Source organism: Psychrobacter cibarius, assembly GCF_016107535.1.
GTDB lineage: Bacteria > Pseudomonadota > Gammaproteobacteria > Pseudomonadales > Moraxellaceae > Psychrobacter > Psychrobacter cibarius.
Genome location: NZ_JABASQ010000008.1, coordinates 1 through 57671 on the forward strand (window position 1 = coordinate 1; position 57671 = coordinate 57671).

Consider the following 57671-nt stretch of genomic DNA (forward strand, 5'->3'; position numbering starts at 1 on the left):
GCTGCGTAATCAAAATCTCCCAAGTTTAGTTATACGGATTTGACAGCAGGGGTCAAAGTGAGGTCAATAAATTTCTCTATTATTAAATCTCGACTATTAAACACATTTAAAACTTTAATATAGACATCTTCATCTTCAGAATATGAAGTGTTTTCATCTGCATCTAGTAAAATAACTCTTATATATTCTAATAGGTTTTCAGACCAAATATTTTTAGCTAGATAGTCAATGCCAGAGTTAGCCATAAGAGTTATTGGCTTAACCTCTAAATCAGTAATAGCTGTATCAGTGTCTTCTAAATTATTTACTAGAACTTGTTTTATCATATACTTATTAATAGCTAAGTATCTGCTCTCACCTAGCCAATTAAGCTCTCTGACCTGAACTTCTGAAAAAGCAGCATGTTCGAGTACTGGCTTAAGAGCATCTGTAAACTCTTGAAATTTATCAAAATCACTATCAAAACAATCCAAAACAAAACTAACATAATCTCTTAGAATATTTAGCTCACCTTTGATATTTTCAGTTAAATACGGTAGTTCTTCATATGACTTTAAAGGTAGGTACTTAATAAACCTTTTCAGATTAAATCTGGCTTCTTCCGTATTGTTGTAGATATTTATTTCATCGATAATATCCTCTCTAATACCTACTATCCTTGGTATCAATAAAGAGAGATTTTTATCTCTTTTGAGATAAAGCTTAAGGAAATCTCTAGATAAATTTGATGCATCACAAATAACTTCTATATACTTTTCAAGATATATGGTTTTACTAGAGTTATTTAGCAGAAAGTCTAACATAGTGAAGTTTAGAGCACTGTGAGTTGATAACTTATCCAGTCCCAAATAATTTTCAACTAACTCACCACATTTTTTCAATTCAAGCTCAAAATCTGGTTCATCAAAAGTACTAACTAAAAGAGCATAGTTTTTATCATTCAAACTAATAGATTCTTCAAAGAAATAAGAGATATAACTTTGATATGTTTCGTCTATATATCCATTAGTGATAAAGAACTTCAATAAAGGCTTGTCAATAATAATATCAGACTGATTCAGCAATTCTCTTAACATCATTCTTTTTGTATCTTGGATCTCATATCTCGTATTAGACTCTTCATTTAATAACTTTTCTAACTCACCATTTTTCTTACCTTCTATATTAGAGAGCCTATCTAGATAAGGTGTATCGGGGTTAACTTCATCTTCAATATCACTAAAATTGAAACTTACTGTAAAACTTGTATTAGTTACTTCCAAAATAATCGTTTGATGTTGTGCCATTTCCTTAAGCACTTCAGTACTAACAATATTGCTTATACTATATCCTTTAGAATCAACGACAACATTTATTTTTGACTGCCGGCCGTAAGTCCCTTGTTGCATTACACTGTCCAACTTCCTTAAAACCATATAAGAGTAAACACTATTAAGCTCTTTAATTGAGTTTAACCCCTCATCTAAAATTTTATTTTTTTTAAGCTCTAAGTTAGAGATAAATTGGTATTTTTCTGTTGCCAAAATTTCAACTATTTTCAGCTTCTCTTTATGGAAAATCTCATATATTTCACCTGAGTTCGAGTTTAGTTTGGCAAACTCGTTTGGGTGATAGTTTTTATAAACAACCATTGCAAAGAGTTTATTCTTATCTATATCCAAAACTTTAAGTTGATCAAAGTAAACCTCATACTCATTTAAAATATTCTTTAAAAGCCTCATATCGCTAAAGTATAAACAAGTATTCAATAAAAATTTATTATCAAGCTCGTTTGCTATACTGCTATGTTCTTTTATGACTATGTCATATGCAGTCGTTGGATTAACTATAGGTATAACAGGAATGATGTAATCAAAGAACTTACTTCTTTCATTGTCCTCAAAAATATCATCACGAATTGCGTATATAAACACAACTCGATGCGGGCAAGACTTATTAATAATTGAGTTTAACTCTCTAAGTCTAATAAAAATTTCAGTATCATTGAACCTATCTAAATCTTCGATGATGACAACATTCTTTCCAGTAGTTTCAAAAAAATATAATATCTCATCTAAATGATCATTAAGAATAGATTTTTCTTGTTCGTTCTTGATATTAAATTCAGCGTTGTGGAGGTTGAACTTTATCTCTTTGAGACCAAAGCCATAGCTAAATATTTTATCTATCAGAAATAATGTACAAGCGATTAAAATAACTAAATTAAAATAATGATACCAGTTTGCGAACTCTATCAAATCTGTAATAAAACCTATAAGATCAAAAGCATAGAGATAACTCCATAATCCCAGAATAATTACACCTAATACTTCCCTATAATTCTCTTTAGAATTTTGTGTAATACGTTTAAATCTTGATAAAGGAATATCGCTTTGAGGTACAGCATAAAAAAACTGCTGTAATATACTTCTTTCAATTAGCTGAATTTTATCTGGCGTAAGACCTCTCACCTCTTTATCTATACTCTCTTCATCAGCTTGATTGCCTTCGCTAACCTTCTCAACTTTAAATGTAGAAAGTGATACCTCCAAAAAATCCCACTCATTTTTATTCTCGTAAGTTCTTTTGAAAGTGTTTAAAATACTACTCTTACCTGAGCCATATATCCCCGTAAGAGCTATATTTAACACAAGCTCATGCCTTAATGCTGCAACTAATCTTTTCTCATAATTTTTGTAGCTTGCACTACTCTCAAGGTTATCTGAAGGAGAAAGTACCGTTATTTTAAAATTGCTACTATTACTTTGTTCAGTTTCTAGTCTTTGTGCTGATGAGCTTTGATTCATACTATCTCTTCTAATCTAAATTGTTATTTCTTAGCTTATAGTGCTTAACGTCCCACAAACTCAGCTTCCCGTCTCTCAACCATCGCCATCGCACCCTCTTTTGCATCTTCTGAATGAAATAAATGAGGTAGATAGCCATGAATGTTGGCTAGTGCTACTTTTGCACCATTACGGCTGGCATCTTGCGCTGAGGATAGTAATCCTTGCACACCAAGCGGTGCAGCTTTGCAAACCTCTTTCGCGATAGTTAGCGCGCGCTCATACTCAGTACCATTTGCCACCACTTCACTGACCAGATTTAGTTTATCAGCCGTTTGCGCATCGAATGCTTTACCAGTGAGTAGATACGGCATTGCTTTTTGCCAGCCAGCTGCCGCAACGAAGCGAACCGTTGCCCCACCAAACGGCATGATACCGCGCTGGACTTCCATTTGGGCAAAGTTGCAGTTGCTACTGGCGATGACCACATCACTATTTAACATCAGCTCAATCCCAGCGGTAAAGCAAGTTCCTTGTATCGCAACGACGACAGGTTTGCTGCGTAATTTACCACCAATGCCCCATGGGTCGATTTCATCGGCTGTAAACTCAAACGCGCCTTTGTTCCATTTATCCTGTAGCTCCATCAAATCAAGCCCTGCGGTAAAGTGCTCCCCATGGGCGAATATTAACGCACAGCGAAGATTGGCATCATTTTCATATTGAGTGAGTGCCTCAGACAGTTGCTTAATCATATGGCTATCAAAGGCATTGCGTTTATCGGCGCGATTTAATCCAATCAAGCAGATATAATCTTGGATGTCATAAGTGATGCGAGTGTCTGTACTAGTAGTACTTTCCGTAGTCATATTTTTATCCCTATTAGAGCGATCGTTTTATGGTTTGTCACATGGCGAATTAATACCGCTAAAAATTATGTAACTTACTTTTAATATAGACATACGTTCGGTGTAACGCAAGCATCATATCAGCGGTGGTATCAATATCAGTTGACCTCATTTACGATAAGTGCAACTATTATCCAACTCAAGACATGACTCAGGGCACGTTATGGAATTTTGGCACGGTTTTTTACTTATCACCAGCGTCCATCTACTCGCTGCCGCCTCCCCAGGTCCTGATTTTGTCTTGGTATCGCAGCAAACCTTGGCAAAAGGTAGACGCACGGGTTTGATTTGTAGTCTTGGTATTACCTTAGGTCTTGCCGTACACATTATATATTCGGTGCTAGGACTGGCAACGCTCATCGCCCATTCGCAGCCATTACTGACCGCTATTAAATGGTTGGGCGGCAGTTATCTTATTTATTTAGGTTGGCAAGGTATTCAAGCCAAAGCTAAAAAACCAGCAGATTTAGACGCCATAGATTCAGATGCTGATATTTCAATTAAAAAAACACCCATAGATACAGACTCAACCGCTTCCATCCTACGTCGTGGCTTTTTTTGCAATGTGTTTAATCCCAAAGCGCCCGTCTATTTCGTCGCGATATTTACACTCGTACTCTCACCCGATATACCACTGTGGCAATTGGCTATTTATGGTGTCTGGATGATGGTCTTGCAGATGGCATGGTTTAGTACCGTGGTGATGTTGCTGTCTATTCCTGCCATTCATCGTCGCTTTCAGCGTTTTGAACATTGGATCGACCGCGTATTGGGTACAGCGATGATAATATTGGGATTAAATCTGATTTTACGTAGTCGATAAGACGCTAGTGACTCGTGAAATCTGCTAAAATGGTGCATTATATTCAAACATCAAAGCCCGATACTATGACCAGTAAGCCTATGAACCGTCGCCCGACCGCCAATAATCACCGAAACAGATCGCCTGAAACTGCCAAAAAATTAGGACAGCTACATCCGCGCAATCCGCACCAAGGTCGCTATGACTTTGAAGTATTGACTCGCGCTTTGCCTGAGCTTGCTAAACACACCATTACCAATCCTAAAGGTGAGTCGACGATTAACTTCTCCGACAGTGCCGCCGTGCGTGTCCTTAATCAGGCGCTACTGGCTCATTATTATGGTGTGAAATTTTGGGATATTCCGGAAGGTTATCTCTGCCCACCGATTCCGGGACGTGCCGATTATATTCACTATATTGCCGATTTACTCGCACAAACCACGCATGTGAATAAAGAGAATACCCCGCCGACTGGCAAAGAAATCCATGCCCTTGATATTGGCACCGGTGCCAGCGCGATTTATCCGATTATTGGCAGCCAAAGCTATGGCTGGCGCTTTACGGCTTCAGATATTGATCCTATTTCGGTCAATACCGCCGCGCTGATTTGTGAGACCAATCCCAAACTAAAAAGTGCAGTTAAAGTAAAACTACAACCTGAGCCTAAGCGTATTTTTAAAAATATCATCGGTCGCCAAGATTACTTTGATGTGGTGGTTTGCAACCCACCATTCCATGCCTCATTAGAAGAAGCGATGGAAGCCAATAGCCGTAAGCAGCATAATTTGCAACGACATCGCGGTAAGAATGAGAATGCACAAATTAGCCGCAGCTCAACCAAGTCTGGCAATGCCGCGCAAAACCTAAACTTTGGTGGTCAGCATAAAGAGCTATGGTCTGAGGGCGGTGAGATTGCCTTCTTAACCAAAATGGCAAAAGAGAGTCAAGATTTCGCTGAGCATGTTGGCTGGTTCACAAGTTTAGTCTCAAAGTCAGAAAATGTGAAACCAATGCAACTACTGCTAAAACAACTTGGTGTTGCTCAAATGCGTATCATTGAGATGAGCCAAGGTCAAAAAAGTACGCGTATACTCGCATGGCGTTTTGATACTGACGAAGAATAGAGAGTAGTTAATATAAAATAGTTATAGTTTCACGTGAAACAAAGTATTTATTAAAAAAGCACCCCTGTGATCATCAAAGGGGTGCTTTTTATTGTAGAGAACCAATTCAAATAATGATGATTATTAACGGATAAACATCACCTTTATACCAATGGCTATCAATACGAATCCACCAAGTATTTCAGCTTTATCCTCGAGCCACGTTCCTGAAGACTTACCTAAATAGATACCGAAAAAGCCAAATCCAGCGGTGACAATAGCGATAATGAAGCACGCTAGCCATGCATTAAGTGCCAGTAAGTTTAAAGTAAAGCCTGCTGCCATCGCATCAATACTGGTAGCGATAGCCAATGTAAACATCATACGATGATTGATTTTTTCTTGTATATTTTCATCGAAACTGCCTGCTAATACCGTTTCAACCTCACCATTAAACGCTTCATATATCATCTTAGCGCCAAGCACAATAAGAATCCCACCACCAATCCACGGTGCAGCAGTCGCCAACCAGCCTAATAATACTGCACCCAATAGATAACCTATCAGCGGCATCACACCTTGCGCAATACCAAAGTATAGTGCTGCATAAACGGCTAAACGCAGCACATAAGCAGATGATTTCTTTTGCGACTTAGCCCCTAACCCAATTGATACCGCAAATGCATCCATCGCCAAGGCTATCGCAAGTAAAAAAACTTCAATCATTTCTATATCCATTATCTAAAGCAATTCGTAAACTAAGTTTCACGTGAAACAATTCTAACATTAAAAAACCACCGCCTTGATTGCCAAAGCGGTGGTTTTTTAATTAATTAACAATGATTTCGCAACTCTTTATGTCCAACTTAGAGCCCCAACCTAGATGTCTAAATTAGACACCGTCAATGCATTCTCTTCAATGAAAATACGACGCGGTTCAACATGATCACCCATCAAGCAAGTAAACATATGATCCGCCGCAATCGCATCTTCAATCGTCACGCGTAGCATACGACGGTTTTCAGGATCCATCGTGGTATCCCAGAGCTGATCTGCGTTCATTTCACCCAGCCCTTTATAGCGCTGAATTGCTAGACCACGACGCGCATCAAGCATCATCTGCTGCCAGAGATAATCAAAATCGCGTACAGGAATGTCTTTAGTGGTTCCCGCACTTGCTTCACGACGGATAAAAGCATCCTCTGCAAGCAAGGTATTCCATTCAGCAGACAAACGCTGCAACTTGCTGTACTCGCCCGAATTGATAAAGCTAGCATCTAGCAGATAATGATGGGCTAACTGGTGCACATACACCGTAATACGCGGTAGCCACTGTGCTTTTGCTACTGGAGCTTCAGCGTCAACATTTTCCCCGCCTTCAACTTCAATGACAGGCTTCATACCCAATAAATCAGCAGCAGCAGCATCCATATTTTTAGGCTGCGGCGCATGGATATTGACCAGTTCAAGCTCCGGACTCAAGTCACTACCGAAGTGCTCAAGCTGAGCTTGCATCGCCTCTTTCCAAGCTTGCATCGCAGGCAAATCATAAGTCATATCGGTGCTAAGCTTCGGTGTATGCGTTAACGCATCCAAAAGTACCGCTGGAAAACGAATCTGCAAACGGGCTTTGATCAGCTGCGTTTGGTTATAATCATTTAGTAGCGTTTCTAGCGCTTGACCAGTAATAGCAGGAGCATCCGCACTGATATGCAGCTTAGTATTATCAATCGTTGAAGACAATAAGTACGCTTTGAGTGCTTCGTCGTCTTTTAGGTACAGCTCTTGACGACCTTTTTTCACTTTATAAAGCGGTGGTTGGGCGATATAAATATAACCACGTTCGATCAACTCAGGCGTTTGACGGAAGAAGAAAGTCAGCAACAGGGTACGAATATGTGATCCATCAACGTCCGCATCGGTCATGATGATGATTTTATGATAACGTACTTTATCTGGATTATATTCGTCTGGACCAATGCCGCAACCAAGCGCAGTAATCAAGTTACCAACCTCAGCAGAAGACAGCATTTTGTCAAAGCGTGCGCGCTCTACATTTAGGATTTTACCTTTCAATGGCAAAATCGCTTGGGTTTTGCGGCTACGACCTTGTTTTGCTGAACCACCTGCAGAGTCACCCTCCACAATGTAAAGTTCTGACAATGCCGGATCTTTTTCTTGGCAATCTGCCAACTTACCAGGCAGACCAGCGATATCTAACGTGGTTTTACGACGCGTCATCTCACGGGCTTTACGAGCGGCATCACGAGCACGAGCGGCATCAATTATTTTGCCAGCAATAGCCTTACCAGCGCTTGGATTCTCTTGCAGATAATCATTAAACTTATCATGCATTGCTGATTCGACAGCAGATTTCACTTCACTTGATACCAGTTTATCTTTGGTTTGACTCGAAAACTTAGGATCTGGAACTTTAACGGATACGATAGCGGTTAGACCTTCACGCGCATCATCACCAGTAGCAACGACTTTCTCTTTTTTAAAGAGATTCTCGCGATCCATATAGGTATTCAAACAACGCGTCAACGCTGAACGAAAGCCAGATAGATGCGTACCACCATCCCTTTGGGGAATATTGTTGGTGAAACAAAACACTTTTTCGTTATAAGTATCTGTCCACTGTAATGCCACTTCGACGCTGATACCGTCATCTTGCTCACTCACAAAATGAAAGACTTCATTGATGCCATCTTTACCAGCATTGATATAGCTGACAAATTCTGACAAGCCGCCTTTGTGTTCAAACTCATGACGCTTATCAATACGCTCATCCGTTAAAACAATGCGTACGCCCGAGTTCAAAAATGATAGCTCACGCAAACGCTTCGCTAAAATATCGTACTCAAAGATGGTGCCAGTAAACACATCACTACTGGGATAAAAGCGAATTTGCGTACCGGTTTTGTCGGTTGGCTCCATTTGCTGAATGTCTGCATCAGGCACCCCATCAGTATAGGTTTGATGATAGTGATAGCCTTCACGCCAGATATTCATTTCAAGCTTTTTCGATAGGGCGTTAACGACCGAGACACCAACACCATGTAAGCCGCCTGATACTTTATAGCTGTTATCATCGAACTTACCGCCTGCATGCAAGACAGTCATAATGACCTGCGCCGCAGATACACCCTCTTCTGGATGGATATCGACAGGCACGCCGCGACCATTATCCATGACGCTCACAGATTCGTCTTCGTGGATAATGATATCGATTTGATCACAATGACCCGCGAGTGCCTCATCGATAGAGTTATCCACCACCTCAAAGACCATATGATGTAAGCCTGTACCATCATCCGTATCACCGATGTACATACCAGGGCGTACGCGTACCGCTTCTAACCCGCGCAATACACGAATATCTTTGGAGCTATAATCAGAAGGTAAACTTTCAGGAACCACCGCTGGTGCCGTAGTTTCAGCAATGCTGTCTGACGTCAGTTGCTCGTGGTCGGTAGGTAATGAATCACTCATGTGCATTCCTTAATCTAGCCATAATCAGCCGTTTGTTATTAGCGCACCACTACGATGACGCCTCATAACGTTATTTTAGACTTAATTTTTATAGTCAAAACCTTTGATAAGCATTACCAGCTAAAACACGATTAGCTGAAAATTCTTGAGTGTTGATAGCGACTTAAAAAGAGTTTCAAGTCCGCGCTTTTTTTCTCTAACATCGGCTTCTTTTTTTAAACATTATAAAAACCAAGAGAGCAAATAAAACACCTATTTATCAAATACTTAGAAATTCATAGACATTGAAAAACGCCTATATAACGTCATCAAACAACTTGCTGAGAACAGGACAAAAATAAAGCCCTATTTTAGCATTTTTTTGCCTCTAAGTCACTGTTTACTGAGCGTTTTATGCCTATAAAACCAGCTCGCAAAGATAGCCTATATCATTACGAAACGACAGGTAGATAAGTATCGATATGAAAGACCATGGAGAAAGGAGATAACATAAAGGAGATAATTAAGGACTAAAGATTTGACCTTGTTTCACATGAAACGTACTGGATTTTGACCAATATTGATGCACCAAAGGCAAAATATCATCGGTTAAGCTGGTTATAAATACCTGACATGGCAGCTGCGCTAACGTCGACAATAGAATATCTATCGCCCTATCATCAAGCTCTGCAGTGATATCATCTAGCAATACCACTGGTGTCACCTGAGCATGAGCACTAACATTTGATAGATCATTAGTCTTTTGAGTATTTAGCAGTAGTGGCAGTTGCGATAAACGCAGTGCTGTGATTAATAGCTTTTTTTCACCACGCGACAATACATTGGCTGCCTGCTGTTTTATAACAGGTACTTTGAGGTTAGTGTCCGCTTCATGCATTGTATCTGAGAAATTGTTATTCGACGCTGTCGAGTCATTAGAACGCCAATGCACATGAACATCAGCACGGTGATTACCGATACGAGTATATCCCAGTTGCAAATCCTGTTCTAAGCGCTCGTTAAGCTGTATATCCAGCGCAACATTAGTATCATAACCAGCATTATAGCTGAGGCTCAATTGCTCCGCATAAGTGGGTAATAACTGCGCGATACTTTCAGCAAAATAAGGCTGCCATTCTGCAAATATCCGTTCACGATAATGATGAATCAGTGCCGCATGATTACTAAGTCCTTTGTCCCACGATTTTAGTTCAGCGAGCTGCACTTGGGTCAAATGACGCGTTTTTTTTAGTAAACTATTGCGCTGTTTTAATAGACGCTGATAGGCGAGCCATTGCGGATGAAAGCCTTGTTTCATGTGAAACACTAGCCAATCTAGCAGCTGGCGACGACTAGCACTACCCTGCTCTAACATATCCATCGTCGATGGATCTATCAGTAGCGTTGGCAGTTGCTCAGTTAAGATGCTTTGGTTATAGACAGTGGTTTGATTCAGACGTAGAATTGTGGTCGCGTCAGCTTGTTTCTGGATAGCTAAGGTACTACTATTATTGAGTCTAACGTATACAGTCGCTGTATTTTGATGGTGCTGAATATAGCGTTTTGGCTGGTGATGACGAAAGCTTTTTCCTCTTGATAGCAGAAATATGGCTTCAAGTAATGAGGTTTTACCGCTGCCATTGGCACCGATAATGACGTTGCAAGCTGTTGCATGTAGATTGACGTGCGTCAGGTTGCGTAGGTTGGATATTTGTAGACGTTCAATCATAATGCCGACAGCCACCTATTGACGCTACCTATAATAATAGGCAAAAGTTTAATAATAATTAAATTTAAAATACTGGATTTTAATCAAAGACTCTCAGCTTACCTTAATTTTTTAGTGCAAACTGAGTGTCTTTAGTCCCTGCTATTAAGCCTATTGAAAACATATAGAAATTATACAGAAACTATATACGCATTGGCATAATGACATACTGATGGAACTCATCATTCAGCTGATTGACTAGCACCGACGCGTTTGATTGACTCATGTGCATTTGCAAATCACCTTGAATCACACCAAGCACATCTTGTAAATAAGCCGCATTAAAAGACAGCTCCATCGGCTCACCTTGATACTTCGCCTGTATCATCTCCACCGCTTCATCTTGCTCTGCATTATTAGCACGCACTTCTACCATGCCATCGCTGGCAAAATTAAACACCACACCGCGAGATTTTTCATTACTCAAAATCGCGACACGGCGCAGTACGTCCGTCATTTTTGCTTGATTGAATAAAGCCAATTTATCCGTATTACTTGGCATCACTCGGCGATAATCAGGGAATTTTCCATCAATCAGACGCGCAGTGAAAGTAACCATCAGGTTCTGATTGACCTGCCCGGCACTATCAACGTCACCAAAGGGTAAGCTCACTTGCAAAAACTCACGACCGAAGCTCAAGGTGACCTGATTGTCTTGCTCACCAAGCATTTTTCCTAGCTCAGAGGCCAAGCGCTCAAGCTCAATGACAGCTTTACGGGGCAAAATAGCCTGCATATTTAAATCAGCACTGACATCGATAACGCTGCGCGCCAAAGCCAATCTATGCCCATCGGTTGCAACCGTCGTCAGCTGCTGTTGCGACACATCAAACAACATGCCAGTCAAATAATAGCGTACATCTTGAATCGCCATTGCAAACTGCGTTTTATGAATCAAATCGATAAGACGATTGCGACTGATGGTCAATGGCGTAATATTTTCGGGATTACCCAAACTCGGATAATCTTCGCTAGGTAATGTCCCTAAGGTGAAGCGACTCTTGCCACTGGTTAATAAGCAGCGTTCATTTTCTTGAGTAGCCAAATTAATTTGAGCTTGTGCAGGCAATGATTTACAGATGTCTTTTAATTTTGTTGCAGGTAAAGTTGTGGTACCAGCTTCAATACAAGCACCAGCAGGCAATTTCAACGTCGATGTCAGCTCTACTTCTAAATCAGAAGCCGTCAAAATAAGCATTGATTCGGATAGCTGTAGCTTGATATTGCCCAAAATAACCATATTGTGCCGTTTATCAGCAGCCTTGGCGATCAAATTAATGGCTTTTAGTAACGACTCTCGATTAATCGATAATTGCATGCTTGGTTACTCTTATTTAAATGATTTTTATTATAAAACTTAACAATAATGGCTTAATCATACCCTGTCTATTGACTATAATCCATTCGCTGTCTGTCTACTCGTATTTTTAATATTATAAACCATATCAATCCACTAAAACATAGTGATACCGTCACCTGCTAACCCGCTTGCAGCATCAATGCCAGTGTTTTGTAATCCTTATCAAAAGCAGGATCTGCTGCTCGTAGCTCATTAACTTTATCGCAAGCATGCATCACCGTTGTATGATCGCGACCACCGAATGATTGACCAATCTCAGGAAAACTATCACCAGTCAACTCACGCGATAATGCCATCGCTATTTGACGCGGTCTAGCAATACTGCGCGTGCGTTTACGACCCATCATCTCTTTGATGGTCACATCATAGTACTCAGCAACCACTTTGCGAATATTATCCATATTCACAGCTTGCACACGCATCGCGACGATGTCTTTTAGCGCATATTGCACCATTTCAAGAGTAATCTGTGCACCCGTCAAGTTAGCATTGGCAAAAACTTGATTTAGAGCACCTTCTAAACGCCTAACATTTGAAACCACGTTTTGAGCGATGAATAATGCGCATTCTTTAGGCAGTGTCATACCATATGAAGCTGCTTTTTTTTGCAAAATTTGCACACGAGTATCAATCTCAGGCGGATCAACTGCTACAGTTAGCCCCCAAGAAAATCGCGATCTAAAACGTTCATCAAATTCGGTCATTTGCGAAGGATGACGATCTGAAGCCAAAATAAGTTGTTTATCACCACTGGTAAAATCTGCAAACAGTGTCAAAAACTCATTACTACTTTTGGTTTTTCCTGCCAATACATGAATATCATCTACAATCAATAAATCAACTTTTTTAATTTTCTTTTTAAAATCTTCTATTTTATTATTTCTTAACGAATAAACCAATTGATTAATAAATTTTTCAGAAGTGAAATAATAAAAACTTTGATTATTTTTTAAATATCGATGTGCTACAGAATGCATTAAATGCGTTTTTCCCAAACCAGAAGGTCCGTATATAAATAAAGGATTGTGTCGATTTTTTGATTGGCGCTTACCAAGCTCATAACAGGCTTTATAAGCCAGATTGTTAGATTTGCCAGTGACAAAAGTTTCAAAAGTAAAGTCAGGGTTTAGATAACTTAACGACTTGGCATCAGCAGAATCAACCAATTCTGCGTGACGCATATTGGCATCAATATCTGCTTTTGCATTGTTATGATGAATAGTTTCAAACTGATGGTCTGCAGGGGTAGGGGAGGGTTTATCTTCATCAAACAAAGACCCTGATTGCAATTGACGATTGTCTTCGTTATCGCGGCCAGCGTTATCAACACGCACAACCACCTCTTCGATACTTCCCTGACTGTGCTTAGCAACCAGCTGCTGTATCTCTTGCAAGTGGTTTTTTTTGATGTAAGTCACAAAATAATCATTAGGAGCAAGTATAGTCAGCGTTTGCGCCTCTTGATGAGCTGACAATGGTCTCAACCACATAGTAAATACGTTGTCTTTGACGTTATATCGTAGGTCATTTAGACATTTATCCCAAATATTTGCTGTGTCTATCATGAAAAATACTAACCCTATAATTTGAAATAATATTTGTGTTTTAGCAGTGTGATCTGTTGCGTAGCCCTTAATATTTTCCGCAATTATTTCCGTTGGAAACCATATTGGGAGTTACGTTGATAAACTATACGAAGCCATATATTAAGTAGGGGCTAATCTAACACAAATACCCTGTGGATAAAACCTTGTTTTTTGGGGATAAGGCTGTGGATACTTTTGTGCATAACTTTAAAAGTTGAGTTATCCATATTTAGCCCACAGGTTATCCACAGGTTTACCCATAGTACAATATGTTGATAATAAAAAGGAAAACTTACTTAGCCACAGATAATCGAGCTCCCAATAACAACAATACTTATATATATTAATAGTTAATTATTATAGATTTCGAAAAAAACTGTGGATAACTTTTGGGAATCCATCACTGAATTAATTAACTGAGTCGTTATTTTTTAGTTATGAATATGAAATTTACACACGATGAATCATTTAAAATGATATTTCCTCTGTCAAAATATCTGTCTGCATCGACATAGATTAAATTAGTTCATTGACCAAGATTCTATGCGGTGGTATAATCCTCCGTTATTACGAATTTAGTCCATTATTTTGATAGGTGAGTTATGAAACGTACATTCCAACCAAGCGTGATCAAGCGTAAACGTACTCACGGTTTCCGTGCTCGTATGGCAACTAAAAAAGGCCGTCAGGTCTTAGCTCGTCGCCGCGCTAAAGGACGTCATCGTCTTACTGTATAATCAGTAGATTGCGATAAGCATGGCTTATAGTGCTTGTTGTGTTTCTATTATTTATAGATTGCGATAGTCAATCACCACAACTGACACTTAGCCATATATTAAAAGCGCCCACATCGGCGCTTTTTTTGTCTCTGTACTTTGTTGTTATTTCTGCGCTATTATTTCCGCTACCGTTATTCGCTCTTATACTAGGTTGTGCTATGTCCAATACTGTTTCAGCGGCAGCTAATGCCCGCTTCACCAAAGAGCAGCGTTTGCTCACGCCTGCGGCCTTCCGTGAGGTTTTTGATGCACCTGAGCGTAAGCTTCATCAGAGCCATCTAATGGCATTTGTGCGTACCAATGATCATGATAAGCCACGAGTCGGCATGGCTATTACCAAGCGTAAAGTTCCTACGGCTGTCGCGCGAAATTTAATCAAGCGTCAAATACGTGAGCACTTTCGTGTAAAGGCTCATTCTTTAGAAAACAAAGATATTGTTTTTATTGTTAAAAAATCTATAAAAGATATAGATAACAAAGAATTAAAAAATCAAATAATCAATATTATTAAAAAAGTAGAAAAAAAATAAGATGGATTTTTTATTTATTAATTTAAATAATATTCTTTATAAAATTATTTATTATTTTATTGTTTTTTATCAAAAGTTAATAAGCCCACTATTACCTGCTCGTTGCCGCTATTACCCTACGTGCTCGAATTATGGTAAACAAGCTTTGGCATGGCATGGAGTCCGAGCAGGCAGTTGGTTATTATTAAAACGTATCAGCAGTTGTCATCCTTTGGGTGGACACGGCATTGATTTTGTGCCGCTACCGTTATCCTCTTATCATTATCAATATGTACCTTTTAACGCACTAGCTACTAGTGTCAAAGTTCAAGGTTTATATGTTTTTAGAGATAATAAAGGCTATGTGTCTCGCTTAAACCATATGATGAAACTAACATAGCATTCGTCATCGACTGCGAAGTTGTGGATATCTATTTAGTTACCCACAAGTTATCCACACTCTTGGTATCATTTAAGGCGGATTTTTAGTAAAATGATGCACATTTTATGTAAATGACTGGCAATACTGTTGTCACATATGATGATAATTGTACGGTCATGACACATGCCCTAATTTTTCATTCCCTAATTTTTTAATCTAGGAAAGGTTTATGCAAAAGATATTTCGGGTGATGATCATCATTGCGATGTTAATCACCGCTTATCTGCTGATTTTGGCATGGCGAGATGATTATGCCGATGCGCCAGCTGTAGATGCGGTGTCAGAAACCACTACTTCAGTAGGTGCTGATATCCCTTCGACAACTGGTGCAGCAGGTGATATTCCGGTACAGACGTTGCCTGTTGATAACAATACAGTCGCTAATGATGCTGTGACGGCAACGCCTGCTAAAGACACGGGATTAATCACGGTCACTACCGATCGTTATGATATAAAGATCAACCCAGAAGGCGGCGATATTGTTTATGCTGCTCTTAAGCAGTATGACGCAACGCTCGATAGCGATAAGCCTTTCGTATTGCTAGAGAATAATAGTAATCGCGTGTATGTGGCTCAGTCTGGTCTTATTGGTCCTAATGGTATTGATACTGCAGAAGGTCGTGCCAAATACAGCCATACTGCTAATAATTACGTCATGGAAGCAGGGCAACAGACGCTGTCAGTACCGCTGACTTATAAAAAAGATGGCGTGACCGTTACTAAGACCTTTACCTTTACTGAAAATAAATATCCGATTGATATTAGCTATCAAATACAAAATGCTTCTACACAACCGTGGCAAGGTCAGCTATTTGCCCAGTTGAAACGTGATGACAGTAAAGATCCAGGTATGTCTGATAAGGGTGCGCTTAGTATGGCTACTTACTTAGGCGGCGCTTGGGGTACTCCTGATGATCCATATAACAAGCTCAAATTTAAAGACTTTAATGATGGTGAGCTAGCTGTTAGTAGCGATAAAGGTTGGGTCGGTATTGTGCAGCATTACTTTGTATCAGCATGGGTACCTGAAAACTTTACCGCTACTTTCTTTAGCCGTGAAGCAGGCGATGATTACTTCATTGGTTTTAACAGTCAGCCTGTCAATGTCGCGCCGAATAAACAAGTGACATTAGATGCCACCTTATACGCTGGTCCTAAGGTACAATCTGAGCTAAAAGACGTGGCAGTAGGTCTTAATAAAACGGTCGATTATGGGTTGTTATGGCCAATATCGAAGATTTTATTTGCCATCTTGGACGGTATTCATAAAGTCATCGGTAACTGGGGTTGGTCAATCATTGTATTGACGATTTTAGTCAAAATTGCTCTGATGTGGTTCTCGAATAAGAGCTATTATTCGATGGCGAAGATGCGTGCGATTGCGCCAAGATTAGCCGCACTTAAAGAAGAGCATGGCGACGATCGAATGAAGATGTCGCAAGAAATGATGGCTATTTATAAAGAAGAAAAAGTCAATCCAATGGCAGGTTGTTTGCCTATTTTGATGCAAATGCCTATCTTCTTAGCGCTATATTGGGTGTTGGTTGAGAGTGTTGAGCTGCGTCATGCACCTTGGATTTTATGGATTCAGGATTTATCGGCGATGGATCCTTGGTTTATTTTACCATTGCTGATGGGTGCCTCGATGTTTGTACAGCAGCAGCTAAACCCGCAGCCAGCTGATCCGATGCAAGCGAAAGTGATGAAGTTCTTACCAATCATCTTTACTGCTTTCATGTTGTTTTTCCCAGCTGGTCTCGTACTATACTGGACAGTCAACAACTTGTTCAGTATGACTCAGCAATATATTGTCAATAAAAAAGTCGAAGAAGAGCAAAAGCGTCGTACTGTTAAAGTATTGGACTAAGTAGCTCATCAATTGATAAAAGACCATCGCTACGGCGGTGGTTTTTTTATGCGTGACATTTCTATCATCGCTCACTGATTTGAAATAAAATAAGCGCAAAGCATGGCTATTTAAAGTTTGCTTTGTCAGTCTGTGTCCAGCCGTCTATAATGGGGTTTTTAGCTATTGAGAGTAATTGTGGATTCCCTAGAGATGGCGTCAAACGTACCTAAAGCATCTGAACCACCTAAAGCATCTGGCTTGGCCACGATTGCTGCTATTGCCACACCGCTTGGAAGAGGTGGCGTTGGTGTTGTACGTCTGTCAGGTGCGCGTGCTTATGACATTGCCTGTACACTAACGGGTAAGTCTGCTTTTACGCCACGTATGGCCAGTTTTTGTCGTTTTTATCAGGCTGATGGTACAGTCATTGATGAAGGATTAGTGCTGTACTTTAAAGGCCCGCATTCGTTCACAGGGGAAGATGTGATTGAACTGCAAGGGCATGGCGGCATGATTCTACAAAATCAACTGCTAGCAAGGGTGTTTGAGCTGGGCGCAAAACAAGCAGGTGCTGGGGAATTCTCTTATCGTGCTTTTGATAATGATAAATTGGATTTGGTACAAGCAGAGGCTATCGCTGATGCCATCGATGCGACCAGTGCTGCCGCTGCGAGTAGTGCCATTCGCTCCCTAAGTGGTGAGTTTTCAAAGAAGATTAATCAGCTATTAGAGCAGCTTATTCATCTGCGTTTGCATGTTGAAGCGGCGATTGATTTCCCTGACGAAGAAGACGTGGATTTTTTATCAGACGGTGTCATACAAAGTAAACTTGAGCAAACGCAAGACAAGATACAGCAAGTATTGGCGACCGCCAAGCAAGGTCAGCTCTTACGTGATGGTATCCATGTGGTCTTAGCGGGTAGACCAAATGCGGGTAAATCAAGCTTGCTGAATCGTCTGGCAGGGCAAGAGCGCGCTATCGTTACCGATGTTGCAGGTACGACTCGTGATACGCTACAGGAGACCGTAGTACTCAATGGTTTGACGCTGCATTTGACCGATACTGCAGGTCTGCGCGAGACTGAAGACACGGTAGAGCGTATTGGGATTGAACGAGCACGTACCGCCATTACACAGGCTGATATGCTACTGATGGTCTACGATGTGACTCGTGATCTTGAAGAAGAAAGTACGCCGCTACAGCTTGCAGAACAATTATTTGGTGAGTTACCAGAGGCTAAACGCTTATTGATTATTGCTAATAAGAGTGATTTGTTAAGTGATTTACTAGATGATAGTAGCAGTCAAATACCCTCTGTCTCGCAAATCGCAATAAAAGAACGTGGTTATGAACAAGTTAATGTTTCATGTGAAACAGGTGCTGGTATCGATAATTTAGTCGAAGCCTTATGTGCTAAGGTCGGTTTTCATCCGCCAGAAAACAGCCTAATTGCTCGCACACGTCATATAGATGCACTTAGACGCACAGCCGACTCTTTAGCAGAGGCGCACGAGCAGTTAACGGTCTTTCAAGCAGGAGAGTTAGTCGCTGAAAGCTTACGCCAAGCTCAGAACAGTTTGGGTGAGATTACGGGAGCGTTTAGTGCGGATGACTTGTTGGGCAAAATCTTTGGTAGTTTCTGTATTGGAAAATAATCAGCCGATTTTTTTGAATTGCCTGATACAGCTCGTTAATTCTCAGAAATTTCGGTCTTATCATTCGGTCTTATCATTCGGTCTTATAAATAGTGACTGTGATTCTTGTGCTTAATATTGAAATAAGGAAACGCTATGCATTGCCCGTATTGTAACGCGTCAGAGACGAAAGTTATTGATTCGCGTCTGGCGGCAGAAGGTGCGCAAGTCCGTCGCCGCCGCTCATGTAATAGCTGCCAAGAGCGTTTCACTACTTTTGAGATGGTAGAAGTAGTCATGCCAAGAATCATCAAGTCAAGCGGTAAAATTGAGCCTTATGATAATGAAAAACTGCGCCGCTCTATTTTATTACCATTGCAAAAGCGCCCTATCACCATTGATGAACAAGAGGCGATGATCAGTCGTATTGAGAAGCGTGTTAGACAGATGGGTGAGCGTGAAATCAGTAGCAAGGTGTTGGGTGAGATCATCATGAGTGAGCTTAAAACGTTAGATGATGTTGCTTATGTGCGCTTTGCTAGTGTTTACCGCGACTTTCAAGATATTGATGCTTTCCATCAAGAGATTGCCAATATTCGCCCAAATGAAAAAGCTGACGATAACGTTAAATAGTTTTTACCCTCTACTTTTTTATTAAGTGTATCTCTTTATGACGCTCTCAAACCATACTCAGAATGCGCAAGACCGCTACTTTATGATGCTTGCGATCGAACAAGCCAAACAGGGTTTATATACCACCAGACCTAATCCAGCGGTAGGCTGTGTCATCGTGCAAGCAGAAGCGATCGTCGGTCAAGGGTTTCATCCGAAAGCTGGTCAGCCTCATGCAGAAGTATTTGCGCTAAAAGAAGCGGGTGCGAGGGCTTTAGGTGCAACTGCCTATGTGACTTTAGAGCCTTGTAGTCATACGGGGCGTACGCCACCTTGTGCTTTGGGTCTTATTAATGCTGGTGTGCAACGTGTGGTGATTGCAGGGCTTGATCCCAATCCACAAGTGGCAGGACGCGGTGTGAAACTGTTAGAGCAGGCTGGAATTCAAGTGACAGTCGGTATATTAACCGAGCAAGCAGAAGCTTTAAATCGTGGATTTTTAAAGGCAATGCGCACCCAGATGCCTTATGTACGACTGAAAATTGCCACCAGCCTTGACGGTCGTACCGCGATGGCATCTGGCGAGTCAAAATGGATTACCTCAGCGGCTGCCCGCGAAGATGTGCAGAAGCTACGTGCTCAAAGTGGCGCAATTATTACTGGTAGTGAGACGGTTATCTCTGATAATCCACAGCTTAATGTACGTTCCAACCAACTAGCTGTGCCACCTGAACAAGTTCCTACTCCTAAAGTTGTCGTACTCGATAGACGTCAGCGCTTAGAACACAGCTCACAGTCTGACTATCAGTTATGCCGTCGACCGGATACGATTTATTGGCGCGAAGATAACTTGACTGAATTACTAAAAAAATTAGTCAGTGATCATCGGTGTTATGACGTGTTGGTAGAGGCCGGTGCTAGTGTTGCTGGTAGTTTCTTAAGCCAACAATTGGTAGATGAGTTGATTGTCTATCAGGCGCCTTGTTTGTTAGGCGCGCAAGCCAGACCGATGGTTGATTTTAACCCATTGTCTCTAGCTCAGCAGTTGCGTTTTAATATTTATAGTCATGAAACATTAACTCCTGACCTTAAACTGACTTTATTACCGCTATAACTGGTTATTTATAAACAGCTTATCCACAGTCTGCGCTAAATTTTTGCTCAATGTGGATAAGCAGTCAGTGTCGTACAAGGTTCCACATGAAACTGTGCATAACTTTGTTTCACATGAAACAGAAAACTAGGCTTTTTATAAAAAAATTGATATTAATCCTTTGAAATCAGTAACTTGGGTTTTACTGCTAATCTTTATTGATGTTAGTCAACATCTTGCTTTCTGTGGATAACTTAACGGAAATGCGTGTTTTAATACGTTATGAGTTGATTTATGAGGACTTATCCACAATCTATCCCATCATAGACTTAATTAAGCTCAAGTTGCCATAAAAAACTGGCTTAGATAAATGCTGCCACAATATTAATAGATTAAGATATATTGTCTATAAAGACAACATCATAATGAAATGAGGTCGATATGTTTACTGGAATTATAGAGAGTGTTGGAAAGGTTAAGTCCATGCAGCCTACGGGCGGTGATATACGTTTGACGATAGAATCTGATGGTTTGGACTTTAGTGATGTGAAGCTAGGAGATTCTATTGCCTCCAATGGTATCTGCTTAACCGTTGTAGACCTAGGTAGTAATCATTACTCGGTCGATGTCTCACGTGAAACTATCGCTCGTACCGCATTAGAAACTTTAAAAGCTGGTCACACAGTAAATTTAGAGAAAGCGATGCTACCAACCACGCGTTTTGGTGGTCATATCGTCGCGGGTCACGTCGACGGCGTCGGCGTGGTCAGTAAGCTGCAACAAGATGCGCGCTCTATCTATATCGAAATTGAGATACCACAAGAGCTGGCGCACTATACAGCGACTAAAGGCTCTATCACGGTTGATGGTATTAGTCTGACGACCAATCTTGTAAGAGACAATATTGTCTCTTTAAATATCATTCCTCATACCGCACAAGTGACCAATATCGCTAAGCATTGGCTGGTTGGAAATAAGGTCAACATCGAAGTGGATATCGTCGCGCGCTATTTAGAACGTTTGTTAAATAAGTCGCAAACCAGTGGTATGAATACGCCAAGTCCGCAAAGCCAAATTACAGAAGCATTTTTAGCAGATAACGGTTTTATGAAATAATTGGTTCATGAAGTAGCTGATTTATGAATTAATTGGTTTAAACCTAAAAAGTAGGTTTTACAGATTGTCATGATTTTATGAAGCTCTGTAAAACCGACTCTAGTTCTTTTTTGTTGATAGGTTTGGCTAAAAATTCATCCATTCCTACTTCTATACAAGCGTCGCGATCTTCTTTGGTATTGTTCGCAGTCAGCGCCACAATCGCAATTTTATCGCCTTGCGCACGAATCGCTTGGGTAGCCTGTAGCCCATCCATGACAGGCATGCGACAGTCCATCAAAATGAGTGAGATATCTTGACGCTGTTGTTGTAGCATATCTAACGCTTGCTGACCATCTTCTGCGACCACACTACGATAACCAAGTTTACTCAATATCTTGCACGTTATTTTCTGATTGGTTGGACTGTCTTCTACTACCAAGATAAGTGGCAATACATTCTCGTTGGCAGCTTTATCTGCTTCGTTTGCTAGCTGCTTATTCTCTTCTTTTATCTCTATGGCTTGAACCAGCTTCTGTCTCGCTGGTAAGGTTAAGCGCAGTAATTCAGAGAGCAATAAAGTCGCATCTAATGGTTTGCTCAAGAATCCTTCATATTTATCTAATAATATAGAGGGAATACGGCGCTCAGGTTTCATACTAAGTAGTATTTTTGGTAGCGACGGATTATCGAGTAGGGTATTTAATGCTTGTTGTCTATCATCATTCCCTATCGCCTGATTAGCGGAAGCAATAGACAGGGTTTCATAATATTCGTAATCTAATAGCAAGATAGGGGCGAGTCTTTGCTCGTCTTGTGCCAATTTTTCGTTTAATTGTTGTAGATCTAATTTATCTATAGAGGTATAGATAGTAGCTGGCATCGATAAATATGCGCAAAAATCGCGCAGATGTTTGGCACGTAGTGGTTGTTTAATCACTGCTATTAGATGGATATGAGTCAAATGCTGACTATGATGATAAATAGGCTGATAATTTGGACGTCTGCAAGGCAGATAAAGATTCAGACTGCTGCCTTCAGTCATCGTGCTTTTTATTTCAATAAAACCACCCAATAATCGCGCAAAACTATTGACGTTATTTAACCCTAGGCCTTGCCCAGTCGTGTTCTTTTGCATGTAATTAACGTTTCGATGGGTGTTTTGGTTGCTGCTTTTATTAAGCTGAACCAACAGTTGATGTTGCTTCGCTATATCGATGCCCATACCGCTGTCTTTTATGCTAAAACGAATCCAGTCGTGTGAGGCATAATTGGGATTGTCTTTATTGATTTTACTATTTTTAATCAGTGTAAGGTCTTTATTAAGATTTACTAAGCTTCGGTTTTTTGTTGTTAATATCTCTGCATTACTGACCATTTCGATGGTCAGTGATACGTAGCCAGAAGTGGTAAATTTCACTGCGTTATCTAATAAGTCGTACAAGATTTGCTGTAGGCGCTGATGGTCTGTATCAATACAACGCGGACTGTCAGGTGTAAAAAAATACAGCAGCTCAAGTCCTTGCTGCCTTATCCTTTCTATAAATGACTGACTGACCTGTTGCCCCAGTCTATAAATATCGACAGGCTCAATGCTTAGGCGGGTTTTTCTTACCGCTATCTCCTCGATGTCTAGCACATCATTAAGCGTCGTTAGCATACTCTGACTGCTTTTAATTAAGGATATTAAAATATCATTCTGCGCAGCAGTCAAGGTCTCAGGATCAATCGGTTCTAGCGTGTCAATCATTGCTTCTAATGGCAGGCGCAAATCATGACCCATCGTCGATTTAATCGTATTAAATTCATTAATTTGGCGTTGTAGTCGTTGATTTTGTTGCTGTAATTGCCCTATTTGACTGGCAAATTCATTAACGTTATTCAGCAGTACGGTAAAGCCGTGAACCTGACCATGTTCACCAAACCATGGCGTAACGTGCAATTGGTAAGTCTGTTCATTTTCCAACCCATAGACTGTTAAGGTACGAGTAACGCGTAGGTTGGATAACGTTTGCAGCAATCGTTGCGTGGATTCATCTTTACCCGCGATAAAATCCGTCAGTTCATAGTTGCTATCGCTTTGCAGTAAAGACATGAATATTTGTTCAAAGCGTTTATTGAAAAAGCTGATTTGACCATGACGCATGATCATCAGCATCGGTAAAGGGGATTGCTCAACCAAACGTTCAAGACGGTGTGTTAGGGTTTTAATGCGGCGATAGTCATTATGCAGCTGGTAGCTGACACGGCTCAGCGCATGGCCTAAACGCAAAAACTCAGGCGTAGATTTTTTTTGCAAAAAAGGCGGCGGACTATAGGCTTCTTTTGCGTGGCTACTTAGATTGTCCGTATAAATCAGCAGCTGTTCCCAATTGGTGCGACGATTGAGCATATACAGCAAAGCGATAATAAAAAGCATGATCGCTGCCATCAATGGCAACCAGTAGCGATAAGATATCCAGTCAATGATAAGCGGCTTATGGCGCAATATAATATAAAGCTGATGACCACTTTTGAGTTTAATGGTGCCGGTTAAGTTGCGATTATTGAGCGTGTAAGCACTATGACTGCCGTTATTAGAAGGGGATGAGCTAATGATAGGAAACGTAACGTTAGCAAAAGCACGCTCATTGGGCTGAGTATGGCGATGGATATAAGTTTGCCCAGAGGGCATCATAAAAACCAGCTGATAGCTTATGTCTTCAAATACGGGTTTTTCTAAAATCCTTTTAATGTCAGGATTTAGAAGATCATCACGTTCAGTAACTTCATACTGTAATGTATGAAAAGTATCGATACTGTGTTGTTCACTGTGTTTTTTTATCTCGTGAAACAGCGCAAAATAATAGATAGACAACATGACCAGCAAGGTCAGTGCATAAAATATGAGTAAGCGCTGTAAGGACTGAAACTGTTGCATGAAAGCGTGGTCCTATATCGACACAAGAAACATAGTGAGTAAGTCATCAGTTTGGCACAGTAGCTGGTTTATTCAAGCCGTTTTGTCTTTTACGGTTGTACAGCTATTATCTAGAAAAAAATGGTGAATGGCAGTGGAATATCGCTCAATCACGCATTGTTTTGTAAATAAACTCATCAATAAGAGCGCCCTGCTTGCTTTCTATTATAAAGACAAACCGTATCATTGGTAACGCTCGATTACCGTTATTACAACCATGGCACAACATCGCAAACTCACCTATAATGAGTCAATCAACCCTATATAATGCCTGTTTATGACTACAATTGCTTCTGCCTCCGATTTATCCATGCCATCTACGACGAAAGATTGCTCATCTAGTAAGCGCTTAAGAGTTGCGTTTGCTGGCACTCCTGAGTTTGCCGCCGTTAGTCTTGAGGCGCTTATCAGCCAGCAAGAAGCGTTGAATATAGACATCGTCGCTGTGTATACGCAACCTGATCGCAAGGCAGGACGGGGTCAAAAATTATCGGCCTCTGCAGTAAAGCAAGTCGCATTGGCGCATGATATTGCCGTTGAGCAGCCTCTCACCTTTAAAAAATCTAGTAGTGAAGGGTTGGTTGCACGTGAGACTCTGCGTAGTTATCAGCCAGATGTGATGATTGTCGCGGCTTATGGCTTGATATTGCCGATTGGGGTATTGACCACACCGACTTATGGTTGCCTCAATATTCATGCGTCCTTATTACCACGCTGGCGCGGTGCAGCACCTATTCACCGCGCGTTATTGGCGGGTGATAGCGAGACGGGTATTACCATTATGCAGATGGATAAGGGCTTAGATACAGGTGATATGATCTACAAAATCAGCGCTCCTATTGAGGCTGATGATACGGCTGCCAGCCTCCATGATAAAATGGCTGAGCTTGGTGCGACCGCCATTATTACCGTGCTAAAGGACTTGCCACATTATCAAGCTCAGGCTATCGCTCAAGATGACAGTCAAGCCAATTACGCTGAAAAACTGGTCAAAACCGAAGGCGAAATCAACTGGACACAATCCGCTACTGAAATTGAGCGACAAATTCGTGGACTGACGCCATGGCCAGGTTCATATACTTTTTTGGCAGGGCAGCGTGTCAAGATTTTAGCCAGCTTACCTGTGAATCCGTCGCAGCAAACCAATCAGCCTGCTGGTACGGTCATCAGCGTTGGACGCAAAGCGATATTGGTAGCTTGTGGTCATGATAGTAATATTGATAATGGTCTCGAAAAACCGCAAGCCAGTACTTTAGCCATTACCGAATTACAGTTTGCTGGTGGTAAACCGATGACAGCCGAGCAAATCTGCCATGGCAACCAATTAAATGATGGTGACCAGTTCACAGCAGACTCGAAATAATTGCTCCTAAATCAGTTTAATACCGCTTAACCTTATTTATTTTTATATTCGTCATTTAATACCAAACAATCCAACTTTTATCAGACGCTAACTATTAGGCGTCAAGGAAATTCAATTTAATGAGAAGCACTGCGCCAAGAAACAATAAGCTCAAACCGTCAAGCAACCTTATCATGAATGGTAGCGTCCGCGTCCGCGTGATTCGCACTTTACTGGCGATTCAGAATGGTCAGTCGCTTGCAAGCGTCCTTGATCCGCTACTAAACAGTTTGCATGATGGGGATAAAGGTTTTGCTCATGCGTTATTGCTAACGACGTTGCGCCAATGGTACGCCCTTGAGCGTCTACTCGATAGTCTGGCTGATAACTCGATTGATGAAAAAGAAGTACGTACGACGATCCAAGTGGGTTTAACCCAGCTGCTTTATTTACAAGTAGCTGACCATGCGGCAATTCATGAAACGGTTGAAGCAGCAAAAGAAATCGAATTTGCGCATGCGACGGGTTTAATCAATGCCATCTTGCGTAAAGTCGCTAAAAACCCAAGTAAGTTCCGTAAGAAATGTGATAAAAAACACAGCTTACCGAATTGGCTTGCCTATCAGCTTAAGCAAGATTGGAATGAGCAGTATGACGATCTGATGCAGGGTTTACGTCAACCTGCACCGATGTTTTTACGCGTGAATACAGCGGTTACCTCGGTAGAGGATTATCAGCAAGCATTGGTGGAATTTGAAGTTGAAGCAGATTTGGTTGAGCTAACAAGTGGTTTACAACTCGACAACTCGTCGGATACAGCCACATCTAATAGTATAGTAACCAAAGGTCTTAGACTACACCAAAGCACGGCAGTCAATGCCTTACCTCAATTCGCTGAAGGTGCGGCTAGTGTACAAGACATGCATGCTCAGCTTGCAGCACCGCTTATCCATAGCGCTTTACTTAATAAACTGACTGTTAAAAGCGATGATGCAGACGGCGATATAGACACCAATAACAACGAGATCCGCATTTTAGATGCTTGTGCCGCGCCGGGTGGTAAGCTTGCTCATTGGTTAGAGTTAATCAGTTCAGACGAGTCTTCATTGTTTCACGTGAAACAAGACGATGCTGAAACGTCGCCTGTGATTTCGAAAGTTAAGATTACTGCGATAGATAATGAAGCGCCACGTATCGAGCGTATTCATACTAATTTACAGCGCTTAAACTTAAGTCAGCACGACTTGCAGCAAGCTGAGAAAAATATTGAGCTAAATATTGTCTGTGCTGACGCTACGACATGGCAAGGGGCTGGTAAGAAAAAGAGCAAGCTCGTGTTTGACGCTATATTATTAGACTCACCTTGTACGGCGACTGGCGTGATTCGTCGCCATCCTGACATCAGTATTTTGCGTACTGAAGAAGACGTTGAGCAAACGGCACTCTTACAAGCGGATATCTTGCATAATCTATGGCCACAACTTAAAGTTGGTGGTTACCTCTTATACGTCACTTGCTCTATCCTAAAGCAAGAAAACGTCGAGCAGATGCAGGATTTTATGACTCACTATAACAATGTAGTAGCCATTGAATTTAGCGACGATTGTAATTGGGGTATTGAACAGGCGATTGGTCGTCAGTGCTTGCCAATTGATAGCGAGAGCGGCGATGGTTTTTATTATGCCATGCTACAAAAAACTGCTGAATAAACCGTTTTAACTAATAATCTCATTATAGACAGGACAATCTAATGAAATATATCAGTACCCGTGGTCAGACAGCGCCGATGGATTTTAGTGATGTGTTATTAATGGGTCTTGCCCCAGACGGTGGTTTGATGTTGCCTGAGCACTATCCGAATATTGATAGTGCGACGCTTACTGAGTGGCGCACGCTAAGCTATCCACAGCTGGCGATGGCGATTATGCAGCGCTTTGCGACTGATATTCCTGTGGCTGATTTGCAAGACATTATTAAGCGCACTTATACCGCTGAGATATTTGGCTCTGATAAGATTGTTCCTGTCCGTAAGCTTGACAATAATTTATATATTTTAGGACTATCAAACGGTCCGACGTTAGCGTTTAAAGATGTTGCCATGCAGTTTTTGGGTAATGCTTTTGAATATGTGCTTAAAAGAAAAGACGCACGTATTACCATCATTGGTGCGACCAGTGGCGATACCGGCAGTGCAGCAGAATATGCCCTACGTGGTAAAGAAAATATCGAAGTCTTTATGCTGTCACCGCATGGCAAAATGAGTGAATTCCAGCGCGCGCAAATGTATAGCTTGACTGATAAAAACATTCATAATATCGCCATCGAAGGCATGTTTGATGATTGCCAAGATATTGTCAAAGCGCTACAACAGGATGCTAAGTTTAAAGCGGCTTATAATCTAGGTACGGTTAATTCTATTAACTGGGGTCGTATCCTAGCGCAAATCGTTTATTATTTTAAAGCTTACTTTGCCGTGACTTCAAGTAACGATGAAAAGGTTAGCTTTAGCGTGCCATCAGGCAACTTTGGTAATATTTGTGCCGGTCACATTGCACGTGAAATGGGGCTGCCAGTTGATCGTCTAATCGTCGCGACCAATGAAAACGACGTTTTAAACGACTTCTTTAATCAAGGTGCTTATCAGCCGCGTCCGACTGATAAAACTTATATCACTTCAAGCCCATCGATGGATATCTCTAAAGCCTCTAACTTTGAGCGTTTTGTTTATCTCTTATTAGATAAAGACAGCGCCCGCGTTCATGAGTTATTTGAAGGGGTGAAATCTGGTCAAGGTTTTGATTTGCCTGACCTAATGGATGCGGTCAACACTCGCTACGGTTTTGCTGCGGGTAAATCTACTCATGCCGACCGTCTCGACACTATCAAAACACTTTATGAGCAGCATGGAGAGTTGGTTGATCCGCATACCGCTGATGGTATCAAGGTTGCCAAAGAGCTACAGCGCGAAGGTGAGGTGATTGTCTGTGCTGAGACCGCGCTGCCAGTGAAATTTGCAGATACGATAATCGAAGCGATAGGTCAAATAGAAATCGCACGCCCAGCCCATACCGAAGGCTTAGAGAGCTTACCGCAACATGTGGTGGTGCTTGATAACAGCGCTGAGCTGGTGGCTGAACAAATCCGTCAGCATGTGATACCAAATCCAGCATAAGTCAAAGTGGATTTTAATGCTTATTTTCATGAGGAACTCTATAAATTTCAATGAGGAACTATAGAAATAATATTCATATAAAAGTTACGCCATTGTAATAAAGTGTTTATGATTGTGTTATGGTAGATATAATTGTAATATTAGAAACAGCGTCGGCGACTCATCATTTTGCTAGACGCTTTTTTAGTAATCATACCAGCCAATTACACTGAACAGCTGCCCTATAAGCGTCATGATAATCGTACAGTTAAGTCCTTTTACGACCCTCATTGCTTGTCACTATTTTAATGACAGTCAAAGATTAAGGTTAAGTAATAGATCTAAATGGTACTAATTGTGGCGACAACAGCGGTACATATTGTGGATATAACAATGAAGATGAGCTTAAAAACGATAGCAAAAGCACTGTTAATCACGACATTTAGTAGTGCAATGCTAATGAGTGCTGCCCACGCTAACAATCCACCACCAGCCATCAAAGCGGATGCGCCCAATCGCTATATCGTCAAAAAAGGCGATACGTTGTGGGACATATCAGGACGTTATTTAGACAGTCCGTGGCGCTGGAAAGAAATCTGGGCAACCAATAAGCAAATCAAAAACCCCAATCTTATTTATCCTAACGACATCCTTATCTTATGTGTGATTCAAGGTAAAACCTTAATTGGTGTTGATACTGGCGAAGGTTGTGCTGGAGTTGAAAAGCAGTTAACGGGTAACGTGGTATCTAGCACAGTTTCAGTCACTTCAACAGCCAACAGTATTCCACCGCTTCCGTGGTCTGCTATTCAACACTGGTTAGATAAGACAGTCATCGTTAATCCACAAGATTTTAATACCACCCCTTATATATTGGCTTCTAAAAAAGGCAACTTAATTACCGCTAGCGGCGATAAAGTGTATGCCAAAGGTGTGCCACTGATCGTCGGTCAGCGTTATGGTATCTACCGTGAAGGAGAGCTATATGTTGAGCCAAAAACCCAAGAAGTTATTGGTCTAGAAGTCACGCAAGTTGCGACGGGTTTGGTTACTTCGACAGAAACCAACGGCGTCAGCAGTTTGCAGCTCACCGACAGTTACGACAAAGAAGTACGTGAAGGTGATCGCGTATTCGTTGAGTTGAATAACTCTATCCCACCTGTGTTTTATCCAGCCCCTGCAACGGTCAGTCGTGGGGGCATGATTGTCCGAGTCATGGACTCAATCAGCTCAGCAGCGAAGGGTAGTGTTGTTGCTATCAATTTAGGTAGTACCCATGGTGCTAAGCCTGGTGATGTATTGACTGTCTATCAAAAAGGGGCTTTGATCCGCGATACTAAAGACAATGACACGCCAGTACGCTTACCAAATGAGCCAAGCGGTATGGTCATGGTATTCAATACTTTCGATAATATTAGCTATGCTTATGTGCTTGATTCAGAGCTACCATTAAATGTCGGCGATCAGCTGTTGCCACCGCCATATCTATAAATGAGTACACTATAAGTGAGAACATGCTTATTTTTGGACGGGATATACTAACTTAGCCTATACGAGCTAGATGATTATGATGGCAGTTACTTCTTCTTTATCAGATGAGCAGCGCGCAGTACTGGCGCTGTGGACTGAGGTGAATGCATCATTATCTGCTTATCATAAGCTCATTACTTCTTTTGGCACAGCAGAGCTTGCTTGGTACGCCAAAGTAGATGCTTGGCGGCAATTGGGTATTCATCATAGCCATCTTGCCCGTCATGAACAGCCAGAGCACACGCAAGCCAGTATCGATAAAATTCAGCAAGCGCTCATCGAGGGGCGCTACGGTCTGCTATTCGCCGACCAGCCTGATTATCCCGCCCAGCTCTCGCAAATCTATGACCCACCGCCTTTATTATTTTACCGAGGCAATAAATCGCGTTTGCGTCAAGCGCAAATCGCGATCGTCGGTAGCCGAAAACCCACTGCCCATGCCCAAAAAATCACCTTTGATATCGCACAATATTTGGCGCAAGCTGGTTATATCATCACCAGTGGTCTTGCCATGGGTGTCGATAAACGAGCACATCTAGGCGCTTTAGCACAGGCAGACGCTGAATATCAAGGTCGAACGATTGGGGTAATGGGTACGGGTATTGAGGTCAATTATCCCAATCATCATGATAAATTGTTTGCCCAAATAATTGAGCAAGGCGGCTGTATTATTAGTGAGCTATTGCCGCATACAATGCCACATAAGCATACGTTTCCACGGCGTAATCGTTTGGTCGCTGGATTGAGCTTAGCAACGATTGTGACGGAGGCGACCATTCAGAGTGGTTCGCTGATTACTGCGCGTTTAACCTCGGAGCAGGGTAAGCAAGTTTTTGCCATTCCAAGTCATATTGATAATAGCAATGCAGAAGGCTGTCATCACCTGATACGTGAAGGTGCGACTTTAATTTATCATCCGCAGCAAGTGCTAGAGGATATCAATAGTCAGTTGCCATATAACAGTCATTCATTTCAATCAAATGTCTTATCTACATTGAATCGAAGTCAGACAGAAAACCCTTTAGAAAACGTTAGCAGTTCTACTGCAGATACTGGCAAGCTAGCATCATCCAATATTAAACCTTCTCCCAGCGCTATCGTCGTACCAGAGCATTTAACCCTTGTTTATGAGCAGCTTGATTGGCACGGGCAGGATTTAGATGCGCTGATTATCGCTACCAAACTTGCCACACCACAGCTGATTGGACAGTTAATGGAGCTTGAATTATTAGGCATCATTAGTGTGCAAGGTGGACGGTATTTGCGCGTCTAAAATCGTACTTTCTATCGCTTTAGGCTTTTTACGTATCTACTGCCAAGTGATTGACGACAGTACAATCTAGGGCGTGTCATCAATTAGATTGTGAGGCTTAAAATGAGAAAAATTGTAGATAAACAAGGAAGCAATTGCCGTTAATATGAACATATTGACAAAATTGCTGACGATGTTTAGCAAAATTTAGCCACTTTAAGACCACTAAACGCACTAATGTGCTAATTGATGACACGACCTAGGTAGCTGCTAATAAGGTCGCTTTAAACTTCGCTGCCCTAATTTTTCTTAGCCTTATGTTATGATGAGTGCTTAAATTTCTACCTTTTTGAAGCCTTTAAGCCATGGAAAAATCCACATCTTTTATTACTGATTCTGTCACTCAAGCTGCCAAATGGCTTAAAGAAGGACAGCTACTTGCTTATCCCACCGAAAGCGTTTGGGGTATCGGTTGTGACGCTTATGACGAAGCAGCCGTTCAACGTATTTTATCCATTAAACAGCGTCCACAAGCCAAAGGTATGATCGTCATTACTGACAGCGCTGAGCGTTTAATGCCGTTACTAGAGCCTTTAGAAGAAGGTCTGCGCCAACAAATCATCAAGAGTTGGCAGGCAGATACTGACAGTATAGAGCTACAAGGTAAGCAAGCCCATACATGGCTACTGCCTATCCCTCAGACACTTGAAACGACTATCCCTCCTTGGATCACAGGGCAGCATCAAACAGTGGCGGTTAGAGTTATTGCGCATCCTATGATTCGTCAATTGTGCCAACAACTGGTCGACGTTCAAAACCCATTTGGGCTATTGGTTTCCACAAGCTGTAATCCATCAGGGCAACCGCCTGCTATGACTTTCACTGATGCTTATGGATATTTTGGCGAGCAAATCAGCTACTTGCAGGCTGACACTCTAGGCTATACTTTACCGAGCCAAATTCGTGACGCAACCACGGGTTTGGTTATTCGTTAGCGCATGACAGTCAACCAAGGGATGAGTATCATTTATTGATTTCACTATTGACAGAAATAAAAGAATAGCGCAAGATAAGTAGATAAAATAATCAAAACTTATAAAGTAGAGTACATATTAATCATGAAACTAAATCCTGTGACCGAAAAATTTATCTTACATTGGGGTGAAATGGGCTCGCAGTGGGGTGTTAATCGCACCATGTCACAGATTCATGCGCTGTTATTCATCATTGGTAAGCCATTAAATGCTGAAGAAATCACCGAAACACTTGGTGTTGCTCGCTCTAACGTCTCAAACAGTATTAAAGAGTTGCAGCATTGGGGCTTAGTACAAAAGGTCTCAATATTGGGTGATCGTCGCGATCACTTCACGACCAATACTGACGTTTGGGAGCTGGCACGTATTATCGTGGTTGAACGACAAAAGCGTGAGCTTGAGCCAACAGTACAGTTCTTACAAGAATTGATGGACAGTCCTGAATTTGAACATGAAAATAATGAGGTAAAGTCACGTATTCGTGATACCCAAGAATTCGTTAGTACCCTAACCACATGGTCATCTGAGATGCTTAAGCTGCCCACAAGCATCCTCAAAAAAGTCCTAAAACTGGGCGCTAGTATTAAAAAGGTCTTACGTTAATAGTGAGCTGTGTAATTTAAAATAAAAAATTTGCAATATAATTTCTGTTTTGACAGAAATATATGTAATAAATATAAAAGCCAGCTAAGTTTAAGTGAGATAAGTTTCTATAAAATAGCAGCAACAAAAATAGTAATAACAAATGGATGTGTAAAATGACAGTTAATCAGACACACGCTAATAAAGAGCCAGCCATTAAAAAGGCTGTTGCTGCAGTCGAGTGGCAAGACTTGCGCCGGTTAACGCGCGGTCAAATCGCTTACAATGTTATTTTGCCTTATCCATTTTTGTTGTTGTCTTGGTGGTTTGCTAGTCAATCATGGTATGTATTGGCGTGCGGGGCTTCTTATTTGTTTTTTGCTGCCGCATTTCGCCAAGCGCACGATGGCTATCATCATAGTTTGGGTACAGGTAAACGCACGACCACCGCTATATTATTATTGCTCAGCGTACTATTAATGACCAGTTTGCACAGCATTCGAGCCACGCACATGGCCCATCATCGTGACCCATTGGGCGATAGTGATATTGAAGGCAGTCTAGCAAAAGACTCATGGTGGCAAGCGCTCCTCGGTGGGATAACTTATCGACTCGATATTTATCGCCAAGGACTGCGTCTCAGCAGCCGTCGCAATCAAAAATTGGCTTGGCTAGAATTTGCTTTGATTGGTTTAGTCATCATAGTTGCCCTTATATTGACCGCCTTTACTATTCCTACTCTCGCGATATTAGTGCAAGTATTGATGTATCACCTACTGACCATGATGTTGGCCAATGCCAGTGTCGGCATCATTGCGGTGTGGGGCGTGCATCATGATTGTGATGAGACAATCGCCCGAACTGAGCGCAATCCTTTGGTCAATTTGCTGACTTTTAACTTGTTATATCACGTAGAGCATCATCTCTTTCCTGCTGTGCCATCCAATCATTTACCTGAGCTTGCCAAGCGTTTAGATGCAGCAGCGCCACACCTGACCAAAGCACATGTATTACCAAGTATGGTTAACGTCATAGGTTTTATTAATTATCGTTGGAACAAATTAAAGAATAAATCTCAAAATAGTAATGATAGTGACTGTCCTATTCGTAAGCGTTTTGCTTAATCAGTAGGCAAAACAAAATCAAAATACTTATCCACCAATTATCCACAGGAATTTCATTGGCTTTGGCAACGCCGTATTTATACTCAATTAACGACGAATGTTAATGGGATAAATAGAATGAAAACGAATAATGAGTTAGGTGTGTATCCTTATCTACAAGTGATTATTTTGTTTGCAGGGTTTGGTAGTATGGTTGGTGGAGTGATTGCAGAGCTGGGTTTATTGTTTGTTTTTAGGGATGCGGATTTTGTGCAGATTGGTTATCAGCCATTACTCTATGTTGGTCTGCTTGGTTTTATTCCTGCTTTATTAACGGGTGTTATCGTCGCTTATAAGCAGATATGGCGCGGTGATCATAAAAGTCTACGCACGACATTTTTAGTGGGGTTTATAACGTCAGCAGGTTATATGGGTGCAATCATCCTATATCTAGGCATCAACTCATGGATAGAGGTTGGCGTGCTATTGGCCTTTATGATTGGTATAGGATTGTTTGGCGCTATCAACTTAGCTATAGCCAGCCGCATTGCTTTACCAAAAGTACGTAAAAGTCATTTTGATCTTAGTACTAAAAAAGTAGACGATGGCTATAACGGATTAAGTTTTACTAAACGATAAGCGAAAAATATAGGGAGTAGGACATGAATATTTTAATCAGTGGTGGCTCAGGCTTTTTAGGCAGTGCTTTTAGTGACGAGCTTATCAAACGCTATCGTACGCAGGATAAGGACTTACACATTACATGGCTAACACGCGATAGCAGCCAAACGCATCCTGACTCGATCAGCATGATGACCTACGATGAGCTAGCGAGTTCGGATAAAAGCTTTGATGTTATCTTAAATCTAGCAGGCGCAGGCATTGCTGACTCGCGCTGGAGCGATGCGCGCAAAGAGCAGTTGCTCGCCAGCCGTATCAAGCCTACCGAATCCTTATTGGCATTGATTAAGCGCACCAGTATTAAGCCCAAACTAATGGTCAGCGGCTCTGCGATTGGCTGGTATGGCGCACAAGGCGATAAACCTCTTACCGAAAGCAGTGGTTTTGAAACTGATTTTGCCCATCAATTATGTCATGAATGGGAGCAGTTAGCGCTCAAAGCCACTAAACATGGCGTGCCTGTGGCTATCGTGCGCACTGGGGTGGTTATCCATCCTGATGGCGGGATGCTCGGTAAGTTATTAGCCCCATTTAAAATGGGTGTCGGTGGACAGTTGGGTGATGGCAAGCAAATCATGAGCTGGATCAGTCGTGAAGACTGGGTTGGGGCAGCGATATTTATCATTGAAAAGCATCTTGCTAATTATGCGGAAACTCAGACTATCGATGATCACTCGTTAGAAACTATCAATGATACGCCAGTGCTGGTGTATAACCTCACTGCGCCTAATCCAGTGACCAATCATACTTTTACCAAAACGCTCGGAGCATGGTTACACCGTCCCACCTTTTTTACTTTACCCAATTTTCTGCTTAAACTGATATTTGGTGAGATGTCGACGCTACTAATAGATGGACAAAAGGTATTGCCTCAAGCATTACAGGACGCAGGTTATGATTTTAAACAGCCAACACTGAAGCAAGCTTTAGAAGAGCAGAGTTCGTAAAACATTAAGCGACTGTTTCATGTGAAACCTAAATGGAGGTGTTTATGAGTGATATTGAGGTTGGCGCTACAGCAACCAGCTATCCAAAGAGTAAGGTGATAAATCAATATGCACAATTTGGCGGGGCATTAGGTGGGATATTCTTATGGTTAAGCGTAGCAGTACCTGATGTCTTGTTTAATGACTATAATTTTGGTGCGCCCGAAATGTTCAATATTACTAACGTCTATTTCAGCACTGTATTTAATGTAGTTTGGCTGCTAGGGTTTGCGCTGATTTTCTATATAATTTTTGGATTTATATTAGGACTGTTACCTTCGTTATTTACAGGCTGGATTCTTGCGCAAGTAAATGCTTACTGTAATTATAAAGGCCTTCTTATCTCTTTAATTACGGGTGGTTTTATGGGCTTTGCCTTTCTATCTTTACTAGAGCTACCTCTTATTATGCAGGTTTTGACAGGCGGTATCAGCGCTGTAATTACAGGTCTTGTCGCATTACCTAAATACGAATAAAATTTAAATAGTAATTTCACTATTGACAGAAATAAAGTAAATTAAAATAGCCGATTAAATTAAGTGGTCGCGCCAGCAAGACAGCTACTGCTTATCACTAAGTAAGGAGAACATCATGCGTCATCCTTCGTTAGACAGTGTTGAATGGCAAGATTTGCGACAGCTTAGTCTTGGCGAGACTGTTTATAATATTTTCTTATCTTTGCCTTTTTTATTATTGTCATGGTGGAGCGCGTGGCAAGGGTGGTGGTTACTTGCACTTGTGGCGACTTTTTTCTTTTTTACTGCCGCACTGAGACAAGCCCATGATTGTTATCACCGCACTTTAGGGGTGAGTAAAGTCGCCACAGAGCTCATGCTGTTTCTTCTCAGTATCATGATGCTCTGTAGTACGCATGCCATTCGTCACACTCATCTTAATCATCATAGAGATCCGCTGGGTGACAGCGATGTCGAGGGTAATTGGGCTCGTCTGCCTTGGTATCAGGCGATATTGGGAGGCGGACTTTTCTCGATTATGATTCAGTGGTTTGGCTTGACGCATGGTAGTAGCCGCAATCGTATTCTCGTTGCCTTTGATATGCTGCTTATTTTCGCAGTGATTGCTGCTGCTTTTATCACGACGCATCCAGTTTTGATATATCACGTATTGGTGATGATATTGGCCAATACGATGGTAGGATTCTTTGCAGTATGGAGCGTCCATCATGGTTGTGATGACGTGGTATATGCGCGCAGTGAGCGTCATCCATTGATTAATTTACTGACTTTTAACTTACTCTATCACATCGAGCATCACTTATTCCCAGCGGTGCCAACCAATCATTTACCGGTACTGGCCAAGCGCTTAGATGCTACCGCTCCGCAGTGGACGCAGCAGCCAGTCATTCCTCTTTTAGCCCCAGCCAATCAGTATCAAGAATCTAGGGTGACTGAAAAATCCAATGCCCATTCGCGTCACTTTGATATTTAGCTATAGTCGGTTCAATATAATTTGGATACAAGGAATGTGAGCGAAAGTACTACAAATAGTAGACTAAGCGAGCCTGACACCGTATCTGATTTATATAGGATTGAATATATCACTCATAAAGGAGTCGTAAGATGATTATCCAAAATCATATCAACAGTTATAGAGAGCAAGCGCATTTATCCATCACCATGTATTACGACGATGCTTGCGTCATATGTAGCACCGAGGCGCACAATATGAAAATGCGACAGCCGGAGAAGATACGCTTAGTTCCTGTGGACGAGGGGGTTAATGAGTTGGCAGTCGTAGGATTCAGCCGCAAGGATGCGATGACTTATATGTGTGTGCAAGACAACTACGGCAATTGGTACACGCATATGGATGCTGTGCGATTGCTCTACAGAACGGGTGGCGTTAAATGGTCACCGTTGTTGTTTTTGCCAGTAGTCAAACAACTTGGCGACTTCGCTTATCCGTATGTTGCGCGCAATCGTTATAGAATTCCGAACTGGGTGACCAAACTGGTCTATGGCAAAGCAGTGATACAAGCCTGTAAAAATGGCGTTTGCCAAATAGCACCAAATAAACGTTAAAGTACGTTTATTGGCAACCATTTAGTTTTGTGGCAACAGCACTCTAGACGTAAAACATATGAAGCTTTCGTGGAAAAAAGACACGATATTCAGAACATCAAATTTTTAACGTAAGATAGCGCTATCTTTATTTAACTAGATTTACTTATGTGGCTTTTTATCGGCTTTACCCAACTGCTCTCTATGATGACCTGCATATTGCTTTGGTGGTTTATCCAACCAAAACGTCAGAGTATGAAGCTGTTTTTAGTATTAAGTGTTTTGATAGTGAACAACGGCTTTCTCATTTATGGTTTGAGCGAGTTTTGGTACGAACGCTTTTATGTCTATTTGGTCGTTAGTGTTTTGCAAGGTTTTATGCTTTATGCCGCTTTACTAACGGCTGTACTTGCAGGGGTTTATGCTCTAATTCTTAAACAAAAGCCACGACCAAGAGCCATTCGTGCGTTTGCAATGGTGGTTTATGTCGGTATTGTTGGCTTAGCTATATTTAATGCCTACTCGCCCGAAGTACATCGATTGACGGTCACTACAGCTAAGCCTCTCGATAAGACAATGAAGATAGCACTCGTTTCTGATACACATTTGGGTAGATGGTTTGGCAATCGGCAGATAAAGAAAATGGTGCGCCTTATCGATGCGCAACATCCTGACGTGGTGGTTATCGCTGGTGACATTATGAATGATAATACGATTGCTTACGATAATACGAATATGCATGAGCAGCTATTAAAGCTAAAGGCACCGCTTGGCGTCTATGCGACTTTAGGCAATCACGATTATTTCGGTTATGACCAACAGATCACACAGGCGGTGGAAGAGGCTGGCATCAAAGCGCTTGATAATGAGAGTGTGCTATTAGATGATTCAGTATGGCTGGTGGGGCGCTCAGATGATATTGATCGTACCAGACTGTCAGCCGAGGAATTATTGACGCAAGTAGACACAGACAAACCGGTGATATTTTTGGAGCATCGTCCTAGCGCGATGGATGAGGTCAGCGCCCTGCCAGTCGATTTGCATCTGTCTGGGCATACCCATGGCGGGCAGATATTTCCACTAACGCTATTGATGGATTGGTTGACACCACTAAACTATGGCAGCAAAAAAATAGCCGATACGCAGTTTTTGGTGACCTCTGGTTATGGTATCGGTCCAGTACCGTTTAGACTGGGAACGCGTTCTGAGATTTGGATAATTACGTTGCAGTCTGGTGTATGAGCTATTTAAATAAACAGTGTTACCCCTATGATAAAGCCTCTACCATATCTAAATGGTAGAGGCTTTTATTTGCTGTTAGGCTGGCTAATAGCGACTTTGCTCGTATTGTCAGCTAAAAACATAGTGTATCGACGACATCATACTCAAGGATTTTTCATGCGCTACGCATTTTTCATGATCATTTTTGTGCTATTGCAGCTGTTTAGTTTTGGCGCTGCTCTAAGCGTGCAATGGTGGTTACAGCCTTGGCAGACAGCAGATTTGCAAACTTCGGTATGGGTCATCGTATTCGTTATTACCAACGGTTTGCTGCTACTCAGTGTCAATAGAGCATTTAAAAATAGCTATCGCTGGATCAGTGGTTGGATGTTAGTTATGCATTTCATGCTATTGACGGCTTTAGTTACGAGTCTATTTTATGGTGGCTATTGGCTAATTACATCGCTAACTGGTGATGCGCTCGCTACACCGGCTACCGTCGATTTTGGGTTGCGCATATTGGCATTGGCAATATTTGTCGGGTTGTTTTTTTACGCCTTATATAGTGCTTATGCGCCTGTAGTACGTGAGTTATCTATTGATATTGATAAACCTTTGGCTAAGCCATTACGTATTGCGGTCGCTAGCGACTTACATATCGGACGATTATTTGGTAGCGGTGCAATAGATAGGCTGCATCATCTTATGGTAAAAAATACAGCCGACATATTGCTGATGCCGGGCGATATCATGGATGACAATATACAGGCATTTACTGATTATAATATGGCGAAAAACTTGGCGGAGTTATGCAAAAGCCTGCCATATGGGGTCTATGCTACTTTAGGCAATCATGATTTATACGGGCACGAGCAGCCGATTGTCCAAGCGTTGCGTGCTGCTGGCGTGCAGTTGTTAAATGATGAAGTAATCGGTATCGAGCATGAAGGTCAACCAATCTGGCTGGTTGGGCGTTTTGATAACCATAAAAGACAGCGGGTAGCCACAACCGATCTACTAGCCCAAGTTGATACTACACAGCCTGTAATACTGCTAGATCATAGACCAAGTGATATTGCTGAGCACAGTCAAATGCCGATTGATTTACAGCTCTCAGGGCATACCCATAACGGTCAGGTATTCCCCGCCAACTTCATTGTCAGTGCCATCAATAGCTTGGGTTATGGCTATGAAGCCATTGGCAAAGGACACTTTGTGGTGTCATCTGGTTACGGCTTTTGGGGCATTCCATTTCGCTTGGGTTCGCGCTCAGAGATTTGGCTGATCACTGTGAATAGTCATGTTGAAGATAACGTTTAAGAAAGTAATATTTAAGAAAACAATGCTTAAAAAAGTAACGTTTAAATAATAGCAGTACCATTATATTTTATAAATGAACTAGCACTTTCTTATACAACTGTGTTGATAACTATGCCGCTAATTGTGACTGGGTATTGATAACGTCACGCACAAAACTCGCAAACCCTTTAATAATATCGTCTGTTGCTTGTCCGATACCTTGATGAATACTCATAAAATGAATAAAACCATGCGGCGTACCCAGAATGGTATGAGTCTCGACTGCTATACCATGCACCTTTAATTGGTTTGCATAAGCAAATGCTTCATCACGTAATACGTCTAATTCTGCGGCGACAATGTAAGTCGGGCATACTTTACTATTATCACCAAGCATCGGACAGTTAAGGATATGCTGGCGTGGCAAGGGGCTGTTATCTAAACAAGCAGCATCAAATACAGCCACATCGGCATGATCCAATAATAATCCCTCGCCATATAACTCCCAACTTGGATAATCCGTTTCGATATCCGTCACAGGATACAAAGGCATTTGTGCAAGTGGCTTTGGTAAGTGCTCTAATAAATCGAACATTTTTTGACCTGCAATACCCAGATCTGACCATGCGATTTGCGAGGGCGCAGTGAGTTGTTGAACAATCAAAGTGGATAATCCGCCGCCAGCACTATCGCCTGCTAGAACGATTCGCGAGGGTAAAGCGCCTAAGGTATGGCAATGCTCCGCCAGCCAAGCGTAGGCAGTGATACAGTCTTTTAATGCGGCTGGTGCTGGATGTTCAGGTGCTAAGCGATAATCAACACTGACTATCGGCCAGCCCGTCTGCTCACAAACCGCGTGGCAAAACTCATGATGGGTATTGACATCACCAATACAAAATCCACCCCCATGAAAATATAACAGCACTGTTTCATCAGAATTATGAGTATCCGCTTTTTTGAACCCTAAGCCATGAGAGCTCGCATCTGATTGATAACAGCGAATGGTCATATCGCCATCATCAGCGTTGGCAATCACTTTGTCTTCCCAATGCACAAGCTTCTGATTTTTTTTCGTAAATCGTTTCATGTTGCCGATGATATTGTCACTTGCTTGCTGCCATACCTGCGGCGCTTGCATCGCCACGGCGTCAGCGGCGAACCTTTCGCGCAGCTCATGCATTGGTGTTAGCTCAAGAGGCGTTTTAAGCTTACTATTCACTGCGAGAATCAAACGCAGGTGAGCATCGGCGTGCAGATATTGTTTTGAGGTAAGTCCTTTCAAATACCCAACCAAGCTCTCTAATAGTGGCGTTGGCAGATAGCCGACTCCTTTCATGGCATAGTGCAAGGTATGCGGCTGGCAAGTCGTCAACGGGTTATAGCTAAGCACTTTTTGTTTGACAGTCAAACGATTCTCTTGAGTGCCATTTTCTTCTTTTATACCCTTATCTATACGATCTGTTGATGCGAGCTTTATCGTCATCAGCGCTTTATTTAATAGCGCATTGATTGATAACACGGTTGATTTAGACATAACACTTCTCGTTAAGGATTGTCAGTATGCGTTGTCATATATGAGCGTTCACTTTGACATGAGCCATACTATTTACTAGCAATAGTAGAGTAATCAAAAATAAAGTTGAGTATTGTTTGGTAATGGCTTATGTACCAATGGTAAGTTTTTTGGAATAAGTACTGCTTTCTTGTAGCTTGTGTTAACGAACATGGATAGCCATTTACCACCTATGAAATTCTGTTTTGAGCACTTTAATCCAGATTTAGGCAATATTTGTTGTAAATTAGAAAAATTCCCTTGGCTTAGGCTTGAAATTTAGCTCCATCACCTTTATCAAACAGCTAGTAGAAGGTACTCATAACAACAATGTGTAAGACAGGTTAATTATTTAATAAGAGCACAGTATCCCTAGCAAATAGTGAACTTGTTGCCTCTTATATAAATTGTCATTATTAAAATTCTAAGGAGCTATCATGAGCGAGCAAAATACTAACCACGAATCGCCTGAGCAAAATGTGGCGCATGACAATATTGAACACAGTGACAGTATTTTAGAAGAAACCATGAAAGAGTTTGATCCAAAGCATAACTCAGGTGAAGAGATGACCATTGAAAATGAAATCGATCTCGACACCTTTAAAGCGCGTATCGCTGAGCTAGAAGGTGAAGTGAAGCAAGCTAAAGAAGTCACCGCCCGTGCCAATGCCGAAGCTTACAATGCACAAAAACGCATGGAGCAAGAGGCGGATAAGAGCAAGCGTTTTGCCTTGCAGAAATTTGCCAAAGAGCTATTAGAAGTGGTCGATAATTTAGAACGCGCCATTGAAAGCGCCCATGCTGATGACCCTGTTACAGAAGGGGTGAGATTGACGCACAAAGCGTTATTGGACGTATTAAATAAGAACGGCGTCGAAATGGTTGACCCACAAGGCGAGAAATTCAACGCGGATCTTCATGAAGCTGTTGGTATCGATGAAGAAGCAGAGGCTGATACTGTCGGTACTGTATTACAAAAAGGTTATAGCTTGAACGGTCGTTTATTACGCCCAGCCATGGTACGTGTTGGGCAGTAGTACTAAAAATTGGATTTTTAGTGTGCTAAACCCTACTATTATTAAGGGTTTTCACAAAAAGTCACACGAAAGACAAATTTTGCATGATGATTGACTTGAAAAAATCCATAAGTAAACCGATATATATAGCAACAAGAGATCAACCACGGTCTGAATAGATAAATACTTAAAACAAATTAGGAGCAAATAATTATGGGTAAAGTAATTGGTATTGATTTAGGTACGACTAACTCGTGTGTCGCAGTGATGGAAGGTGACAAAGTCAAAGTCATCGAAAATGCTGAAGGTACTCGTACAACGCCATCTATCGTTGCTTATAAAAACGATGAAATTTTGGTGGGTCAGTCAGCCAAACGTCAAGCGGTCACCAATCCAAACAATACGTTGTTTGCGATTAAGCGTTTGATTGGTCGTCGTTTTGATGACAAAGTCGTGCAAAAAGACATCGGCATGGTACCTTACAAAATCGCCAAAGCAGATAACGGTGATGCATGGGTAGAAATTAACGGTAAAAAATTAGCACCACCACAGGTTTCTGCTGAAATCTTGAAAAAAATGAAAAAAACAGCAGAAGACTATCTTGGTGAAACTGTTACTGAAGCGGTTGTAACCGTACCAGCTTATTTTAATGACTCACAGCGTCAAGCAACAAAAGACGCGGGTAAAATTGCAGGTCTTGATGTAAAACGTATCATCAACGAACCAACAGCTGCGGCTCTTGCGTACGGTATGGACAAGAAGCAAGGCGATAGCACTGTTGCTGTTTATGACTTGGGTGGTGGTACTTTTGACGTATCAATCATCGAAATCGCTGACGTTGATGGCGAGCAGCAGTTTGAAGTACTAGCAACCAATGGTGATACATTCCTTGGTGGTGAAGACTTTGACTCAGCATTGATTGATTATTTGGTTGATGAGTTCAAAAAAGACCAAGATGTCAATTTGAAAGGTGACTCATTGGCGATGCAGCGTCTAAAAGAAGCGGCAGAAAAAGCGAAAATTGAGTTATCAAGTGCCCAAAGCACTGAAGTGAACTTGCCTTATATTACTGCAGACAGCAATGGTCCTAAGCATTTGGTGGTCACTATCAGTCGCTCAAAACTTGAGAGCTTAACTGAAGAGTTGGTACAACGTACCATGGGTCCTTGTAAGATTGCGCTTGAAGATGCTGGCATAAAAATTGGTGACATCGATGATGTTATCTTAGTTGGTGGTCAGACTCGTATGCCACTGGTACAGCAAAAAGTACAAGAGTTCTTCGGTCAGGAGCCACGTAAAGATGTGAACCCTGATGAAGCAGTAGCGGCAGGGGCTGCGATTCAAGGCGCGGTATTGTCTGGTGAAAAAACAGACGTATTGCTACTTGATGTGACGCCACTAACGCTTGGTATCGAAACGATGGGTGGTGTCATGACACCAGTTATTGAGAAAAACACCATGATTCCTACTAAGAAATCACAGGTATTCTCAACGGCTGAAGACAACCAACCAGCTGTGACCATCCAGGTTTATCAAGGTGAGCGTAAAATCGCTAACCAAAATAAACAGCTTGGTCGTTTTGATTTGACGGATATTCCACCAGCGCCACGTGGTCTACCGCAAATTGAAGTTACTTTTGACATCAATGCTGACGGTATCATGAATATCTCAGCAACTGACAAAGGTACGGGTAAAGCGCAAAGCATCCAGATCAAAGCAGATTCTGGCTTGACGGATGAAGAAATCGAGCAAATGGTTCGTGATGCAGAAGCCAATGCTGCAGAAGACGAAAAATTCGCTAACTTAGCGCAAGTTCGTAACGAAGCAGATGGTCGTATTCATGCGGTACAAAAAGCGTTGAAAGACGCTGAAGATAAGGTAACTGCTGAAGAGAAATCAACAGTAGAAGCTGCTATCTCTGAGCTTGAAGCGGTAATGAAAGAAGATGATCATGATGACATCAAAGCCAAGCTTGAAGCATTAGACAATGCTTTCTTGCCAGTTAGTCAGAAGATTTATGCTGACGCAGGCGCAGGTAGCGAGGGCATGGATCCAAGCCAGTTCCAACAAGGCGCGGACAATGCAGCAGATAGCAACCAAGCTGATGATGACGTCGTTGATGCTGAGTTTACTGAAGTAGACGAAGACAAAAAATAATTGCGATTTAGTAACTAAACGCAGTTAAAACAAAAAACGCATCCTTCGGGATGCGTTTTTTTATGGCTGTTATTTATAAGAAGTATCCTGCCAGTCTATACCTTGTCTTCATGATTTAAAGGCACTCACTATCAGTACTTCATAAGTCAAATGAACGATAGGCTGACCGTCGTCATCTTGCGCCGAAAAATGTTGCCAATAATCAGACTCAAACTGTTGCAAGCGTGCCTTTGTCCATACAAAGGGCTGGGTGCTGTTGGCTTTTACTTGTGTCTGATTGGTCGATACGCCCGTCAACTTCATATGTTTTAGGATAGCGTAAGGACTGGCAAACGGTAACTCGAAACGCTCAGTGGACAGTTCAATTTTCTCAAAACCAGCACTAATCAGTGCCAATCGCCACTCAATGATATCGGGATAGTGAAGACCCTGATCCGTTAGAGTCTTTATTTGCAAAAAGTTATTTGGCGTAAAAGTGTTAAACAGCAGTTGACCTCCAGCTCGCAAATGGTGTGCTGATTGCGCAACAAAGTTTAAGGGATCATCAAACCACTGCACTGCATTGGCACTGATTATCAAGCTATGCTCATCCTCAAAGTTCATCGTTTCAGCATCGCCAATTGCTATGTCAGCATTGGGCAATATGGATTGTAAAGTAGCCACTTGTTCAGCGCATAATTCATTGATTAGCCAATATTGACTTTGAATGTGTGCTGCGAGTAGGCGGGTCATTTGACCGGTTCCTGCACCGACTTCAAGCACACTATCGTGTTCAGTGTGGGTGAGTTTGTCTATTAAATATTGACAGACTTGCTGCTGAATATTGGCATGCTGGTCATAGTCGCTGGCATTGGCAAAATGACGAGCGATGGTTTGTTTTCTGGGGCTAAAGTTATCAGGCGTGGCGAGTGTTTTCATACGGTTTATTATATCCAAGTGAGCCAATTATCAATCGATAGCAGGACTGACGTCGCTGATGTATAACAACAGCGTTATAATTGTTGTATCAATTGTTCGCAGTCTTCATCTGTCAGCTTGGCGTTCATGACCAAACGGATACGAGCGGTGTTTGCAGGCACAGTGGGTGGCCTGATAGGCAGGGCGTAAAAACCTGCTGCTTGCAATTGTTGTGCTTTGGCAAGCGTGCTGGCATTGTCACCCAAGATGTAAGGTACAATCGGTGATTCATAGTTTGGATGCCGGGTGTTCTGGGACACACGGTATCTTGGGTCGATGGCTTGACTAAGCTTGGTAGACAACCGCACTAAATGCGCCCGTTGATTATTTAGCATTGGCATTTTTGCTAAAATAAATCGCGTCCATGCGTGATTGATAGGGGGTAATGCAGTACTAAAAATTAGTGGACGCATGCGGTTAATTAGCCATTGCTTGACGACATCATCGCACATGATATAAGCACCCACCGAGGCAAACGCTTTACCGAAAGTACCGACCAAATAGTTAATATCAGCCAATGTCTGCGTTTCTTCCGCTAGTCCCAATCCTGTATGACCTAACACACCGATGGCATGAGCCTCATCGACATACAGTTCGATACGAGCATCGCTAGCTTTTAAGTGTACCAGTTGACATAAATCCGCACGATCACCATCCATACTAAAGATGCTCTCAGTGACAATAATGATGCGCTCAATGTCTGGCGCTGCTTGCTCAATAAACGTCGCCAAATGTTCATAATCATTGTGACGATAACGACGATAGCTGACAAGTTTGCTTTGGCTCAACCGCAACCCATCGATAATGCTGGCATGTACCAGTTTGTCAGCCAGAATAAGTGTTTTGACTGGCAACGCTGTGAGGGCGGGCAATATACCAAGATTGGCATGATAGCCGCTATTCAATACCAACACCGATTTTGAGACAGAGATATCACGTTTGCCGATAGCGGTTTGATACCATTCCTGCAACTCAGACTCTAGCGCTTGTAGCTGTGCATCATTTCCAGTGAGCAAGCGTGAGGACGTCGCACTCATTTTAGGCATTTGTGCGACTGATAGCGGTGTTAGTTGACTGAGAAATTCGTTTTGTAATTCGGTATCGCCGCCTAAGCCCAAATAATCGTTACTGGCGATATTGAGTAAGGTTTTACCCTCGCTAACAACGTATTGCCCATGATGTTGGAGATTGGGTAATTGACGATATTGTTGGGTGGCTTTGAGTACTGTAAGCGCTTCTTGTAGGCGGCTAGTTATACGTCCAGTCATTATTTTTACCTTAAAATATTCGGTTTCTCTTATTGTTTTATGCTTATTTCTGCTAGGAAGGCGATGAAATGAGTAGGGATTATTGCATAAACTCAGTGGTTGTAACAAAAGATTTCATATCTTTGCCTTTGTAACCCAAGCACTGATAAATACTTGCAAATCTTAACTCTCATACCATCAAACACTGACAGACGACTTGAAATAGTTTGTTACTATATACCCATCGTTAGCAAACAAGGCGATAGGGCTATAAAAGCCAATATAAATAGATAACTTGTTTGTCCAAATTGATTTTAAGGAGCTAATAATGAAAACTCTACAAAAAACGCTACTTGCACTAGCAGCTGGTTCTTTGTTAACTGTTGGCGCACAGGCCGCTACTTCTTATAGCAACGGTTACACTGGCCAGCCTTATGTCGGCGTCAAAGTCGGTCAGTTTGATCTAGATATCGACAATGCAGATGATCCAACTGCTTATGGTGTCTACGGTGGTTATAACTTCGATCAAAACTTCGGTGTCGAAGCAGAGTATGTAGGTTCAGATGATGCTGATTACAGAAACGGTGATCTTGATGCCAAAACTTATGGCGCATATGGTACGGCACGCTACCAATTCCCAAATACTGGCTTATACGCTAAAGGTAAGCTAGGGGTTGCTAAAACTGAAGTAGAAGGTGATTACACTGTCGGTCCAGTTAAAGTTTCGAAATCTAGCAGCGACACAGGTCTTGCTGGTGGTGTAGGTCTTGGTTACTCAGTGAATCCTAACTTTGGTGTCGAAGCTGAATACTCAATGATGGACAGTGATGTCGATGCCAAGCTACTTACTGTTGGCGCTCAGTTGAAGTTCTAAAGCCAAAACGATTTATCAGCTAAACGAGTGAGAGAAGATGGCAACAATAATTTTTTCTCCTCCAAATATATTATAGACAAATAATTAAAAATATAACCCTAGGGGAATACTATGAAAACCTTACAAAAAACGTTACTTGCATTAGCAGCTGGTTCTTTATTAAGCATGGGTGCACAAGCTGCCGTATCTTATGGCAACGGTTACACTGGTCAGCCATACGTTGGTGTAAAAGTCGGTCAGTTTGACCTAGATGTAAACGGTGCTGACAAGCCAACTGCTTATGGTGTCTATGGTGGTTACAACTTTGATCCTAACTTTGGTATCGAAGCAGAATATGTAGGTTCAGGCGATGCCGATTATTATAACGGTGATATCGATGCCAAGAGCTATGGCGCGTATGGTACTTATCGTTATCAGTTCCCAAATACTGCGCTATATGCCAAAGGTAAGCTAGGTGTTGCTAAGACTGAAATCGAAGGTAACTATATCGTTGAAGACTCTAACAGAAAAACCATTTCTAACGACGATACCAGCCTTGCAGGTGGTGTAGGCCTTGGTTATTCGGTTAACCCAAACTTCAGTGTTGAAGCTGAATATGACATGTTAGGTAGCGACGCAGATCTTATGACTGTTGGTGCTCAGCTAAAATTCTAAGTTTTTGATTAGCAGTATGATAGCTAAAAAACGCACCCTTCGAGGTGCGTTTTTTTGTACGATAAAAAGCACTGTAAGCGTCATTAAAAAAGAGTGCATTTGAAATAAGGTTCTGTCGAATCTCGAATTCGACAATAGTTCAGCTAACTTATATGCTCTGTTATTTTCATTCAGATGGTATTTTTAGTTTTATTTAACAGGAAGATATATGAATACTTTACAAAAAGCTTTGATCGCCCTATCAGTTGGCTCTTTATTGAGTGTCAGCGCGCAAGCGGCAGTTAACTATGCAGGTCAGCCGTATGTTGGCGTAAAAGCTGGTAAGTTCATGGTAGATGCTGATGATCTAGATGATCCTACTGCTTATGGTATTTATGCTGGTTATAACTTTGATCCTAACTTTGGTGCTGAAGTTGAATATGTAGGCTCTAGTGACACTGATATTGATACAGGTACCAGACTTCTTAAGGGTGAATATGACCTTAAAACTTATGGTGCTTATGGTACTTACCGTTATCAATTCCCTAATACTGGTTTATATGCCAAAGGTAAGTTAGGGTTTGCTAAAGCTGAGATTGATGCTTCTTTAAGTGACGTACTTGGAAACACTATTAGTGAAAGCGATAGCGATAGTGGTGTTGCTGGTGGTATTGGTTTGGGTTATAACTTTAATCCTAGCATGAGCGTCGAAGCTGAATATGATTATGTTGCTGAAGATATTACTCTATTGACTTTAGGTGCTCACATTAAGTTTTAATAAGTTGATTAAAGAAAAAAGAAACGATCGCTTTGGCGGTCGTTTTTTTATGCTCTAAGTTTTAATATGTGCTTCTCATATTTTTCGAAGTATACACATCATATATTGATGATTTTTAAGAAATTATTAACACCAAAAATGTGCTACATTAAAAGTTAGAATGATAAAGAGAGGGAATGTAGTGATGATGGAGATGCTGTGGATGATTGAACCTTGGCACTGGTTAGTCTTAGGTTTTATATTGCTGATCATTGAGATGTTTGTGCCGACATTCGCCAGCCTTTGGTTTGGTGCCGCTGCCATCATCGTTGCCGCGCTTTCGTGGCTATTGCCTATTTCTGTCTCTGTGCAAATTATTATTTGGTTGGTGCTTTCTGCCATATTCTTACTGGCATGGTTCAAGTTTATTAAACCCTTATCAGTAGATCGCACCAAAGCAGGCTTGGGTGGTAGTGTTATCGTTGGTGAAACTGGCATGATTATCGTCCAGCCGCAGCCAGATAGAGCGGGCACTGTCAGATTCAGTGTTCCTATTGTTGGAGCAGCGGAGTGGATGTGCCGCACTACGGGTGAGCCGGTGGCGGTCGGCGATCGAGTGGTGGTGACTGATATTGTCGGTAATGAGCTGATTGTGAGCAGTATGAAATCGCAGGCAGCGATTAATAAAGACATGCAATTATAATAATAGGGAAGAATTATGGAAAGCTTCAGCATTGTCATGGTGGTTTTGGTTGCACTGGTTGTCTTTACGGTTTTCAAAGGCGTTCGAATCGTGCCGCAAGGCTATAAGTGGGTGGTGCAGCGATTGGGCAAATATAGCCAAACACTAGAGCCGGGTCTCAACCTTATTATTCCTTTCGTTGATAATGTTGCTTATAAAGTGACGACCAAAGACATTGTTCTTGATATTCCCTCACAAGAGGTCATTACGCGAGACAACGTTGTTATTATTGCCAATGCCGTGGCTTATATAAATATCGTGCGCCCAGATAAGGCTGTTTATGGTATTGAAGATTATGAATATGGTATTCGTAATCTGGTGCAGACGTCACTACGTTCAATTATCGGTGAGATGGATCTTGATAGTGCATTGTCTAGCCGTGATGAAATCAAAATGAAGCTAAAGCATGCGATATCAGAAGATATTGCGGACTGGGGTATCACCCTAAAGACAGTAGAAATTCAAGATATTAATCCATCGCAAACGATGCAAGCATCAATGGAAGAGCAGGCGGCGGCAGAGCGTCTGCGCCGTGCGACAGTGACTCGTGCTGATGGTCAAAAGCAAGCGGCTATCTTAGAGGCAGATGGACGTTTAGAGGCGTCACGTCGTGATGCCGAAGCACAAGTGGTATTGGCGAGAGGTTCTGAAGAATCTATTCGCTTGATTACTAATGCAATGGGCGATGAAGAAATGCCTATTGTCTACTTACTTGGTGAGCAATATATTAAGGCGATTCGTGAGCTGGCAGAGTCTGACAATGCAAAAATGGTGGTATTACCTGCTGATATTTTAAGTACCATCAAAGGTATGGTGGGTGACAAGCTTAAGGTTTAATAAATAATGTGTAGCCATGTGTTATAGCATTAATGTTTAAAATGGTCAGTGAGCTTATTAGGCGCTGGCTATTTTTTCGACTGTCAATTGTACTGAATGCTACATCTAATAAATTACTCATATGGTTCGTTTAACAAGAATAAAATATATATCAGGGATAAAAAATGACGATACAAAATATTAATACAGAAGTTATTCAAATAAAAGACTTTATCCAAGGCACGGCACTGCCTTATACCGTGCTCGATGATACGCATATCAATGCTGCGTATCCTGAGAGGAAGTTTGAGATTAGAGGGGGTGGTTTTGGCTCAGATGCAGCGGCTCATCCAACCAATGCCAAGCAATTTTATGTGCTCACTGATCGCGGTCCCAATGCGGATTTCGAAGGTAGTGCAGGCAAGGGTAAACAGTTTTTAGTACCTGACTATACACCGCGCATCGGATTGTTTGAGCTACAAGCAACTGAGCAAATTATTAAGATCAAAGAGATACTGCTAAAAGACGCAAATGGTAATCCTATCTCTGGGCTACCGAATCCACAAGCACTCGGCGGAACTAATGAAGTCCCTTACGATGTCGACGGTCAGCCGATGACCATGAATCCCAACCTACCTTTTGATGCAGTGACCAATCCTATCAAAAACGATCTCAATGGTTTAGATCCTGAAGGACTTGCTGCGCTCACAGATGGCAGTTTTTGGATCAGTGATGAGTATGGTCCTCATTTGGTTCATTATAATGCGCAGGGGGTGGAGATTGAGCGTATCAATGCCTTTGCGAGCGATCAGCGCAATAATGTAATTGTTAATGGTCAGCCGATTTTACTACCAGCAGAATTTACCAAACGTCGTGCAAATCGCGGTATGGAAGCATTAACGATTACTCCAGATCAGAGCACACTGGTGGGTATTATGGAGTCTTCTATGGACAACCCTGATCAGTCAGGTCGTGTCTCTAGTTTGACGCGCATCGTCACTATCAATCTATACTCTGGTCAAATAGCACAGTATTTGTATCGTCTCGATCATGCTCATCATGTGACTTCGGGTATCGTTGCGATTAACAATCACGAGTTTTATTTGATTGAACATGATCGCAAGTTTCCGCTGCAAGACAAGTCTGCGCAAAAGCTCATTTATAAAATTGATTTCTCGCAGGCGACTGATATTGAGAATATTTTAAATACAGATAATATCAAGCAAGATCATGTATTGGGTTTAACGATCAATGGACAAACGCTTGAGCAGCTTATTGCAGCCGATGAAAAAAATTGGCAATTGCTTAAGGAACTGGCAATCAAGCCAGTCAAGAAAACCTTGGTGGTCGACGTTCTCGCGACTGTAGAGTATCCGCATGATAAGTTAGAAGGTTTGTGGTTGCGTCAAGATGGCTCATTGGGTCTACTAAACGACGATGACTTTGCAATGACGGATTCAATGATTGCCAACGCTAAAAGCACAATCGAGCAGAAATATTTGGACAGTGAAAAAACAATAGAAGATGCAAATAGGCTATATATGGTGATGCCTTCTGAATGTGGTGATGGCTACTGAGTAGGCTAGGGCATGTCCTCAATTCAATTGATCATATCTAAACGGGCTAAAAATGGCTAAATTTTGCCAAACATCGTTAAATAGCTGGTTAATATCCCGATATTATCTGCGCTATTTTCCTCGTTTGACTGCAATTTATCTCATTTTTATCACCATTTTTGAAATGAGGACACGCCCTAGAGGTATTTTTTGTCAATCATCAGCTTTATTAAACACCATAAAAAAGACCTCGATTAAGGTCTTTTTTATGACTGCTTTTAATGTATGGAATCACTCAATCAAATAACTTTTGAGAAACGATTCTTATGTTTTTTCTCAAGATACTCATCAAATACCATGGCGACGTTACGACCTAACAATCGACCTTTTGGTAGCACGCGAATGCCAGCCGCGTCCATATCGATGAGCTTGTCTTCTTGCATGGCGCCAAGCTGTTGAATCTCATTGATAAAGTAAGTGATGGCATCGATACCAAATTTTTGATTGACGTCTTTAAAGTCGATATAGTCGTGACAGAGTAGATTCATAATCACATATTCACGCAAGCGATCTTTGATAGATGTTTTGATGACTTTTACTGCAGGCATGGCAGCCGAGTTACTTTGTGCAGCATCGATGCTCGCTTGATAAACTGATAAATCTGTATCATTTTGCAAAATATAGCGGGTATTGGCATTGGCAATTTGACTGATAGAGGAGACGCCGAAGCCCAATAAATCACAATCGCCCATGATGGTATAACCTTGAAAGTTACGATGCAGTTTGCCCTCACGCTGCGCCACGGCTAATTCATCATCAGGCTTGGCGAAGTGATCAATACCGATATATTGATAGCCAGCTTCGGTCAGCGTATTGATGGTATTGCCAAGCATCGTCAGCTTGGCTGCTGGGTCTGGCAAATCGGCTTCTTTAATCTGGCGCTGGGCCTTAAAACGTTCTGGCAAGTGTGCGTAATTAAATACTGACAAGCGATCCGGCGACATCTCGATGATACGGCGTACCGTTTTTTCCAAGGTTACGGGTGTTTGATGCGGCAAACCATAAATTAGGTCGATATTGATAGAGTGAAAACCTAGATCACGCGCCTCATTTAACACATTTTCAATGAGCTCTGCTGAATGTACACGGTTGACGGCGATTTGTACCGTTTCATCGAGGTCTTGTACGCCTAAACTGACACGGTTAAAGCCAAGGTTACGCAATACTTTTAACGTCTCGCCACTCAGCTCACGTGGGTCAATTTCAATAGAGTAATCGCCTTTGTCTTCAGGTAAGAATTCAAACTGAGTTTGTAAAAACTCCCACAGTTGAACCATTTCTTCATCACGCAAAAATGTTGGCGTACCCCCACCCAAATGCAGCTGTTTAACGAGGGGTTTGCTACTACCTTCTGGGACAGGTAGCAGGCGGCGTTTGTGCTTAATCTCAGCGATTACATACTGCAAATAATCGCCTGAGTCGCTATTTTTCTTGGTGATAATTTTATTACAAGCGCAGTAATAGCAGAGGTGACGACAGAATGGAATATGAAAATATAAAGACAGTGGTGCACGAGCTTCACGGTTCTGAAGAATCTTTGCCTCAAGACCATCAGAGATGGGTGAGAACTCTAAGGCGGTCGGATAGGAGGTATAACGTGGTCCTGAACGATTGTATTTATTAATAATAGCTTCATCAAAGGCAGGTAGCTGCTTACTCATCATACTGCCACGCGTACTGGCATAAGGACTTTCTGATTGCATAACAGGGCGTGTCGTGGTCGGTTGCTCTCCTGCACGATTGTAAGGTTGCTGAGTATTTGATTCTGAATGTTCTGTCATGCGGTACTCCTCGTTTTGACCTTGAGTATTACTGTTCTTACATCTCTAACGACCAAATATCTGAAAGCCAGTAGGTGTTTGATAGATGGTTAATAACCATAATAATTTTATTATCAATAATAATTTTCACAGCGCTATCTGCTGCTAAATTTATAGCCATGAATAAGCACTAGTATAACAAATCCTTGTTTGCAGTGGGGTGGTCGGCGAGTTTTCTTAATAATGAATCGACGATCTGCACACAGGCTGCTTCCATAAAGTAAAAAAGACCTCAGCATATATCTGAGGTCTTTTTATCACTAATTTAAGTTATCACTAATTTAAGTTATCACTAATTTAAGTTATCACTAATTTAAGTTACGTCAAACTTATTCTTTTAGCTGAATTTTATTGCCAACGGCTTGGTTGCTAACGTCACTAGCATTGAAGGGTAGGCGAATCCATTCTTTAGCTGAATAGCGACGACTCTGGTCACGATGGAACGGTCGAGTAGTATCAGAAGCTTGCGAGTAACCTAGTAATGCTTCTGCTACAGGGCCGCTTTTATCAAAGGTAACGGTTTGCATATATGTTGGACCAAAATTAATGAGGTAGTTTGCGCCATCATTAGCGCTTGTGCCTCTCGTTTCTGCAACATTGAATACACCTTCACGACCAAAGCCACCATGCATAGCAATACGCTCATCGTTTTTATTAGCATCAACGATATACTGCAAATCAGATAAAGACGCATCAAGAGCGATGTTTTTATCTTGGAAAAACTTAATGGAATCTCCTAAAGCAGTACGTGTATCCGCGCTAATAATTAAACCACGAGGCGTATTGACTGGGTCTTTTGCATCAAATTTAACACTGAATATCGTATCCGTCGTTTCATTGAAATCTACATTACGCCAAAACTCTCTAAAGACATGAGCGCCTTTACTATCTAAATTATTACGACGATCCCAATTACTCAAGATATTACAAGCATTAGTTGCATCAATAGTAGAGCCACCCGTCAAAGGCATGCTAGCATTCGCTCGACAATCTGCTAATACGTCATCGAGTACCAACTCAGCGACATAACTGCGGTTACCATAGACGACCTCTTGCATATTGTCTAAATTGAAGTTAGTACCGCCCAAGTTATCTTTATTACTGAATCGATCTTGTATTTGAACCAGTCCCATACGTGAGCGCATAAGCAATGGAACACCATCTACTGGACTAGCACCTAAGAAGGGGGCTAAACGACGACGTAGGAGTGGTGAAAATCCAGTCAGTGGTTGCTCTAAATTGCTTAACCAATAGCTATCATTTGAGTTAGCAACATAATCATCGCGGATCAAGAAAGGTAAGTTTGAGCGCCCAAAAATACCTGCTTGCGGTGAGTCTGTATCAACTCCCCATTCACAGGCAGCGGTACTACCATTCAGTGCTGGCAAGTCAGAGGCAATTAAAGCACCAAGGAAGGGGCCAGATGCAGCACTACTACAAGCTTCAAGCTTAGCTTTGGTCACATTTGGTACGGTTGAGATGTCAGCATAGAGTGCCTTACCATTACGGTCGGTAGCAATAGTATTAACAAACCCAAGACCAAGGACGCTTTGCATTCTGTCGACTAAGTCCTCAACGCTCGTAGCCTTATTCATACTACGCCATTGATTGAGTGCTCTTGGGTTTTCAGAGGCGGCATCACGGATAGTATAAGCTAGATTATTAGCGCCCCATGCTGGTAATTGGCCATTGAGTAAATTGACCGCTAACATAGGTCCATATTGTGAGACATAAATATTGTGAACCTGCGTCTGATTATTTGGTAGCTGAATAGTGACAGGAACGGTTTCGATATCACGCTGCTCAGTCACATCAGCGCTATTAGTATAATTGTATTTGAGAGGATCTCCGTCAACTAGGCTAAGCTGATAAAGTGTAAAACGTTTGGCAGTGGATACGGTATGGCTCCAAGCCACGTCTTTATTAAAACCGATGTTAGGGAAAGGCTGACCTTGCTGAGCCGCACCCATCACATCCAGCTCACCTGGCATCGTTAAGTGAAATTGATAGAAGCGTTGGACGCCATCCCATGGCTCATGCGGATTGCCATACATGACCCCACTACTAGTACCGGTCACCTCCTTACCAAAGGCGTAGGCATTACTACCGCCACTCATCGCATTAATCGTATCCATATTGAATGCAGGTGCTGACTCTACGACAGGATTTGCGACTGGAACACTACGCATTCTTGAGCTACCCTGAACGCCAGCAATAGAGGGCGGTGCCGCTGCTACAATGGGACCGACAAAATTAGATAAGCCACCACGTAGATTGGCTTTACCGTAGACCGTCAATAAATCATCGAGAGTAATCTCTCGTACCCATTCAGCATTGGCACAAGCAGGATCGATATTAGCCACGCCTTTATCACGTAGATAACGGCTATAGCCTGCAGCATAACCTGTCACAGCATCAATGACTTCAGGGTCTTGAGCTGCTAAAAATTCAGCTTTTCGCTTGTCAGTGTTGTACCACGTATAAAAAGCATCGCTAGCCAAATTACCGTCAGCGCCTAGATACAGCATACTCTGACCGCTAGC

46 protein-coding genes (1 of these 46 running past the window's edge) are annotated in these 57671 nt (G+C 41.7%); 33 read left to right on the forward strand and 13 right to left on the reverse strand.

What is annotated here, in order from left to right; translation table 11 throughout:
- Positions 1 to 29: 29 nt before the first annotated feature.
- Together JFC08_RS06850 and JFC08_RS06855 are read right to left on the reverse strand one after the other, a co-directional pair.
- A complete protein-coding gene (locus JFC08_RS06850; protein ID WP_198330196.1) occupies positions 30 to 2786 on the reverse strand; it encodes a YobI family P-loop NTPase in 2757 nt (918 codons plus the stop codon).
- A gap of 44 nt (positions 2787 to 2830) precedes the next feature.
- Positions 2831 to 3634 carry a crotonase/enoyl-CoA hydratase family protein gene (locus tag JFC08_RS06855; RefSeq protein ID WP_198330197.1) on the reverse strand — a complete coding sequence of 268 codons (804 nt, stop codon included), beginning with the start codon at positions 3632 to 3634 and terminating at the stop codon, positions 2831 to 2833.
- 202 nt (positions 3635 to 3836) lie between these two features.
- Here JFC08_RS06855 and JFC08_RS06860 point away from each other — a divergent pair, with 202 nt between their 5' ends.
- Both JFC08_RS06860 and rlmF read left to right on the forward strand, forming a co-directional pair.
- A complete protein-coding gene (locus JFC08_RS06860) occupies positions 3837 to 4496 on the forward strand; it encodes a LysE family translocator (RefSeq protein WP_198330198.1) in 660 nt (219 codons plus the stop codon).
- A 65-nt stretch (positions 4497 to 4561) separates the two neighbouring features.
- Positions 4562 to 5599 (forward strand): 23S rRNA (adenine(1618)-N(6))-methyltransferase RlmF, encoded by a 1038-nt coding sequence (gene rlmF, locus JFC08_RS06865; RefSeq protein ID WP_198330199.1) that lies wholly within the window; start codon positions 4562 to 4564, stop codon positions 5597 to 5599.
- A 123-nt stretch (positions 5600 to 5722) separates the two neighbouring features.
- On the opposite strand, the gene JFC08_RS06870 is transcribed toward rlmF, so the two are convergent.
- The 5 genes from JFC08_RS06870 to dnaA all read right to left on the reverse strand — a co-directional run bounded on the left by JFC08_RS06870 (position 5723) and on the right by dnaA (position 13745).
- Complete coding sequence (locus JFC08_RS06870) at positions 5723 to 6304, reverse strand: manganese efflux pump MntP (RefSeq protein ID WP_198330200.1); 582 nt, start codon at positions 6302 to 6304, stop codon at positions 5723 to 5725.
- 153 nt (positions 6305 to 6457) lie between these two features.
- Positions 6458 to 9073: a DNA topoisomerase (ATP-hydrolyzing) subunit B gene (gene gyrB, locus JFC08_RS06875; protein WP_198330201.1), complete on the reverse strand. Its 2616-nt coding sequence runs from the start codon at positions 9071 to 9073 to the stop codon at positions 6458 to 6460.
- 502 nt (positions 9074 to 9575) lie between these two features.
- Positions 9576 to 10781, reverse strand: a complete 1206-nt coding sequence (recF, locus tag JFC08_RS06880) for a DNA replication/repair protein RecF (RefSeq protein WP_198330202.1) — start codon at positions 10779 to 10781, stop codon at positions 9576 to 9578.
- A 181-nt stretch (positions 10782 to 10962) separates the two neighbouring features.
- Complete coding sequence (dnaN, locus tag JFC08_RS06885; protein ID WP_198330203.1) at positions 10963 to 12138, reverse strand: DNA polymerase III subunit beta; 1176 nt, start codon at positions 12136 to 12138, stop codon at positions 10963 to 10965.
- A 161-nt stretch (positions 12139 to 12299) separates the two neighbouring features.
- Complete coding sequence (gene dnaA / locus JFC08_RS06890) at positions 12300 to 13745, reverse strand: chromosomal replication initiator protein DnaA (protein ID WP_045442885.1); 1446 nt, start codon at positions 13743 to 13745, stop codon at positions 12300 to 12302.
- 623 nt (positions 13746 to 14368) lie between these two features.
- Here dnaA and rpmH point away from each other — a divergent pair.
- The 8 genes from rpmH to JFC08_RS06930 all read left to right on the forward strand — a co-directional run bounded on the left by rpmH (position 14369) and on the right by JFC08_RS06930 (position 21801).
- Entirely contained in the window at positions 14369 to 14503 is a 135-nt protein-coding gene (gene rpmH / locus JFC08_RS06895) for a 50S ribosomal protein L34 (RefSeq protein ID WP_007394757.1), read from the forward strand.
- Positions 14504 to 14703: 200 nt separating this feature from the next.
- Positions 14704 to 15075, forward strand: a complete 372-nt coding sequence (gene rnpA / locus JFC08_RS06900) for a ribonuclease P protein component (RefSeq protein ID WP_045442882.1) — start codon at positions 14704 to 14706, stop codon at positions 15073 to 15075.
- Position 15076: 1 nt separating this feature from the next.
- Entirely contained in the window at positions 15077 to 15454 is a 378-nt protein-coding gene (gene yidD, locus JFC08_RS06905) for a membrane protein insertion efficiency factor YidD (RefSeq protein ID WP_198330204.1), read from the forward strand.
- A 211-nt stretch (positions 15455 to 15665) separates the two neighbouring features.
- Positions 15666 to 17363, forward strand: a complete 1698-nt coding sequence (yidC, locus tag JFC08_RS06910; protein WP_198330205.1) for a membrane protein insertase YidC — start codon at positions 15666 to 15668, stop codon at positions 17361 to 17363.
- A 192-nt stretch (positions 17364 to 17555) separates the two neighbouring features.
- Positions 17556 to 19001 carry a tRNA uridine-5-carboxymethylaminomethyl(34) synthesis GTPase MnmE gene (gene mnmE / locus JFC08_RS06915; RefSeq protein WP_198330249.1) on the forward strand — a complete coding sequence of 482 codons (1446 nt, stop codon included), beginning with the start codon at positions 17556 to 17558 and terminating at the stop codon, positions 18999 to 19001.
- A gap of 135 nt (positions 19002 to 19136) precedes the next feature.
- Entirely contained in the window at positions 19137 to 19613 is a 477-nt protein-coding gene (gene nrdR / locus JFC08_RS06920) for a transcriptional regulator NrdR (protein WP_045442876.1), read from the forward strand.
- Positions 19614 to 19650: 37 nt separating this feature from the next.
- Positions 19651 to 20706, forward strand: coding sequence for a bifunctional diaminohydroxyphosphoribosylaminopyrimidine deaminase/5-amino-6-(5-phosphoribosylamino)uracil reductase RibD (ribD, locus tag JFC08_RS06925; RefSeq protein WP_198330206.1), 1056 nt, complete (start codon positions 19651 to 19653; stop codon positions 20704 to 20706).
- Positions 20707 to 21126: 420 nt separating this feature from the next.
- A complete protein-coding gene (locus JFC08_RS06930) occupies positions 21127 to 21801 on the forward strand; it encodes a riboflavin synthase (protein ID WP_060492108.1) in 675 nt (224 codons plus the stop codon).
- A gap of 67 nt (positions 21802 to 21868) precedes the next feature.
- Here JFC08_RS06930 and JFC08_RS06935 read toward each other — a convergent pair whose 3' ends face one another.
- On the reverse strand, positions 21869 to 24700 hold the full coding sequence (locus JFC08_RS06935) for a response regulator (RefSeq protein WP_198330207.1): 2832 nt from the start codon (positions 24698 to 24700) through the stop codon (positions 21869 to 21871).
- A 349-nt stretch (positions 24701 to 25049) separates the two neighbouring features.
- On the opposite strand from JFC08_RS06935, the gene fmt reads away from it, so the two are divergent.
- From fmt to JFC08_RS07010, 15 genes are all read left to right on the forward strand, one after another.
- Positions 25050 to 26102, forward strand: coding sequence for a methionyl-tRNA formyltransferase (gene fmt / locus JFC08_RS06940; RefSeq protein WP_420825210.1), 1053 nt, complete (start codon positions 25050 to 25052; stop codon positions 26100 to 26102).
- Between the two features lie 119 nt (positions 26103 to 26221).
- Positions 26222 to 27790, forward strand: a complete 1569-nt coding sequence (locus JFC08_RS06945; protein WP_198330209.1) for a transcription antitermination factor NusB — start codon at positions 26222 to 26224, stop codon at positions 27788 to 27790.
- A gap of 41 nt (positions 27791 to 27831) precedes the next feature.
- On the forward strand, positions 27832 to 29253 hold the full coding sequence (gene thrC, locus JFC08_RS06950; RefSeq protein ID WP_198330210.1) for a threonine synthase: 1422 nt from the start codon (positions 27832 to 27834) through the stop codon (positions 29251 to 29253).
- Positions 29254 to 29625: 372 nt separating this feature from the next.
- Positions 29626 to 30723: a LysM peptidoglycan-binding domain-containing protein gene (locus JFC08_RS06955; RefSeq protein ID WP_227697689.1), complete on the forward strand. Its 1098-nt coding sequence runs from the start codon at positions 29626 to 29628 to the stop codon at positions 30721 to 30723.
- 76 nt (positions 30724 to 30799) lie between these two features.
- Complete coding sequence (gene dprA, locus JFC08_RS06960; protein WP_198330211.1) at positions 30800 to 32035, forward strand: DNA-processing protein DprA; 1236 nt, start codon at positions 30800 to 30802, stop codon at positions 32033 to 32035.
- Positions 32036 to 32379: 344 nt separating this feature from the next.
- Positions 32380 to 33009, forward strand: coding sequence for an L-threonylcarbamoyladenylate synthase (locus JFC08_RS06965; RefSeq protein ID WP_198330212.1), 630 nt, complete (start codon positions 32380 to 32382; stop codon positions 33007 to 33009).
- 123 nt (positions 33010 to 33132) lie between these two features.
- Positions 33133 to 33651, forward strand: a complete 519-nt coding sequence (locus tag JFC08_RS06970) for a GbsR/MarR family transcriptional regulator (protein ID WP_045447558.1) — start codon at positions 33133 to 33135, stop codon at positions 33649 to 33651.
- A 155-nt stretch (positions 33652 to 33806) separates the two neighbouring features.
- Positions 33807 to 34754, forward strand: coding sequence for a fatty acid desaturase family protein (locus JFC08_RS06975; protein ID WP_198330213.1), 948 nt, complete (start codon positions 33807 to 33809; stop codon positions 34752 to 34754).
- A 117-nt stretch (positions 34755 to 34871) separates the two neighbouring features.
- A complete protein-coding gene (locus JFC08_RS06980; protein WP_198330214.1) occupies positions 34872 to 35372 on the forward strand; it encodes a hypothetical protein in 501 nt (166 codons plus the stop codon).
- Positions 35373 to 35395: 23 nt separating this feature from the next.
- Positions 35396 to 36361: a TIGR01777 family oxidoreductase gene (locus JFC08_RS06985; RefSeq protein WP_198330215.1), complete on the forward strand. Its 966-nt coding sequence runs from the start codon at positions 35396 to 35398 to the stop codon at positions 36359 to 36361.
- Between the two features lie 44 nt (positions 36362 to 36405).
- Positions 36406 to 36876, forward strand: a complete 471-nt coding sequence (locus tag JFC08_RS06990; RefSeq protein ID WP_198330216.1) for a hypothetical protein — start codon at positions 36406 to 36408, stop codon at positions 36874 to 36876.
- Positions 36877 to 36991: 115 nt separating this feature from the next.
- On the forward strand, positions 36992 to 37849 hold the full coding sequence (locus JFC08_RS06995; RefSeq protein ID WP_198330217.1) for a fatty acid desaturase family protein: 858 nt from the start codon (positions 36992 to 36994) through the stop codon (positions 37847 to 37849).
- A gap of 131 nt (positions 37850 to 37980) precedes the next feature.
- Positions 37981 to 38442, forward strand: coding sequence for a thiol-disulfide oxidoreductase DCC family protein (locus JFC08_RS07000; RefSeq protein WP_198330218.1), 462 nt, complete (start codon positions 37981 to 37983; stop codon positions 38440 to 38442).
- Between the two features lie 147 nt (positions 38443 to 38589).
- The gene (locus JFC08_RS07005) at positions 38590 to 39663 is read left to right on the forward strand and encodes a metallophosphoesterase (RefSeq protein WP_198330219.1); all 1074 of its coding nucleotides are present in this window, start codon (positions 38590 to 38592) and stop codon (positions 39661 to 39663) included.
- Positions 39664 to 39819: 156 nt separating this feature from the next.
- On the forward strand, positions 39820 to 40962 hold the full coding sequence (locus JFC08_RS07010) for a metallophosphoesterase (protein WP_198330220.1): 1143 nt from the start codon (positions 39820 to 39822) through the stop codon (positions 40960 to 40962).
- Between the two features lie 109 nt (positions 40963 to 41071).
- Here the strand turns inward: JFC08_RS07010 and JFC08_RS07015 are convergent, their stop codons facing one another.
- Positions 41072 to 42475: an alpha/beta hydrolase gene (locus tag JFC08_RS07015; RefSeq protein WP_198330221.1), complete on the reverse strand. Its 1404-nt coding sequence runs from the start codon at positions 42473 to 42475 to the stop codon at positions 41072 to 41074.
- 455 nt (positions 42476 to 42930) lie between these two features.
- Here JFC08_RS07015 and grpE point away from each other — a divergent pair, with 455 nt between their 5' ends.
- Positions 42931 to 43530 (forward strand): nucleotide exchange factor GrpE, encoded by a 600-nt coding sequence (gene grpE / locus JFC08_RS07020; protein WP_045447584.1) that lies wholly within the window; start codon positions 42931 to 42933, stop codon positions 43528 to 43530.
- Positions 43531 to 43722: 192 nt separating this feature from the next.
- Positions 43723 to 45666, forward strand: coding sequence for a molecular chaperone DnaK (gene dnaK, locus JFC08_RS07025; protein WP_045447587.1), 1944 nt, complete (start codon positions 43723 to 43725; stop codon positions 45664 to 45666).
- Positions 45667 to 45774: 108 nt separating this feature from the next.
- Here the strand turns inward: dnaK and JFC08_RS07030 are convergent, their stop codons facing one another.
- Both JFC08_RS07030 and JFC08_RS07035 read right to left on the reverse strand, forming a co-directional pair.
- Complete coding sequence (locus JFC08_RS07030; protein WP_198330222.1) at positions 45775 to 46584, reverse strand: methyltransferase domain-containing protein; 810 nt, start codon at positions 46582 to 46584, stop codon at positions 45775 to 45777.
- Positions 46585 to 46658: 74 nt separating this feature from the next.
- Positions 46659 to 47891 carry an 8-amino-7-oxononanoate synthase gene (locus JFC08_RS07035; RefSeq protein ID WP_198330223.1) on the reverse strand — a complete coding sequence of 411 codons (1233 nt, stop codon included), beginning with the start codon at positions 47889 to 47891 and terminating at the stop codon, positions 46659 to 46661.
- 307 nt (positions 47892 to 48198) lie between these two features.
- Between JFC08_RS07035 and JFC08_RS07040 the strand changes: the two genes are divergently transcribed.
- The 6 genes from JFC08_RS07040 to JFC08_RS07065 all read left to right on the forward strand — a co-directional run bounded on the left by JFC08_RS07040 (position 48199) and on the right by JFC08_RS07065 (position 53269).
- Complete coding sequence (locus JFC08_RS07040) at positions 48199 to 48744, forward strand: porin family protein (protein ID WP_198330224.1); 546 nt, start codon at positions 48199 to 48201, stop codon at positions 48742 to 48744.
- A gap of 111 nt (positions 48745 to 48855) precedes the next feature.
- On the forward strand, positions 48856 to 49398 hold the full coding sequence (locus JFC08_RS07045) for a porin family protein (protein ID WP_045447596.1): 543 nt from the start codon (positions 48856 to 48858) through the stop codon (positions 49396 to 49398).
- Between the two features lie 208 nt (positions 49399 to 49606).
- Complete coding sequence (locus JFC08_RS07050; RefSeq protein WP_087816351.1) at positions 49607 to 50155, forward strand: porin family protein; 549 nt, start codon at positions 49607 to 49609, stop codon at positions 50153 to 50155.
- Between the two features lie 184 nt (positions 50156 to 50339).
- A complete protein-coding gene (locus JFC08_RS07055) occupies positions 50340 to 50837 on the forward strand; it encodes an NfeD family protein (protein WP_087816353.1) in 498 nt (165 codons plus the stop codon).
- A gap of 15 nt (positions 50838 to 50852) precedes the next feature.
- Positions 50853 to 51713 (forward strand): SPFH domain-containing protein, encoded by an 861-nt coding sequence (locus tag JFC08_RS07060; protein WP_198330225.1) that lies wholly within the window; start codon positions 50853 to 50855, stop codon positions 51711 to 51713.
- Positions 51714 to 51877: 164 nt separating this feature from the next.
- On the forward strand, positions 51878 to 53269 hold the full coding sequence (locus tag JFC08_RS07065; protein ID WP_198330226.1) for an esterase-like activity of phytase family protein: 1392 nt from the start codon (positions 51878 to 51880) through the stop codon (positions 53267 to 53269).
- A 278-nt stretch (positions 53270 to 53547) separates the two neighbouring features.
- Here JFC08_RS07065 and hemN read toward each other — a convergent pair whose 3' ends face one another.
- Positions 53548 to 55089, reverse strand: coding sequence for an oxygen-independent coproporphyrinogen III oxidase (gene hemN / locus JFC08_RS07070; protein WP_198330227.1), 1542 nt, complete (start codon positions 55087 to 55089; stop codon positions 53548 to 53550).
- 368 nt (positions 55090 to 55457) lie between these two features.
- On the reverse strand, positions 55458 to 57671 hold the 3' portion of the coding sequence (locus tag JFC08_RS07075; protein WP_198330228.1) for a penicillin acylase family protein. 270 nt of this gene lie beyond the right edge of the window; the window shows 2214 of its 2484 coding nt (coding positions 271-2484); its start codon lies beyond the right edge, outside the window; the stop codon is at positions 55458 to 55460.

Coding starts and splice junctions, on each gene's coding strand:
- JFC08_RS06850 (WP_198330196.1), bottom strand. CDS start 2,786: ATGAATCAAAGCTCATCAGCACAAAGACTAGAAACTGAACAAAGTAAT.
- JFC08_RS06855 (WP_198330197.1), bottom strand. CDS start 3,634: ATGACTACGGAAAGTACTACTAGTACAGACACTCGCATCACTTATGAC.
- JFC08_RS06860 (WP_198330198.1), top strand. CDS start 3,837: ATGGAATTTTGGCACGGTTTTTTACTTATCACCAGCGTCCATCTACTC.
- rlmF (WP_198330199.1), top strand. CDS start 4,562: ATGACCAGTAAGCCTATGAACCGTCGCCCGACCGCCAATAATCACCGA.
- JFC08_RS06870 (WP_198330200.1), bottom strand. CDS start 6,304: ATGATTGAAGTTTTTTTACTTGCGATAGCCTTGGCGATGGATGCATTT.
- gyrB (WP_198330201.1), bottom strand. CDS start 9,073: ATGAGTGATTCATTACCTACCGACCACGAGCAACTGACGTCAGACAGC.
- recF (WP_198330202.1), bottom strand. CDS start 10,781: ATGATTGAACGTCTACAAATATCCAACCTACGCAACCTGACGCACGTC.
- dnaN (WP_198330203.1), bottom strand. CDS start 12,138: ATGCAATTATCGATTAATCGAGAGTCGTTACTAAAAGCCATTAATTTG.
- dnaA (WP_045442885.1), bottom strand. CDS start 13,745: ATGATAGACACAGCAAATATTTGGGATAAATGTCTAAATGACCTACGA.
- rpmH (WP_007394757.1), top strand. CDS start 14,369: ATGAAACGTACATTCCAACCAAGCGTGATCAAGCGTAAACGTACTCAC.
- rnpA (WP_045442882.1), top strand. CDS start 14,704: ATGTCCAATACTGTTTCAGCGGCAGCTAATGCCCGCTTCACCAAAGAG.
- yidD (WP_198330204.1), top strand. CDS start 15,077: ATGGATTTTTTATTTATTAATTTAAATAATATTCTTTATAAAATTATT.
- yidC (WP_198330205.1), top strand. CDS start 15,666: ATGCAAAAGATATTTCGGGTGATGATCATCATTGCGATGTTAATCACC.
- mnmE (WP_198330249.1), top strand. CDS start 17,556: ATGGCGTCAAACGTACCTAAAGCATCTGAACCACCTAAAGCATCTGGC.
- nrdR (WP_045442876.1), top strand. CDS start 19,137: ATGCATTGCCCGTATTGTAACGCGTCAGAGACGAAAGTTATTGATTCG.
- ribD (WP_198330206.1), top strand. CDS start 19,651: ATGACGCTCTCAAACCATACTCAGAATGCGCAAGACCGCTACTTTATG.
- JFC08_RS06930 (WP_060492108.1), top strand. CDS start 21,127: ATGTTTACTGGAATTATAGAGAGTGTTGGAAAGGTTAAGTCCATGCAG.
- JFC08_RS06935 (WP_198330207.1), bottom strand. CDS start 24,700: ATGCAACAGTTTCAGTCCTTACAGCGCTTACTCATATTTTATGCACTG.
- fmt (WP_420825210.1), top strand. CDS start 25,050: ATGCCATCTACGACGAAAGATTGCTCATCTAGTAAGCGCTTAAGAGTT.
- JFC08_RS06945 (WP_198330209.1), top strand. CDS start 26,222: ATGAGAAGCACTGCGCCAAGAAACAATAAGCTCAAACCGTCAAGCAAC.
- thrC (WP_198330210.1), top strand. CDS start 27,832: ATGAAATATATCAGTACCCGTGGTCAGACAGCGCCGATGGATTTTAGT.
- JFC08_RS06955 (WP_227697689.1), top strand. CDS start 29,626: ATGAAGATGAGCTTAAAAACGATAGCAAAAGCACTGTTAATCACGACA.
- dprA (WP_198330211.1), top strand. CDS start 30,800: ATGATGGCAGTTACTTCTTCTTTATCAGATGAGCAGCGCGCAGTACTG.
- JFC08_RS06965 (WP_198330212.1), top strand. CDS start 32,380: ATGGAAAAATCCACATCTTTTATTACTGATTCTGTCACTCAAGCTGCC.
- JFC08_RS06970 (WP_045447558.1), top strand. CDS start 33,133: ATGAAACTAAATCCTGTGACCGAAAAATTTATCTTACATTGGGGTGAA.
- JFC08_RS06975 (WP_198330213.1), top strand. CDS start 33,807: ATGACAGTTAATCAGACACACGCTAATAAAGAGCCAGCCATTAAAAAG.
- JFC08_RS06980 (WP_198330214.1), top strand. CDS start 34,872: ATGAAAACGAATAATGAGTTAGGTGTGTATCCTTATCTACAAGTGATT.
- JFC08_RS06985 (WP_198330215.1), top strand. CDS start 35,396: ATGAATATTTTAATCAGTGGTGGCTCAGGCTTTTTAGGCAGTGCTTTT.
- JFC08_RS06990 (WP_198330216.1), top strand. CDS start 36,406: ATGAGTGATATTGAGGTTGGCGCTACAGCAACCAGCTATCCAAAGAGT.
- JFC08_RS06995 (WP_198330217.1), top strand. CDS start 36,992: ATGCGTCATCCTTCGTTAGACAGTGTTGAATGGCAAGATTTGCGACAG.
- JFC08_RS07000 (WP_198330218.1), top strand. CDS start 37,981: ATGATTATCCAAAATCATATCAACAGTTATAGAGAGCAAGCGCATTTA.
- JFC08_RS07005 (WP_198330219.1), top strand. CDS start 38,590: ATGTGGCTTTTTATCGGCTTTACCCAACTGCTCTCTATGATGACCTGC.
- JFC08_RS07010 (WP_198330220.1), top strand. CDS start 39,820: ATGCGCTACGCATTTTTCATGATCATTTTTGTGCTATTGCAGCTGTTT.
- JFC08_RS07015 (WP_198330221.1), bottom strand. CDS start 42,475: ATGTCTAAATCAACCGTGTTATCAATCAATGCGCTATTAAATAAAGCG.
- grpE (WP_045447584.1), top strand. CDS start 42,931: ATGAGCGAGCAAAATACTAACCACGAATCGCCTGAGCAAAATGTGGCG.
- dnaK (WP_045447587.1), top strand. CDS start 43,723: ATGGGTAAAGTAATTGGTATTGATTTAGGTACGACTAACTCGTGTGTC.
- JFC08_RS07030 (WP_198330222.1), bottom strand. CDS start 46,584: ATGAAAACACTCGCCACGCCTGATAACTTTAGCCCCAGAAAACAAACC.
- JFC08_RS07035 (WP_198330223.1), bottom strand. CDS start 47,891: ATGACTGGACGTATAACTAGCCGCCTACAAGAAGCGCTTACAGTACTC.
- JFC08_RS07040 (WP_198330224.1), top strand. CDS start 48,199: ATGAAAACTCTACAAAAAACGCTACTTGCACTAGCAGCTGGTTCTTTG.
- JFC08_RS07045 (WP_045447596.1), top strand. CDS start 48,856: ATGAAAACCTTACAAAAAACGTTACTTGCATTAGCAGCTGGTTCTTTA.
- JFC08_RS07050 (WP_087816351.1), top strand. CDS start 49,607: ATGAATACTTTACAAAAAGCTTTGATCGCCCTATCAGTTGGCTCTTTA.
- JFC08_RS07055 (WP_087816353.1), top strand. CDS start 50,340: ATGATGGAGATGCTGTGGATGATTGAACCTTGGCACTGGTTAGTCTTA.
- JFC08_RS07060 (WP_198330225.1), top strand. CDS start 50,853: ATGGAAAGCTTCAGCATTGTCATGGTGGTTTTGGTTGCACTGGTTGTC.
- JFC08_RS07065 (WP_198330226.1), top strand. CDS start 51,878: ATGACGATACAAAATATTAATACAGAAGTTATTCAAATAAAAGACTTT.
- hemN (WP_198330227.1), bottom strand. CDS start 55,089: ATGACAGAACATTCAGAATCAAATACTCAGCAACCTTACAATCGTGCA.